Origin of the sequence: Bradyrhizobium sp. Mp19, from assembly GCF_029952935.1 — a bacterium.
Taxonomy (GTDB): Bacteria; Pseudomonadota; Alphaproteobacteria; order Rhizobiales; family Xanthobacteraceae; genus Bradyrhizobium; species Bradyrhizobium elkanii.
Window position 1 is genome coordinate 1 of the sequence record NZ_JASAUT010000056.1, and the last position, 51,504, is coordinate 51,504.

Here is a 51,504-nt window from a genome sequence, read left to right on the forward strand (position 1 = left end):
CCAAGCGGTCTTAGGAAGACAAATATGTCTGGCAACTCCTTGGCTCACAGAACGACATGGCTACGATCCGACTTGAATCAGCGGCCACCCGCCGGTCGCGTATTCGTTGTGGGCTACCGCCAGAACGACGGCATCCGCCGATTGCAGCTCGTTGAGCGGCAAGAGTTTGACCCCGTATTCTTCCTCAGCATCGGCTGCATCTGCGAGAGGATCATGCAGCTGCACCACCAAGCCGAACGACTGCAGCTCGCGCACAATATCGACGACCCGCGAGTTCCGCGTATCCGGGACGTCCTCCTTGAATGTGAGTCCAAGGACCGTGACTACACCGCTTTGCGCCTTGCGTCGCAGCAGCCCCCTGACGCACTCCCGCGCCACCCGCTGCCCCATGCCGTCATTGATCCGCCGACCCGCGAGAATGACCTCCGGATGATAGCCGGCCTTCTCTGCGCGATAAGTCAGATAGTAGGGGTCAACACCGATGCAATGACCACCGACGAGCCCTGGCTGGAACGGCAGAAAATTCCATTTGGTCCGTGCGGCGGACAACACGTCCGCAGTATCGATGTTGAGGGCCTGAAAGATCAGCGACAGTTCGTTCATGAAGGCGATGTTCAAATCGCGCTGGGTATTTTCGATGACCTTTGCTGCCTCTGCCACCTTGATGGTCGGCGCGCGATGAATACCGGCCGTCACGACCGATCCATAGACTTCGGCAACGACATCGAGCGTGCGCTGATCCTGCGCCGAAACCACCTTGGCGATGGTTTCGAACCGGTGCTGCTTGTCGCCCGGGTTTATTCGTTCCGGCGAATAGCCGACCGTGAAGTCCTCGCCCGCCTTGAGCCCCGATACCGCCTGCAGGACCGGAATGCATTCCTCTTCCACGGCGCCGGGATAGACCGTTGACTCATAGACGACGATATCGCCCTTCTTCAGCACGCGGCCGATTGATCGCGATGCGGAGATCATGGCGCCCAGGTCCGGCCGCCTCGCCTCGTCGATCGGCGTGGGTACCGTCACGATGTAGAAATCGGAGCCCGCCATTGCCTCGAGATCGGATGAGAAGACGAGCGACGGCTGACGCAGATCGTGCGCCTCAACCTCTCGCGTTCTGTCGTTACCGGCCGTGAGCTCCGCAACGCGCCTTTGGTCAATATCGAACCCGACCACCGGCACGCCCGATCGTGCAAACGACACGGCTACAGGCAAACCGACATAGCCCAACCCAATTACAGCGATGTTGCGTCCGTGTCTCATTTTCGATCCTGATTTAAGCTTGGCGCGGCCCCAAGCCTATGGAGAGCATTCGGCATGATGCGATAACATGGCAGTCGCCTTTGTCAAACATCACTCGGGTTTTCTGCCGTTCGGTCTGGCTACGATCGAACCATGGCTCTGAATTCGGCAGCCCGGTCATGGAAGCGCTGGTGCCACAATTCCAGCGACAACAGCCCCCAGGTCTTGCGCGAGAAGCGCGAAGCACTCTGAAAGTTCGCAAGCACCACGCCGCTGTTGAAGTGGTCGCGCTGGCGCGCTCGCTGCTGATCGAAGATATCCGTCACGAACTCCTGAAGCGTCCCTTCAAACCACTCCTTCAGCGGAACCGGAAAGCCCATTTTGTCCCGCCGCCTCAAGATGCCCTCGGGCAAAATATCTCGATAGACGGTCTTCATCAGTTGCTTCATCTGCCCGCCCTTGAACTTCACGTCGGCGGGCACGGTCGCCAGAAACTCGACCAGTGGGTGATCGAGTAGAGGCACCCGGCTCTCGAGTCCGTGCGCCATACTCATTCGATCTTCGACCTGCAGCAATGCCGGCAAGAGACACTTGAAGTCGAAGTGAGTCATCTTGTCGAAATAGGCTTCCTTCCTCACATTGTCCTTGTTGTTAAAGATTTCGCGGAACGCCTCAAAGACACGCGGCTTGTCGAGCGACTTCCAATCGACTTCACCGACCATGTCGGTGGAGCGGTCAACAAGCCTGAAATACCGCTTGTCCAGATCGTCGAACAACCCCTCGCGCCAGAACTCCTTGATCATCGGCTTGTATTCTCGCAGCAAGCCAAGATTCGGAACGATGGACTCGATCGTAACGACGTAATTTCCTTCCCGGTACGTACCGTCCATGGCCGCCTTGATGCACTGCTCAAAATAGGCGACGAGATATCTCGCGTAACCACCAAGAAGCTCATCCCCGCCCTGCCCACCGAGTACGACTTTCACATGCTTCGCAGCGAGCGCGGACACCATGAATTGCGGAAAGGATCCCGGGCCGGCAACCGGGAAATCAAGATGGTAGATGACATCGTGCAGCGAGCGTCTGAAATCCTCCGCGGTGATATCCGCGATATGCACCGTCATGTCGGCCCGGTTGGCCACTTCCTGCGCATAGCGGCTCTCGTCGTACCCCGGATATTCCGTGAAGCGGCCGTGGAAAGCGAGACGATTGCGATGATCGTGACTCGAAGCCAGAAGCGCGACGAGGCTCGAGTCGAGTCCTCCCGACACGTAGCCGCCGATCGGGACATCAGCCCGCAAATGGACATTCATGGAGTCGGCGATCAACTCCCTGAAGCGTTCCTCGAAATATCTCGGGCTGTGGTCGAAATCGACGACATACTGCACGTCCCAGTAGCGTTGAACGCGAACATTTCCATTGTCGACTGTGAACACATGCCCAGGCAGGAGTGCGTTGACATGCGCAAAGAGCGTCTTGGCACCAATCGTATACTGGAACGTCAGATATTCCGCGAGCGCGGTCGAGTCAGTGCGAATCTCCGGCAGCAGGGGCAACAGGGCCTTGGCCTCTGATGCAAAGAACAGAGTGCCGTCCTGCTCCGTATAGTAGAAGGGCTTGATCCCGAAACGGTCTCGCGCGGCGAACAGCCTTTGCCGTCTCTCATCCCAGATCGCGAATGCGAACATTCCCCTCAGATGAGAAACGCAATCGTCTCCCCACTTGTCATAAGCGGCAAGGATCACTTCCGTGTCTGACGTCGAACGAAACGCCCATCCTGACGACAGCTCGTTGCGCAGTTCGATGTAGTTGTAGATCTCACCGTTATACGTGATGACGGTGCCGTTCGGCGCAATCATCGGCTGCGCGCCACCCGTCGACAGATCGATGATGGCGAGCCGTCGGTGGACGAAGCCCACGCGCTTGTCCTTCGATGTCCACTCGCCGGCCCCATCGGGACCGCGATGACTGATCAGCGAGGACATTGCGCGCAGCGCTGCCTCTCCCTTGGGAAAAGGATCGGAGCCTAGCGACAGGAAGCCGGCAATTCCACACATACGATAACCCTAAGCTATTTCGAATTCAGGAATGGGCGCAATCACACGGTTGCGCCGGACCGTTCAATCCCACGCCATGAAAGCAGTGTCCTGAGATCCGAAAGCTACCTCTGTGCATGGCGCGGCGGCCACACTCGATAGCTCAACTTCTTCCGGGAGACAGCTCGGGCGCGCGAGCTCGCGCCTCTACGCCGTTCCCACCGTAGCTCGCTTCGACTCCAACCAGGCCGATCGCATCGAGCGCTTGCGCAATCTGCTCTGTCGACCTCTTGTGCTTGTACCGGTCGGTGAGCGCGTCATGAGTATCCAAGACAGCCCAAGCATAGAGCAGCTTGGGTCCCAGTTGTCCATAATAGTCGTGATAGTCGAGAACGGGCGAGTAGTAGAGGACGGCCTGCCGAAATTTGCTGCCGAGCGGAAGCTTTCGGTAGCGCCAGCTCAGGCGGTGCAAGGGCCACAGGACCGCAACGAGCGTCTTGATGAAATTCATCGCAAGCTTTGCATCCTGCCGAATAAGGAATTTGCGCAGCCGCTGGCGCGTCTTGGTCATGTCCTCGTGGCTGTATCGATAGTGATCGATCACCAGAAGCCCCCCCGGGGCAACGTGAGCCGCAAGGGCCCTGATGGTCTCATCGGGGTCGGGGGTATGCTGGATGACTCCAAGGCAGATCACGACATCGAATGATTGAGGTGCAACCGGAAGAGCACGGATATCGGCCTGACAAACGAAATAGCCCGGCTTTCCCCCGCAGTTCTCCAGGTTTGCCTCGACGGCGGTCGAAAGGTCGCACGCAAACACCTCCGCGCCTTCGGATAGCAGCACCTCGGTAAACCGCCCCGCGCCGCAACCTGCCTCCAAGACTTTCTTGCCACGAACAGCATCGAAGCCGCCAAGGCATCGCTCCAGCCGATCCCGGCTGATCGACGTTCCCGTAAAGGAGTCCAACTGGGTCTTGCGGAAAGTCTTCCATTGCAGCCCAAAAGCTGCGGCGTAGTTCTCCGGCGCAACAAAGCGCGGAATACCTCCGACGACGGGATACGTACGACCACCGGATGCCTTTAGCGCCGTTGTCTGGTTGGAGATGTCGTCGGACATCGGCAATGGCTGCAGTGATTCACCCGTCTCAGGGCAGATGAGTGGAACGATCGGCTTCATGCTGGCGAGTTATCCAATTGAAATAAGGTCGGGAGTCCAGGAGCGGGGGCGCAAGCTCATGTCAGACGCGTAGCCAATAGCGGACCACATCGACCAGCATGAGCGGACGATAGAAGGCGCGCTTTCGAGGCTTAGAGGCCAATTCCCGATACATCGCCTCGACACGCTTCACGTCGATGGGGAAGTTGGCCTGTTCGACAACGATAGCCCGCCCCCTGGCAGCGATGCGCTCACGCAAGGCCTCGTCCTCGAGCAGGCGAAGGATCGCGTCGGCGACGTCCGCGGGATCGATGTCGGCAAACAATACGCTTTCGCCGTCCTTGACGATCTCACCATAGCGATCGAGCCGACCGACGACGTTTGGAACCCCACAGGCCATCGCTTCAAGAAGCGTCTGCGGCAGGCCATCCGAGCGCGGGATTCCGACAGCAACTTCCGCAATGGAATAGAACATCGGCATCTGGTCATGGGGGATGCGGCCAACAAAGCTGACATGGCGCGCGAGGCCGAGCGCTTCAATCCGCGCCATGAGTTCTGCGCGGTACTGCGGATCGGCAGCATATTCCGTGACAACCAGATGCGCCGACTGAACCCGCTTGACCACCAACGCCATGGCTTCGACAAGGACATCGATATTATAGAATGGCTGAAGGATCTTCGGGCTGAGCACGACCCGGGCGCCTTCCGGAATTCCGCATTCGGCGCGAAGCGCTGACGCATCCATCGGCCGGAACTGCTGTGGATCAACTCCCCACACCACGCGCGTCGCTTTGCTGCCGTAGCCGCCGAGCTCATTGAGCTTGCCGATCAGGAAGTCGGATTTTGCCGTTATGCGGTCGGCTACCGCAAAGAGTCTCTTGGTCAACGCAATTCCGCGTCGCGTCGGCGCCCCCTGCTCTTCGTAGAGGACGTCGCCCCCCATGACGCTGACCACCAGAGGTCGAAATCCCAGAGCGCCTGCCAGCCACGCCCAGGTGCTATATGCGTAGTGCACATGGATGACGTCCGGGTTTGTCGTCCTGACGAGCCGACGGAAATCGAAGAACAGCCGCGCCATATCGGACAGTCCGCTCAGATCCCGCCGGGCCAGCTTGCTGCCCAAACGCACAAGGCGCGAGATCCATTCATCCTGTCCAGGGCGAACAGACGGCGTGAGTTCTATGATTTCGCTCAGTCCGGCGGCGGGAGGAGCACTCAGCAGGTAGACCTTGTGCCCCAAGGGGGAAAAACAGCGCACCCGGTTCACGACGTGGGTACTCGTAGCGTAACCAATCGCCAGAATCTTCAACGGACGGGTCATCGAAGCTGCCACCTTCGTCCCGCTAAGCCGCCGAACCGACGGTCATTGCAGAATGGCCGGGATCAAGAACTTGCCGGTGCCAAAGCTCGAGCATGAGCAGCACGAACAGCCGGTTGCCGATATCGTCGCCGCCTTTCATGTGACGATCCACCATTGTCGAGACAACATCGGGTCTGAAATATCCCCTGCGCGCGACGCTTGCTGGCGAAAGCAGGTCATAGACCATGTCCTTCAACCCAGTCCGCAGCCACTTGCCAAGCGGCAGATTGAAGCCTGCCTTGGGGCGGTAGAGAATGTCGGTTGGCAGACGCGACTCCATGGCTTTCTTCACGATCAATTTGCCCTCGCTTCCCTTGATCTTGAGATCGCCTGGCAATGAGAATGCCCATTCGACCAGTTCGTGATCCAGAAATGGAACGCGCGCCTCAACGCCAGCGGCCATTGTGAGCCTGTCGACCTTGGTCAGCATCTCGCCGATCAGCGATGACTTCATATCGGTGTAGAGCTTGCGCGTCAGCTCCGGCTGACCGATCGTCGCATCGTAATGTTGGGCCGTGACATTGTTGGACCACGCTTCCTTTAGATGAGGCCAGAGATCAGGGTGCACAAAATCCACGAGGTCCATGTCTCGGAAGCACGCATAACTGTCGATATAGCGCCCCGACTCTCGCTGATCCCTGCTCATTGCGCGCCACAACCGGTGGCCCGGAGCAATTCGATTGCCGATGGCTCCAGTCCGAGCGAGAAGCCGCTGCAGGGGGCCGTATTTTTGCCCGAGCAGCGGCACGAAGTCCTGGTGCCTCCAAGTGTATCCGGCAAACACCTCGTCGCCGCCGTCGCCCGTCAGAACGACTTTGATTCCGTCGTCCCTCGCCGCTTTGGCCAGAAAGTAGATCCCGAGCGCCGATGACACTGCAAAGGGTTCATCGCAATGCCACGCCATCGCGGGAAGAAAGTCGCCCGCCTCCGCGCCGAGGTCTATCTCCCGGTGCGCGGTACCATAGCGCTCCGCCACGGCCCTGGCATAAGGTCCCTCGTCGAAAACCTCATCTCCGCGAAATACGACAGAAAAGGTTCGCATGCCGGCGCTGGCCTGCGGCCCTACCAAGGCGACGACCGAACTCGAATCGACCCCACCGCTTAGGAAAGCCCCCACCGGTACATCCGCGACAAGATGGCTTCGAACGGCGCTTCCAAAACGCTCATCGAATTCAGCGCAAGCGTCGGCGAGTGAAAGAGCGCGCGGAGCGGCCGGCAAGGGAACGCTCCAGTACTCGCGGTCCTGCACATCGCGTCCGCGAACGATAAGCACGTGACCGGCCTCGAGCCGCCGAATTCCCTTCAGAATTGATTGCGGATCCGGAATGCTGAGGAGATGAAGGAAGTCCGCCAGCGCCGCCTGATCGACCTCACGCGGCGTGCGCGGGTCTGCCAGAAGTGACTTCAACTCCGATGCGAACGATACGGAGTCCTGGCCAATATGATAGTAAAGCGGCTTGATCCCGATCCGGTCGCGTGCGAGCAGCAGCGTCCTTTGCCCGGCATCCCAGATCGCCAGCGCGAACATGCCTCGCAACCGCGTCAGGAAGTCCACGCCGTAGCATCGATAGGCTTGCAAAATAACCTCGGTATCGGACGAGGTTCGGAAGGCATAGCCTCTCTTTTGCAGTTCGCGCCTCAGTTCGACGAAGTTGTAGACTTCGCCGTTGTAGACAATGCGGACCTGTCCGTCGTCGGAGACCATCGGCTGTTCGGCGGCCACCGAGAGGTCGATGATCGAAAGGCGACGGTGACCCAGCCCCACAGGGCCGTTCACCCATATGCCCTCGGCGTCCGGACCTCGATGAGCGACAGCTCTCGTCATCGCCACGACCAGTTCGCGATCAACCGGCCTTTGCCGATCAAAATTCAGGATTCCCGCGATTCCGCACATCTTGAATTATCTGCCCATTGGCTAAAGAGCGCGTGCCAAAATGTCGGCCACGCGATGATCGTAGGTGTGCCCGGACATCGCCAAATCATAGGCACGTTCCGCAATCTCGCGGCAATGCGTCTCGTCCCGGAGCGCACGGACAGCCTCGTCGACGTTCGACAGGTCGGACCGCACGGGGATATAGTGCTCGTTGGCCCTGAGAATGCCGTTATAGCCTCCTTCGATCAGGACTTGGCAGGTCTTGGTACCAATCGCTTCGAAGTGCCTTGACGAGATGCTCTTGCCCGACACGCCGCGGGGGACGCCAATAAAGAACTTCTCGAACACTTCCTCGAAGCTGGCATCCTGGTTCTGCTTCAGGTTGTAGGTTCTGGCGCGATCGAGAAGCGCGCCTTTTTCATTGAGGTAGTAGGTCCCAGATTCCGCGCCGATCAAGGTGCGGCAGCGATTGAGGAAGACAGCCCAATCGTCGCGCGGCATTCGCGACGAGCGGCCACCTCGAATGTCACATCGAATGCCCAGCTCCTCGCCGTGCTTTTCAAAATACCCAATCAGATCGGTTCGTTCTCGATCTCCAACAAAGGGCCAATAGATGTCACCGACAAACCCCACGTCGATATCACGACGCGCATCAGGCTGCGGTGAATATACGGAAGGATTGAGCGCGTGCGGCGTCGCAAGGATGCGCGTTCCTTCCAACTCGCCATAGAGATATTCGGCCGCCGCAATGGGAAGCTGACTGCAGAGGAATTCGGCTTTCACCTCCCGGCAAAACTCGAGCTTCTGATCGAGCAGATCATACTCGTTGCCAAGGAATACTATGATGGGACAAGCGCGGCGGGCCAGGAATGGAGCCGCTCGGCTAATCAGCGACAGGTCGTCGCCGGCCGCGACATGAGACACGATGATGAGATCGTAAGATCGAATGCGCAGCAGATGGCGTCCAAGATCGACCAGGTTGTTGATGTCGCAAACCGTTACATCGAGCTTGGGAGACCGGCAAAACGCATCGCGCCAGTCCCTAACGTATGAGAGGCGCTGGTTAAAGTCATACAAATGCGCATAGAGGTTGCGTACCAGTGCACTGCGCTGGAGCGGGCCGGGAGGCTGAGCACCTGCCTTTACGCCAAAAACACCACGCAGCACCGTCGCAGCCGTCAGGACGACCTTCCCGGTTCCGTTTTGGTCGAGGAAAAGAACTTTCTTCTTTGTCACCTTGTTACTTCTCGGTCAGTGCGCAACTTTGTCTTCAATGCGCGACACATTTGGAGCCGACTTGCTGAGATGTCGATTAAGAAGCGGCTCGAGCGTTCGCTCCTCATACGCCCAGCAAAGCTCCTGACGGCTTACCCGAACATTTTCCCGAAAGGTCTCGCGAACTTCGTCATTCTCGACCAGCAGCTGGAGCGCTGATCTGATCTCGTTGGCATCCTGCGCATTGGCCATGATTCCAAGCTTGTGGCGCTCGGCAACGCGTCGGATCTGCTCGAGATCGGGATAAACCAGCGGCAACCCTGCCGCCACCGACTGAAAGAAGCCGTTCGGCAGGATGTTGGGATATTGGATAGTCCTCTTGAAATAGAGCAGGACCGCGACGTCGGCTGACGCAGCGACGGGGACGATTTCCTGTGGCAGCACGGGCGGAACGAAGTGCACGCGGCCTTCCAGGCCACGCGTCGCTAGCGCGTCGTTGCAATCGGGATAGCGTCCGCCCAGGAATGCGAGATGAACGTGCTTCGGCAGGGATACCAAGGCGTCGAAGGCGCCTTCGAGGGTCATGCCCGACTTATAGTTTCCGATAAACACGACGAGGAACGCTTCCGGCGCGAGACCAATCGCGTCGCGGATTGTCCGGGGAACTTGACGATCCAACCGGAAATCATGCGCGTTGCGCAGGATCACCGGCTCGCACCCAAACCGTTCGCGCATCAAGGCTGCGATACCCTCATTCACCGTCACGACGTCGGAGGCGAACCGGATACATGCGGCCTCAATCGCGCCTTCGAACGGAATCACCCACTTCTTCCAATAGGAAGAGACAGTGGGGTCTTCCTTTTGATGCTGATAGAAATCATGTGCGTCGTAGATCATCCTGGCTCGATACCGAAGGCAGAGCAGGAAAACCGCAGGAAATTGATAGAATGAGTGAAGATAGTAGAGATCGGCACGAGGAGTGACGGAAAGGACCTTAAAGACGTGTTGATCAAGGTATGTCGCGAGATAGTTAGCGAAGGCCAGAGGGTTGATGGCAGCAGCACGGAGTGATTGGGAGATTCCAGCAGGAAGAATTCGAGTGGGCAACCACCCCACGACTTCCCTGGCAAGCAGGATCATCGCGTAGGGAAGAGCGAAAATGATCTGCGCGATAGAGGGACGCTGTTGGAGTTGCTTGCCTCCATTCAGGGAAACAAGCGCTCGAAGAAGGTTGCGCTGCAGGGCGCGCGCGACACGCCTCAAGCCTGGAATACGAAGGACAAGCCGGCCAATAGGCCATCGGTGCAGTATCGACAGGCTCTTGATATCCTGAATTCCAACGGGATCTGGAACAACGGCAGCTAATTTCTCCTCAGCCTCGGGATGTGGAGCTGCGACCGCTTCGGACGCGACTGGCGCAGCATCAGTGGACGTTTGAGGTTGAGCACGGGCGCCGATCGAAATGATCTCGAATGGGATTGCCTCATCGGCAAGGCGACTCGGCGCCCCCTCGATAACAATCGATTTGAATCCAAACCGATGCACCGAGGTGACTTGTTTAAGCGTCCGGCTGTCAGCCGACAATGGCAGCGGCGTTAGCGAAACAACAACGGGCCTGCGGTCCACGTCCTTCATCCGATTCTTCACCCAGCAATCAGGCAGTTCGGGAGTCCGGGCTTCCACGATACAAGAAACGAAAATACGTGAGAGCGATCAGACATTGAACTGCTTCCGCCACATATAGAGATTGAGCCAACGCCAAGGCAAAAAGTCGAGACGGCCGGCTTCCTTGATATTCGAGAAAGCGGCGCGGGCGCCGTCGCGGTCGATGAAATCGGCAAGAGCATCCGAGTTTACGGCATCCGAGATGAGAGGACTCAACACGGTTGTCTGCCAGTGCAGCTCCGGCGTTGCGAAGCCCATCTTTCGAGCGCGCATCCTGACAGGTTCCGGCAAAATTCCATCCATCGCGTCACGCAGCACACGCTTCGCGTAGCCGCCGCGGAATTTGATGTCAGACGGAAGCGCAAATGCAAAATCAACCAAACGATGATCGAGAAACGGCACCCTGGATTCAACCGAGAAAGCCATCGAGTTTCGATCCTCGAAGCGCAGCAGCGCCGGCAGGTTGCTCTCGAAGAAGAAGCGGCGAAGCACGCTCGCGAATGGCGCCTTGGCGTCCCACTTGGTCTCAAAAGACTGCAATCTGGTCCGCGATGCGTCAGCACATGCTCGTTCGAAATCCGCCCGCATCCAGGGGAGCTGAGGCGCGCTCGCTGGTGGCGATTTCTCGCCAGCCAGGGCGGCGAATATCCCGCGCAGCCGGCTCCATGGAAGAGTCGTATGCCAAGGTGTTCCTTGCATGCGGGACCACTGCCAGCTCTCAAGCAATACCTTCAGGAATCGCCCCTTCGCAGCCATCTCCAGGAAGAAGTGCGGTACAGTGCTCGCGTAGCCTCCGAGCATCTCGTCCGACCCCTGCCCGTCGAGCACCACTTTCACGCCCCTATCACGTATCAAGCGAAACACCGACCACTGCGCGAAGATGGAGGTCGACCCAAAGGGCTCGTCCTGATGCCATATGAGAGCTTGCAGGTCCGCCTCAATGTCCCTGTCGCCCGGCTCAATGAAATGCGGCTGCACCTCGGCTGCAGCCATGTTCTGCCGGGTGAATTCCAACTCATTCGCTACGGCGATGTCGAAGTGGCAGCTAAACGCGTGCCTCTCGACCGGCAATTGCGATTCTTGTGAAATATCCCGCATCAGCACCGCAATGGCGCCGCTGTCCAGTCCGCCCGAAAGACAGGTACCCACCGGCACATCGGCGCGTAGATGGATGCGAACGCTTTCGCGAAGCAGTTCGCGGAATCGTCGGGCCGCCTCTTCCGGCGAAATGCCCTCGAGCACGGGACCCGCGGCGGGGGTGTAGTACCGCCGCTCGTCCAGCCCGCCCTGGTCCAGGGGCAATACGAGCGTCCTTCCAGGACGGAGCTTGCTGATACCGGCAAAAAACGTCTCGTCACTGACGTCTGAAATCTCGTACTGAAGATAATCGTACACCGCTCGGGTGTTGAGCGTCCGTGGCACCCACGGGACTTCAAGCAGTTGCTTGATCTCCGAACCAAACGCAAAGCGGTCGCCGACCGCAGCATAGTGAAGCGGCTTGATCCCGAAACGATCGCGCGACAGAATCAGGTGACGTTGGCGAAGATCGAGGATTGCGAGCGCCCACATTCCGACGAAGCGGGTGAAAGCATCAGGTCCCCATGCCTCATAGGCTCGAAGAATGACTTCCGTGTCGGAATGAGAGCGGAATATAGCCCCGCGCCCCTCCAGTTCGGCGCGCAGTTCAAGATAGTTATAAATTTCGCCGTTGTAGGTGATCCAGAGTCGCCCGTCATCGGACGCCATCGGCTGATGGCCGGAGTCCGACAGGTCGATGATGGCGAGCCTCCGGTGCGCAAGAAGGAGATTGGCCTCATCTCCATTTGCAGACAAATCACCGTCGGGAATGACTTTCCCCCTGCCCTGTCGCGTATCGAACCAGACGGCCCCCTCTCCGTCAGGACCACGGTGCGCAGCAACGGACAACCCCTTGAGGAGATCCCTCGGTGGCATGCGGAATCCACCGCGATCGAACACGCCGAATATGCCGCACATCAGCGATACGACATCTGAGTCAGGACACTCGGCCCACTCGCGCGACTACCGCAACGAGCAATGGAAAGTGTCTTCGAGTACACGGAGTATGTCATTCCACTTTCCGAAGCTCGTAGCAGCCGTCAATTCCGGCGGCCTGTCCGTCGACATACGGCACACCTCTGGCATCAAATTCCAGCCTCGAGAGAAACTGACGACTTTCAGCGTCGAAGGATCGATCCATCATCGGCGTGAACCGCTGCGGCAGCAACGACATTTCGAAGATGGAAACCGCATTCCCGATGTGCTTGGCACTGAACCCCGAAATGCCCGCAAGCTCATTCATCTCTTGCGTCGTCCAATTTCGGCTTATCGGACAGTCGAAAGTATCGGTAGATCGCCTGAAGGCTTCCTCACGCGAAAGACCGCGATATTTTGCGTCGCTCGCCGGCAAGACGTGAGAAACGAACAGATGAACCCAAATGCTGTTGCGATTGTAGACCATCAGCCGCGCGTATCCCGACGGCTTCAGGATTCGCCGAAACTCTTTCAGAATTTTCTCCGGGCTCGGGACGTGATTGAGCACTCCGGAACAGTGCACATAATCGACCGTTCCATCATCAAGAGGGATGCGATCGTCAGTTTCGGATACGTGGATAAGCTTGCAATCATACCCGTGAACGCGCAGGCGATCCGCCGACTCCGCCAGCGACGGACGGGAAATGTCCATGCCATACACGGCTGCAGGGCGGGAATACGTTAGAAACCCAACCAGGTCGTGACCGGGACCGCAGCCGTAATCGACGATCACCTCGCCATCGTGAGACGAAACCGGCAGAAACTTGATGTAGTCGACATATTGGTCGTTTCGCCAATGCATATAGTCGAGAGACTCGGCCGGCGACGAGAATTTCTTATGGAGCGTGACGTTGAAGTCGCTCCAGTAAGATTCAGAAGAGGGATCGGCCTCGGTGTGAGGCGAGGTCGCAGCCGCAAGCACCGTGCGGCCGCCCTTAAACTTGTTCGCCAAAGATGCTCCTATTCGCCTCAACATTGATCTAAGCTCCTACCGAATTGACGTAGAGACCCAAAACGTCAAACGCCCGCCGTGCCACTTTGTTGGTCCTTCAGCGAAATTGCCGGCCACGAGATCAACACTCACCTCGGCGCCAACGAAGCCGAGACGGCCCTGACATGAGCGCCTTTCGGCATTTGCCGGTGGCGATCAGAGAAGTTACCTCGCCAACCAAGCCAACAGCGGACTGACCCGGCTTCTGACCCTTCCAGGCACCGCTCTCCACATTTTCCCTATGGGTCCAACCGGACTCATATCCGGCTCGACCGGCTCCGCCGCCTGACGAGCATCATCTTCGGCCAGCGGAACATCATCCGCGGCTCGAGGCACAGCATCATTTTGCGGCTCGCTCCTCGGTTCGAGCAGCTGCCTTAGATGGTCCTGCTTGGCAGACAGATAGGCTGACAACTGAGGTACGTCGGTGGGCACCTCCGACAATGCGACCGTGTAGGGATCCTGCGGATCATGGGGAGATCGCCACGGCTGCGCAACCGACTGCCAATGTTGCCTTTCGGGATCTGTGACGACGCTTGGATAAAGCTCTTCAATCGCGGACGCGATCACCGAAGTGAGCGCACGGTAGCTGTAGTTACCAGATGCAATCAGATGTTCGTGAGCTCGTTCCACATAGCCCTGCAGGGACTCAAGATTGTCAAGCTGTGCCAGAACATGGCGGGCGTTCGAGAAATCTTTCTCCAACGGGATGTAGTGAACATCCGGGACGATCGCATCGGAATAGCGTCCTCGAAAGAGAATCATTGGCGTCATCATCGCAGCGCATTCGAACACACGCGGAGAGACCTGTCCGGTATCAAATGGCTGCTCGAAAGGCGCCAGGAAGTCAGCCAGCTCTGGATATTCAGGCGCACGGCCATGCAGGGCACGGAATCGCTCAATCTCCCGCTCGAGCTCCTGGTCGAAATCGAAGGCGTTGCTTCCGCTCTCGCTGCCAAGCATAGCTCGGCAGTCACCGATGAAGTTGAACCAGTCCTCGCCGTAGATTCGACTGGCTTCATCAGTCCTGATGTTGTGCGGCTGGCCCAACTCATCGCAAAGCGCGGCCATGTAGCGGCCAATCTCGAATTTCTCAAAGCCGAGTCGTCCGTACCTCGCGCCGATTTGACGGCCGCGATAACCGATCGGAAAAGGTCGCTCAGCCAGCGGCTTGATCCGGCGATCCGGATGTGCGGCCGGCGCGTATCCCGTCAGCACCTGCCTCAAAGCAACACCCGGCAGCTGCATCGCGGGGTACACAAGCGGCCAGAATTCCTTCTGAACGCTTGTAAGCAGAACGTGAAAGCCGAGGCGCCTGATCGCACTCCGCAGCACACCTGTCCGATCGTACTCGTCCTGCGCTATTGCGATCTTCAGGCCACGAAACGACAGAACGGCTCGCACGTAATCGGGGTTCAAGTACCAATCAAAACAGAGCCGCGCACTGTAGCTGTTGATCAGGACATCGAATTCATTGATGTCAAAATTCAGCCGTGCGTCGTCCGTGCAATGCACGAACTGGACTTCGCAGCCGGGAAGGTCCTTCAGCGCAGTAAGGTATTCCAATGTTGTCGGGACAACATTCGCGGCAGCCGAATAGGCTACCAGAACCCGCATCACTCGACCTGTCATCGAATCTCGGTATCCAGCAAATGCCGAGCCTCCGGATTCAAGCTCAAACCCGAGTCCTGATCGGGAGCGAACTGCCACTCCGCCGAATGAAAGAAGTCCGCGGAAACGTCAACCAGAGATTCCTGAACCTCAACGATCAGATCGAAGCTTCGCGACAACAAGTCGTGACGCACGGTGCCGTTGAATTTTGCCAGGTGATCGGCCCCATGGATACTGAGGCTTACAACGTATTCACCCGGCCCGAGCTGCACTGGATTAAACAGCATCTCCACGCAGCGTTCTTGTCCTTTCGTCGCGGAAAACTTGTCGGGGGGACTTATGAGCTTTGCCCGGCATGCTCCCAAATAGTCGAGCACGACGATGCCGTATCGGCACTCAAAGTCCCCATCCACGCAGGCAACCACATTCAGCACCAGCTTGGCCGGCGCCAGCGCCATCAATCTGTTGGTCTCTCCGCGCTCCGTGACCATCGTAAATCCGGACAGCTTCAAATCGCCGCTTGATGCCCATCTCGATAGCCCGCCACGCGCGACGAACTTGAAATCCCGGGGCGGCTCGATCGCCGGAAAAACAGCTGCCGTCGCGTGTGGAGCGAAATGCGGCTCCTGCAACAAGACCTCTCGATCAAATGTTGCTTTGCCATCCGCGGGCTTTTCTGATCGCGCTGGCAGCGACACTGAACCAGCAGCCCTTGCCGCTGCGCCATCGTCGCCGGCGGCAGACGAAACCACGGGCGCCTGAAAGCGCTGATCGCCCCCTCCGTGCACGAACTCCTCATAGGCCTTCACCACTGCGAAGGCATCCCCCTGCATGCGGATCTTGCCCTCGTGAAGCCAGATCACTTCGCTGCACAGCTCGAGTACCTGCGGCATTGAGTGGGAAACAAGCAGCATCGTGCAGCCACTTCGCACCAGGGCCTCCACCCTGGCCTTCGATTTTGCGACGAAGTAAGCATCCCCAGCGCCGAGGACTTCATCGACGATCAATATCTCCGGCCGGATCGCGGTTGCGGCGGCAAACATCAGGCGCGCCAGCATGCCCAACGAATAGGTCTTGATCGGCTGATCGAAGAAGTCGCCGAGCTCGCAGAACTCGATGATTCCCTCGATTGCGTCCCGATACTCGTCCTTGCGAAGGCCGTTGTACTGCAATGAAGCTTCGACGTTTTCCCGCCCGGTATGTTCCGGATGAAACCCGAGGCCCGCGGCCATCAGTGCCTGAACTTCCCCATTCACCGACACCGATCCATGTGTCGGCGAGAAATTTCCGCAGACGAGCTTCAACAGCGTGGTCTTTCCCGCCCCGTTCCGCCCGATGATCCCGATCCTGTGGCCACGCGGCACCGCGATGGAAATGTCGCTGAGCGCAGGAAAAATCTTCGGCTGTTGACGGGTTCGAAATCCGAAGCGCTGCAGGCCAAGAACGTCGACCAGCTGGTCGCCTTGACTTCCATAGAGCTTGTAGATCTTGGAAACCGCTTCGAACTTGATCGCGAACTGCTCAAGCGTAGTCAAAGAACACACCCTTTGCGCGCTGGAAGAACGAGTATCCCACCATAAAGCTCGTGATCGCTATCAGAGCTGCGCCGCCGAAAATGCGGGGGTCGGGCCAGTTGCCGTAGCAGATGAGCTGCTGAAACGTCAGCACGAAGTAGGAAAGCGGATTCAGGAGAAGCAGCGGCTTCATGACACCCGGAACCATCTCCGGAGTATAGGCGAACGGACTGATGATCATCATGACCATAAGAACCAGTCCGATGACCTGCTGAATGTCTTTCGCAATCAACGAGACAAGCGAAAGTATCCATCCAATTCCAGTCGCAAACATCAGCAGGAGGAGCCAACACACGGGAACGAGCACGATGGCCTTCCAATCGGTTCGCCCAAGAACGAAGCCCAGGCAGAGCGTGATTGCGAGACCGAACAGATGAGGGAAGTGCGCCGCCACCACAGATCGCAGCGGGATCAACTCCGCGGGAAACACCGTGTTGAGCAGCAGATTCTTGTTTGCAGAGACCGAGGAAATTGAGCTCGTGAGCGCTTCGTTGAAGGCCATGATCGGAACCAGCCCGGAGAAGACCAGCAGGATATAGCCCCACTCATTGAGACCGCTGGGGCGGACCTTGAATACGAAAGCATACAATCCGGCGTAGATGCTTAGCTGCATCGCGGGCAGAAGGACTGCCCAACCAATGCCAACCACTGATCCAAGATAACGCTGGCGCACGTCGTGAGCCACCCCCTCGATGACGCGCGCTCCGTAGATCGAAAGAAGTCGAAAAACATTCAGATTTGATGAGTATTTCATTTTCCATCAGCTTCATCGATGCGGTGGAGAAGAAGCTCCTTGGGCCTTGGTCTGCCCCGTCGATCGACTTCCTCGAATTGCACGACGCTAGCCGGCGTCAGCGCTGAGCGCTCCTGACGAGTCGAGCTTGTATTTCTCGCCGGTTCGCGGACAGACCAGATCTGCGCCCAGCCGCTCTCCGCTTCGGCTCATCCAGCCGGCCCGTCGCGCCGGATTGCCAATCATCAAGGCGAATGCCGGCACATTCTTCGTCACGACAGAGCCGGCGCCGATGAAGCAGTATTCCCCGAGCGAATGGCCGCACACGATAGTGGCGTTGGCACCGATGCTGGCGCCACGCCCGACGGGCGTGCTTCGAAACTCGTCCTTGCGCGACACATCGGCACGGGGATTGTTGACGTTGGTGAACACGCAGCTCGGACCGCAAAACACGTCGTCTGCGAGTTCGACACCGTCGTAGAGCGACACATTATTCTGAATCTTGCACCCGGCGCCGATCTTTACGCGCGGCCCGATCATGACATTTTGTCCGATCGAACAATTCTGACCGATTACGGTGCCGGGAAGCACGTGGCAGAAGTGCCAGATCTTGGTACCTCGCCCGATGATCACGCCATCGTCCACGTAGCTGGATGCGTGGATCAGCACGCCCGGAAATCGGGGATCATCCTTCATCTCGCTCATTTGGACGACGCCCCACGCGCGGACGGATGCTGCCATTCATGCCCGGTGGTCAATGGTGCCTGGCGGAAGGCAGACACGATGTCGATCGAAGCCCGCACGTCGTCAAGGCCGAAACCGCGCCCTGCCAGAATCTCCTGGTAGCTCCGCGTATGGAGATCCGTGAAGCCCTCCGAGAACTCGACCTCCTCACCATCAACGGTGATCGAGCGGAAGGTCGTCTTCTTGCCTTGCACATCAGACGGCAGATCATTGCTGTCTACCGACAGAAACCAGCTGATGTCTGCCCGCTCGCATTCGAGGAATCCGGCCGCTCGCTCGCGCTGGCGCAGATGCGCCTCATTGCGCTTGACCGAACCAAACACGAAGCTCAGCATGTCAAAGAAGTGCACACCGATATTGGTGGCGACCCCTCCCGACTTGGCATCCTCGCCTTTCCAGGATGTGTAATACCAGCGGCCTCGTGAGGCGATATAAGTGAGCTCCACCTTGTGGCGCTTGTTGCTCGTCCCGAACTTCTCCCGCAGGTTGATGATGGCGGGATGAAGCCTCAGCTGCAGGATGGTTGAGATGCGCCGGCCGGTATCCTGCTCTATCTCGGCGAGACCGTCGATGTTCCATGGATTCAGCACCAGCGGCTTCTCGCAAATTGCGTCGGCTCCTGATCGCAGGGCGAACCGGCAATGCGCATCATGCAGATGATTGGGTGAGCAGATCGACGCGTAGTCGATTTTCTCGCCACGCCGCCGCAGCTTATCGACGTGGCGATCAAATCGTTCGAACTCGGTAAAAAAGTGGGCATTGGGAAAATAACTATCCAGAATGCCGACTGAGTCATTTGGATCGTAGGCGATCTTCAGATCTCCGCCTACCGCGTGTATCGCCCGCATGTGACGCGGCGCCACATAACCGGCTGCTCCTATCAACGCAAACGAATGCATCTGGCTTCTCACGCCTCCCAACGAAGTTCAATTTTTCCAAGCTACCGCACTCGGGGTGAATCGAGCACCACCCCGAGCCGGATTTCTCTACCACCACGCCTGCCGACGGCAGACGCCGTCAGGCCGCGGCAATCAGATTGGCGCCGACCATCACACGCACCTTGCGCCCCAACAGGTCGAGCAAGACCGCGACACGCTCATGATCGCTGACGCCTTCCACCAGCGCGAGACTATCAGCGAACGCCCCCTCGGTGATCCGCACCTTGTCTCCGGGTGCAAAGGGAGACCGACGCGAGAGCGCGATGAAACCGGCTTCGTCCTCACGCGCCTTCAACGCCCCGACCACGGCGTTCTCCACCGACGCCGGCCTGCCATGCAAGCAGACCAGATGGGAAACACCGAGTGTCGATTGAATAGCGCGCCACCTCTGCGTTGCGAGATCGATGGCGACAAACAGATAGCGCGGAAACAGCGGCCGCGCGACGACGTCGACCCGGCGTGCGTGACTGCGGCGCTTTTGGTAGCGCGGAAGATAGACACCAAATCCCTGGCGGACCAGATTGGCCGCCGCCTTCACTTCGGCATTGACGTGCGTCTGCACGACATACCAGCTGAGGCCGAGCTGCGCTTCCGTTGCCATCATTCCACTCTCTGCACGCCAGGCGGACGTAACCCCAGCAGGTCCGGCGTCAATACTCTTTCCGGCCCGAACATATCGACAGCCTGATCGAACACATCCCTGGCCTTGTTGAGATGTGTAACGACGACCGCGTCGAACGGCTCGGCCACTTCGGCATAGGATGGCACCACTTCGATCCCGAAGAAGTGTGACGCGGCTTCATCGGCATCGACAACGGCAACGATGGACACCGGGCTGTCCACGGCGCACAAGATGGCTATTTCGCAAAGATCGGACTTCCCGGCGAAAACAATTCGCTTGAAGCCCAGCACCTGAGCGCGATCGAACACGCGCGAATACTCTTCCTTGGCTCTTCGAAAGAGCGAAAACGACGAAGAGAGGAACTCAACGGTGAGCCTTGATTTCTCGGAAAAGCCCTGGGGCGTGAGATAATAGGCATATCGACGGGCCGGCGCCTGGCCAACCTTGACGAACCCCTTCTTGATGGCGCGCCTCAAATAGGCATTGACCAAGCCAAGCGCGATTCCAAGTTCCGCCGCGATGCGCCGCTGCGAGCGCGCCCCGTCGATTTCAACGGAGGTGAGCAGACCGAGCACAAGTCGGTCGCTGTCTCTGTCGTCCGTCGGGAGTGTGTTTGCCATGCGCCAATTCCTGCAAGGCGTGCATTAGCGCGTTCATGCGATGAACGTCAAGCCAAATCGTTCACGCGATGAACAGATCAAGTCATTGTTTTTAAAAATAATTTATCGGATGAACCGACATCTCGTCCCCACCAAATGTCAAGCGTGGTCATCCAATGGCGTCAAGTATCGCGCTGCCAGCACCGAGTAACTGTACTGCCGGGCTGCGGCGATCCGATCGCCCCGCGAACGCTCCGGGCCATTCAGCGCCGCGACCAGGGACTTGGCGAGCGCTGGCGGATCATCCGGTGCACATCGAGACGTCACCAGCTCTTCAAGCCCCGCGAGCGCCCTGCCCTCGCACGCGATGACGCTCCGCGGGGCAAACAGGCAGTAGTCGAAGAGTTTGTTCGGGCTGATGCCATGGTGATAGAGCGCGTTGTTGTGGAAGGCCACGACGGCGCAATCGGAGGCATGCAGCATGCCGTGCACGACCGATCGATCGACTTCATCGTGAAACTCCACATTGGCTAGCGTGGCCGCCCGCTGTCTCAACGCCTCCCTCGAGGTCCCTGAACCGATCATCACGAAATGGATCTCGGGGTTTGCTTTGCCGAGGATGGAAGCCGCGTCGAGAATGGCCTCCACGGCATTTGGAGGGCCCATGCCGCCGGCGTAGAGAACGACGCGCCTGCCCTGCCGCTTCAACAGATTGATGCGATCGATCAGAGGGTGACCCAGATTTTCGATCGTCAGCGCGCTCTGTATTTCACCGTCGGACACTCCGTTGGGGATCCACGTGAACTTACCAGACGGCAAGCCACGCGCGCGCATATGGGCTTCAGCTCCGGCCAACAGACAGATCACGCGATCTGCCGCGCGATAGGCTGAGCGCTCCTTCCAGCCGAGCACCTTCATCAGCGGATGCCAGGCGGGGGTCATTCCAAGCGCCACGATGCTCTCCGGCCAGAGGTCGCGGACCTCCAGCCAGAACCTGGCATCGAATTGCCGCGCGATCTGATCTGCCGCCGAGATGAAGAACAAATGCGGGCTCGACGCAATCATCAGATCTGGTTTGCCGAACTGCGCGGCGATTGCAGACGCTGCCGAGCGGAAGGCCGGCCCAAAGCTCAGGTTGTTCCGAAGCCGCCCCAGGCTGCCGCCGGCATAACGCGGTGTATCCAGAAACCAGAAGTCGACGTCGTTGATCCGCTGCGGCCCCGGAACGCGCGGCTGCCTGTGTAGATGATGGAAGGCGGCGCTGACCACCAGCACCCGATGCCCCATCTGTTTCCAGGCGTCGGCAAGCCAGAACGGACGATAGTGGCGCCCCAGGCCCGGGCCTCCTGCAAAAGGATGCAGCAGCCAGATGTTCATGCCACCGCTCCGAGCGAGGCAAATCGTCGGTAGAGTTCGTTGAGCTCCAGCGCGTCATGCTGCCAATTAAAATTCCTGGCGACCGCCGCCCGTCCCGCCAGCCCCAATCGGATCGCCCGTTCTGGGTCATCCGCGAGCATGGACAGGCCGTTCAGCAGCGCCGCGCGATCGTTGAGCGACACGACGAATCCGCACTCCGCCGCCTCGACGATCTCCTTTGATTTCGGCAAGTCACTTGAAATGACGGGCAGCCCGGCGGCCATGTATTCAAAAAGCTTGGTTGGAAGTGACAGCAAATAATTCGGTTCGGGCAACAGCAGATTGAGACCGATGAGACTTTCGTTCAGCAGCGCCGCTATCTCGCCCCGCCCGAGCCTACCCCGGTATGATACGTCGGCGGAAGATTTCTCGAGCCAGGCTTCTTCTTCGCGGCCGATGCTCCCGGCGAGCACGAGCGGCAAACGCACCGCGGCACATGCCTCCACCATTTCGACCAACCCGCGATCGAAACTCGTCCGGCCCACGTAAACCGCCTGCCGCCGGCGCCTCGTCGTCGGCGTCGGCTCGATGAATTCGCCCAGTCGCACGGTGTTTCGCACCAGCGTGACGGCTGCACCATAGACGCGAAAGCGATCGGCAATGGCCGGCGTCGCAGCCACGATCGCATCAAAACGGCGCGCGGCGCTCCGCTCCACCAGTTCCATCGCGCGCGCCACAGCGGGCCGCATCCAGGGCCAAATCCATCTCTTGGAATAGATGTCCGCCGGCACATCCTCGTGGACGTCGTAGATCACCTTGCAACGTCGACTCTTCAGCCGCAGCGCGAAGGGAATCAGTTCGGGATCGTGAAATTGCACGACGTCCGCGCCGGTCGCGCGGGCAAGCGCGAGCGCCGCTCGTCCCACGACCCACGGGCGCTTCCATCGGGCAACCGGCGGCACCTCGATCAACTTGAATTCAATGCGGCCTGGATCGCTCGGACGGGGTGATCGCGCCACGACAGTCACGTCGTGACCGGCCTCGGAGAGGCTTCGCGCCTCCTTCTCGACGATTCGAATGTCATCGGCCGAATGGACACTCGACAACATGCAGATCTTCATGGAGCTTCAACCCCGAAGCGTTCAGCCCAAAGCGCCACGCAATAGAGCCGCCAGCGCATTCCGAGGTCGAGCCGGTGAAATTTCCTCTTCACCGCAGCCATGTCCGCGTACCGAGCAAGCAGTGCGCTGCCGGCCACCTTTTCATACATCGCAGGCGAGTGTCGATTGAGCCATAGCTGATCGGGCGCGGCGAAACCGATCTTGTCCTTGCGCCAGGAGATGCTGGTCGGAAGAACCTCCTGCATGGCTGCACGGAGCGGCCACTTCGTCCACCCGTTGTTCAACTTGATGCGCGTTGGCAAGCTCAACGCAAACTCAACAAATCGGTAATCCAGGAACGGCAATCGCGTCTCGATCCCAAACCGCATCGAGTTCTTGTCCTCGAAACGGAGCAGCATCGGCAGATTGGTCTCCGTGATCTCCAGTACCTGCATTTCCTGCGCGTCCCTCGTCTCCCGCGCAAAACGGCGAAGACACTCCGGCAAGTCCGGGTTCTTCAGGAAGGCATATCGCCAACGGTAGAATGTGGCCCTTAGCACCGCCGAGCTGGCGCCAAACAGGTACATCAGCAAGCGTTGAGCCGAAACGCCAGCCTGTGTGGCCGCGCGGAAGGCGGTAAAAAATCCGCTTACACCAGAGCGATCCAGCTGGTCGCGGAGCCACGCCGCATAATAGCGATGATAGCCCAGCAGCGTCTCATCGCCCCCCTGACCATCGAGCAGCACAATCACGCCGTTCGCGCGCGCCGTCTTCATCACCTCGTATTGCATCATGATCGAGGGACCAGCGAACGGCTCTTCCTGCACCTCGAGCAAGGCTTCCGCGGTCGATGCGAAATCCTCATAGCTCGGCTTGGTGCGCAACCAGTTCAGCTCGGCCTTTTCCACGACGTCGGCCGCGTAGGCTTCCTCGTTGTTCGCCGCCTGCTCGCTCACCGCAGTGATGGCAAAGAAGCGACCATTGGAGGACGACGCGTAGTGCCTTGCGGCCAGCGTCGCGACGCTCGAACTGTCCAAACCTCCCGACAAGCAGGTTCCGACGCGAACATCCGAGCGCAGGCGCAGGCGCGTCGCGTCGTCGAGCAGCTCCGCCAGTAACCTGGCCGCATCCTGTTCGTTCCCCACGGTCAAACGAGGCGCTAGCGAGTAATAGCGCTCGATCTCGATCCGCCCCGTCGACACGTCGACGCGCAACTTGTGTCCGGGCGGCAGCTTCTCGATCCCCTTGAAGAAGGTCCGGCTGGTGTGATCGCTCAAACCGCAGACGAGAAAATCCCTGACGAGATCGTCGTCCGCGATCGAACGCCCGATCAAGGGAAGCAGCTGGCGAATTTCCGAGCCGAAGGCGAACTGCGTCGCCGTGTTTGCGAAGTAGAACGGCTTTACGCCAAAACGATCGCGCGCGCAGAACAGCGTATTGTCGCGCTCGTCGTGAATCGCGAACGACCACATGCCGTTGAAACGGTCGAGGCACTTCTCGCCCCAGCGGATATAGGCCGCCAGCAAGACCTCGGTGTCGGAGGCGGTATGAAAGACGTGACCGAGCGCTTCGAGTTCTGTACGAAGCTCGAGATAGTTGTAGATCTCACCGTTGTAGGTGATCCAGATCGGAAGAAGTCGATCGCGCATCGGCTGCGCGCCGTCGTCAGTCAAGTCGATGATGGCCAACCGCCGGTGCCCTAACCCGACCGCGCCATTGACTCTCACTCCGCGTCCATCCGGACCGCGGTGAGCGACGAGATCGGTCAGTCGATCGACTTGATCAGCATCAACGAGCCCGTTCTTGGCGACTAGGCCGAATATGCCGCACACGAGTGACTGACCTATATCCGCTTGGGTTTCTTGGACAATGCGACGGGAAACGCATTCGAGCCGCTATGGCTTGAAATCCCATCCGGCGCCTGAGCTCACCTCTAACCCGTTCACGCGATGAACGTCAACCTCACCGGGTGAAGGAGCGCTCGCGCGAGCTGACTAACGTCTATCTTCCGATCTGTTCACCACGCTCCCGACCTGCGACCTGTCGCATTGTCGCCGCAAAACTCGCTGCGAACGCGCTGACGTTGTCGTCCTGGTGCGGGACGACGTTCCGTATGATGGGCCCGTGAGCGTCCTGCGCGGCCTGCATCAGGTGGTCCGCCAACGCGACCGGATCGTCGACGCCGAAATAGCGGGCGCTACCGGCGGTCTGCTCCCGATGCACGTCGATGTCAGACAGGATCATCGGAACGCCAAACGACTTCGCCTCCTCGACGGTCGTGCTCCAGCCCTCGAAGCGCGATGGGTTGATCAGTGCGGTTGAGGCGCGCAGCAGCGCGTAGACATGCGGCAGCGGGATAACGCCAAGGTGGCGGAAGTGCGCTTCAAGGCCGCGCTTCTGGATCTCGGAGTTGACCAGATCATAATAGCCCGGCTCGCGCCGATCTTCCTTGCTGCCGGATGCACAGATCACCACGTCGACCGCCCGCCCCTTCAGGATCGTCAAGGCGTCGACGACGAGCTGGTGGTTCTTGTGGCGATAGAACTGATTGGGCAGGTAGAAATAGTTCGCAGGCAGATCATATGCCGCGATCACGTCCGACGGGTCGGTGTTCAGGAACGCGGCCGGCGGCTGGGTCGCGAAGCGAACCACGCAGACCTTGTTTCTTGCGCCTGGATAGTAGGCCTTGAAATCACGCAGCGCGCTCTCGCTGCTCAGCATGATGGTTCGGCCCGAGGCGATTTGCATGCGAAAGCCAAGCTCGCGGCGCCAGCGTGCCGTCGCTGGAAACAGTTGCGGCAGAGAGCGGTGCTGCAGATCCGGAATCCATGCCACCGCCGGACGCGCGAGCCGCCAACCAAAGAAACGTGCCGATTCGACGACGACATCAATCCCGGCGTCTCGAAACGCCGCCGCGGCTCCGCGATCGAGACCAAGCCCGAGTGCCGCGGCCAACCCTGGCTGTCCATCGAATGCTTCCGATCGAACGACCTCGACACCCGGTATTGCGGCAAGCTCCGCGAGCTCATTCTCCTCGGCCCTGGTCCCGGCAAAGACGATCGGAACGAATTCGCCGGGCAGAAACCTGGCAAGCGCCGCGAACAGATTGCGCTGATAATTGTAGCCGCCGGCCCAAAGCCGTCGCGAAATGTGACTGAACGCGAACCGCAATGGGCGGGGCGTCACGAAGCCTGCCCCTTGAACCAGGCCACGTAATCGGCAAGGCCTTGATCGAGCGGAATGCGCCAATCGAACCCGATCTGGCGCAGCACGGCATCGTCGGCCAACAGGCTCACGGGATCGCCGGGCCGGCTTACGCCCGAGTGTCGCACAACCGTGTTGCTGCCCCACTGCCGGATGAGACCGGCTGCGATATCGGCAACGCTGGTCCCGCGACCCGACCCGCCGTTGATGACCCGGAAGGCCGCCGGCGACGACGGTGCCGCGACGCTTGCGAGTAGCCTTGCGACATCGCGCACGTCGGTCCAGTCGCGGATTTCGTTGCCGGTCCCGCCAAGCGTGAGCACCTGCTCCTTGGCCGCCAGCCGCGAGCAGATGTCCCAGAGCAGCTGCTTGCGTAAATTGGGGCCATAGACCGAGAACAGCCGCACGATCGCGCAGCGGATGCCAAACGACTGCGCGTAGCTCCCGCACAATTGCTCCATCATCAACTTGTGCTGCCCATAGGGCGACATCGGAGTTGCGATTGCGCTTTCAGCGATCGGGCCGACATGGTCGGCTCCATAGACGGCCGCACTTGACGCCGCGATCACGGCGCAGTTCGGCGCCGATCCGCGCAGCCATTCGAGCAGCCGCGCAGTGCTCGCCACGGTCCGCGAAAAGTCCTCGAACGGCCGCTCGATCGAGATCCCGACCGACGATCCGCCAGCCAGATGAAAGATCTGCGCCGGCAGCCCGTGGGCTGTGGCAAGCGCGTTGAGATTGGCCGCGTCGATTTCACCGTTGATCCAGCTCCGCAAACCAAGCCGCCGGGCTTCCGCTGCATCGAGCGCTCCATGACCGACGCCATGCACCGCATGGCCCGCTCCCGCCAGCTCATGCACGAGATGGCGGCCGATGAACCCGTTCGCGCCTGTGACCCAGACGATCATCGCTCAGGCCTTGTGACAGACAAAAGAGTAGAGCCGGCCCGGTCGATTGTCGAAACGTTCGGCCATCGACAGCAGCGAGCCGAACACAAGGCGTGACGCAAACGCGGTTCGCCACAGCGGCGCCACCGGAACCTTTTGCGTCAACCTGGTCACGATCGCCGATTTCAGGGTCTCCAGCGTATAGGGAAACAGGTTGATCGGGCTTTGCAGCGGCGCCAGCGTGTCGATCGCGGAAAAGCCAGCGGCGGTCAGCGCGCCGGTGTAACGATCGAGCAGGAAGGCATGCTCGCCCCCGTAAAGATGATGCAACGGATGCTGCGCGAGGAACTGGGGAAGGTCCGCCTCCTTGCTGATGACATGCTCGCGCGCCGCGATCAGCATGCCGCCGGGCCGCAGCACGCGAAACATCTCCCGGCATGCTCCCTCGAGATCGCGCGTGTGGTGCAGCACGGCGCGGGCGAAGACGAGATCGAACGCCGCATCGGCGAACGGCAGCCGCTCAGAAAACTCTTCGACCACCCGGATCGGCAGTTGCGTCTGCCCTGCCAGATCGCGGATCGCCGCCGCTCCCACGATCGCGCTGGGATCCGGCTCGAGCGCCGTCACGGCAAAGCCGGTTCGGGCGAGCGCGTAACTCGCGATGCCGCGGCCGGCGCCGACATCGAGCGCGGCGCCGGACCGGCCGGCCAGCAGCGAAGCGACCGCCTGCCACTCGGAACTCCGGAAATAGCGTTCGGCAGCGCCGGCCAGCGGATCGTCGTAGAATGCATCGAGCACAAGCTGGCGCTGGTCCGGCTGATTGCGCAACCAGACCACCGCGTCCTCCCAGGTGGTAAACTTGCGCTCACCGTTCATCGGGCCCAAGCTCCCTCACCAATACGGCCGGATTGCCCGCCACGATCGAAAACGCCGCGACATCCCTGGTCACGACCGCGCCGGCCGCGACGATGGCGCCCTGGCCCACCGTCACCCCGCGCAAGACCATCGCACCCGCGCCGATCCAGGCATCATCGCAGATTCTAACCGGACTCTCATCAAGCGAGATATCGTTCGGATGCCCGCGCGTGAAAATCTGCTGGACCTGTTTGTGCCGCTCGGCCGCCCGCAGCGGGTGCGTGAGATTGTCGAAGACATTCGCCGAGTGCGAGATCAGGACGCGGTTGCCGATCTCGATCGAGGCTGCCGACCAGATCCGGGTTCCTTCTCCGACGTAGCACCATTCGCCGATCTTGATTTCGCCACCATGCGCGAAGGTCAGGAGTTCGCCCAGAATGCGGCTATTGCGGCCCACGACGATCTTGTCGGAATCGCCGCGGATATTTCTGATCCTGGCATAGCGGCCGAGCGCCGCGTCCGGCTGCAGCCGGCAAGTCGCGCGACCGATCAGGCGCTGGATCAGGTAATCAAAATTCATGCCGTCAACTGCAGGCAAGCGACGGCGCGGGACGACGCCGCAAGGTCATTGCCCTGCCCTTTGCCGGTATGGATGTCGAAAACGGTCGCGTCGGCGAGCGCCTCGGCGCTCTGGCGCGACCAGCCCTGCCGCGAATAGCCGAAATAATCGACATGATGGGAGGTCGCGCCGAATGCCTCGATGATCCGCTCGATCATGGCAAGATCGAACACCTGATACCAACCGAGATTGTCGCGCTTGCCGAACGGCACCGAGATCAAGCAGGTCCCGCCGGGCTTGAGGATGCGCTTGAACTCCTTCACCGCCGGCACAAAGCCGTCGTGATCGGTCTCGGCGTCGCGCGGATCGCCGGTGTACAGCATCTGATTGTCGAGGCCGATGTGCTCGATCGTCGAAATGCTGGCGACGGTGTCGAAGACCTGATCGCCGAACATCGTCTTGCGAAGATCGCCGAACACATAGGAGTAGCCGTCATGCCAATAGCACCGCTTCTCCGGTGCCAGCGTCATGATGGTGAGATCCGCGCCGCGCAGCGGCGGCCGCTGCAGCAGGAAATCGTGGTTGAAGGTCGATCCCGCGTCCAGCATCTTGCCGACATGGTTCAATCGGGCATAGGCCCAGGGATATTCCACCACGCGCTCGTCCATCGCGACGCCGTAGCCGGGCGGAAGCTCCTTTCCTGCCTGAAGCAGGCCCGCATCGATCGCCGCGGTGATGGTATCACGCTTGACCGTCTGATAGCCCGGGCCGAACGGTCGCGGCCGCAACCTGAACAGCGGCACTGCGAGCCCGTCGGCCACCCATTTCAGCTGATGGATCAAGTCACTTGCAGACATCATCTCGGCCCGATCGCCCGCCCGCTGGCCGGCCCTGTGCACCGTCTAGAGCCTTTTCCGTTCCGATGGAATCGGAACGAGGCTCCAGATTGTTGTTTTGACGCGTTTTCATTGCGCGAACCGGCACCCACTTCGCTCGAAAACGCCCTATCACGGCCCAATCCGCGCGACGAGATCGATAAACTGCGTCCATTGCGAAGCCTTGCTGTAGGTCTCCCGCACACGGCTCCTGCCGGAGGCGGCGATCCCAGCCCATTGAGACCAATCCTGCAGGCTGCGTGAGATCGCCTCGGCGGCCCGCTCGGGAGCGTCGTACGTGCGCATCGTGACGCCGTCCTGCATCGCCTCCGGGTAGTTGCCGGCATCCGACACGAGCAGCGACCCACAACCCATCGCCTCGAAGCAGCGCATATTGCCGCGATCGTTGCCAGCCATGTCGATCGCGCCGTTGAGCACGATCTTCGCCGATCCGAACAGCTCGTAAAGGTCCCTGCCGAACAGCGGCAACCTCGCGATTCGCGCGATGACGTCGGGCCGCCGGTGCTTGCGCAGCGGCAGCAATCGACCGACCGCGCTTTCGGCAAGCCGTGTCAGCCGCGACGCATCGAGGCAGAACACGATCTTGCGATCAGCGGCCAGGGCAGCGACCTGTTCGAGCGTCCTGCCCCGCGCGCTATGATGCCGTGAATATCCACCGACAAACGCCACGTCGATCGGTCGTTCGCCGTGGCCGTACTGCTCCATGACAGGGTCGATCGCGGGAAAAAAGAGCTCGGCCCGGCACCCCTTGCTGCGCCAGGCCTCAAGGATCGAGGGGAAGTTTCCAAGCACCGCGCCATAGGCGGTGAGATCGGCATTTCCGGAGGGCGCGGCGCGCCAGCACAGCGTCTTCTTCACGCAGCCGGGAAGCTTCGCGACGAACGCGCTCGGATAGCGCACCGGATCGAGATTGTAGAACACCTCGGTTCTGTGATGCTCGATCTGCGCGAGCAGAATGGCCTCGAGCGTCGGCGCTTCCTTCATGCCCTGCTCACGCGCCCACTGGCGCTGCAGCACCTCGTCGTCGCCATTCGTGAAGAAGGCTTCCGCTGCGCCGTCGAGCACGGGCTTGAGAAAATGCGCGGCGCCAAACCGATCATGCAGGAACACGTCGCGGCGCGCATCGAAACTTGACGCCTTTGCCGCGAGCTGGTTCAGCCTCGGCAAATAGGACGGATAGAGACCGCTATTCTGGAACAGACGCATTGGTTACGCGGACCTTGCCAACATCCATTTCATGTTCAAATAAGGCCAGATCCGGCCGACACTCTTCCAATCCCAGCTCTGCGACGCCGTCAAGCGGCCGACCGCCTTTCGAAGGGGCGTTTCGTCGACGAACTCGGCAAATGCCGGAACATTCCGATCGAGCAGCTCTGCCGTCCAGCCCGCCAACGGTCCGTTCAGCCATTCCGGCATCGGCGAGTTGAAGCCTACCTTGCGGCGCGCGGTACGGATGCTTTCGGGCATCAGGTTCGCCATCGCCTGCCGTGCCACCACCTTGGTCAGGCCATCCGCCGACTTGCTCGTTTCCGGCAGCGCCATCGTGTAGGTGACCAGCCGCCAGTCCATGAACGGCATGCGCACCTCGATCCCGTGCGCCATCGAGAGCCGGTCGAAATTGCGCAGAATGGTAGGCAGCGTGGTCGAATGGAACATGCGGTAGAGCCGCCGGTTCAACGCGCCCCACGCACTCGGCAGTTCGTCATTTTCGGCGACCAGCGGCAGCGGCGCAGGGGCGGCCGCAGCGCCTCCGCGCAGGAAGTAGTGCCCCTCGCGCCTGATCATCTGTGCTCGCAGGAAGTCGATGCCGCGCTGCGCCAGCTGCGATCGTGAGGTGAGCGCGGCTGCTGCGTTCCGGATCCGGAATGCGGCCGACTGTCCCTCCTGCAGGTAGGCGCCCATCAATTCGTCCGCCCCGTGGCCGTCGAGTGACACGGTGACGTTCTGGCGCCGAAGCTCGCGATAGATCAACCACGGCGCGCTCGGCAGCCCGATATAGACGTCGTCATTGTCGTCGAGAATGCGGTCAAGGTCGGTGAGCGCGTCGGAGCGCCCGATCTCGAGAAAGCTCGGTGCCACCTCGGCCCACGCGGCCGCTTCCTCAGCCATCGGCCGCTCGTCGTTGCTGGCGCCGGGAAACGTCGCGACAAAGGCGTGTCGCCAGGCCGTCGAGTCACGCGGTCCCATGCCGGCCTTCTCATGGGTCGCCATGGCGCAGATCACCGCGGACGAATCAAAGCCGCCGGACAGGCAGGTCCCGATCGGAACGTCGCTGCGCATCCGCAGCGCGACGGAATCCTGAAACAATTCGCGAAAGCGCTCGACGCGTTCGGCCTCGGTATCCGGAATCGCCGGCAGGTGATCCACGGTCCGCCACCAGCGGCGCACCTGCACACGCCCCTGGCGCAACCACATGCAGTGGCCGCCCTGCAGGCGGCGTAGTTGCGCGAACAGGGTTCGCTCGCTGCCTTCGATCCCGAACGGGTCAAGCAACAGCCGCCGCGCCACGTCGATATCGAGCGACGTCTCAACCAGCCCGCTCCGCGCCAGCGCCCGCTGTTCGGACGCGAACACGAACCGCTCGGATGACAACGCATACAGCATCGGCTTGATGCCGAATCGATCGCGCGCCAGGAACAAATCATCCGTGGCAGTGTCGTAGATCGCCAGCGCCCACATGCCGTTGAAGCGCAGCAGCATGTCTTCGCCCCATGCCTGCCAGGCGGCAAGGATCACTTCGGTATCGGACTGGCTGCGGAAGACCGCGCCCTTTGCCTCGAGCTCGCGACGTAATTCGAGGAAGTTGTAGATCTCGCCATTGTAGACGATCACATGGCGGCCAGCGCCTGACACCATCGGCTGATAGCCGCCCTCGCCGGGATCGATGATCGCGAGCCGGCGATGGCCGAAGGCGACGTTTCGCTTGGCATTGAACCAGGTGCCCTCGCCGAACGGACCGCGATGCGCGATCAAATTGGTGAGCCGCGAGATATCGGCCGGCTCCACGGGAGCGCCGCGCAGATTGACGATGCCTGCGATGCCGCACATGTCTAGATGGCCTTGAAGGGCAGGAAGCGACTGCTGATGACGCGGAGATCCCGCCAGCACACGGCGCGATAGGGACCGAGCTGCGACATCGCGACGGCGGCAACAAAGATGGCCGCCGCCGACACGCCGTAGAGCGACACCACATACCACCATGACGGCGCGTGGTCGAATGACGCGTGGCCGAGCTGCGAACGCAGCGCCAGCGCGACGGCTACTCCCGTGCCGAGCGGGATCAATACGAAATGCAACATCCGTGACCACATACCTGAAAGCCGGAAGGTTCGCCGCAGCAACAGCACGGTGATCACCATCTGGGCGACCATCCCGACGCAGGAGCTCCAGCCGGCCGCCTGCCAGCCGAAATACGGCAACGCGACGGCGCTGGTCGCCAGCGTGAAGATACCCGTGACGAGCGAGATCAGCGCGTTGGAACTGGAGCGCCCCTGCGACAGCAGATAGAACGCAAACACGTTGGCGCTGGACCCCAATATTCCGCTGATCGCGAGTACCACCAGCACCAGCTGGGCCTCGGCGGCGACCTCGGCGCCGGTCCATCGATGCAGCAATGCGCCTGCGACCGGGATCAGGCCGCCCAGCGCGCTCGCGGCAAGCACATTGAGAATCCAGGACGAGCGAAGCAGCAGGTCGACCTTGCGATCGTCATCCTCCCTCTGCAGGGTGCTGAAGAAGGGGAACAAGATCTCGCCGATCTTCAACACGCCAATGTAGACCGCCTCCTCCAGCCGCTGCGCGACGCTGTAGAATCCGACGAATTGCGGCTGCAACAGCGCGCCGAGCAGATAGCGGTCCGCCTGCCCGGCGAACAGCGCGCCGCTTTGCGCTGCGAACTGCCAACCACCAAGCTTGACCAGCGCACGCAACGCGCAGCGATCGAGCGCCGGCCTCGCGAGCCAGTCGCTGATGGCGTGGCGCGACCAGGCGAACGCCATCACGAGATTTGTCGCAAAGCCCAAGGCCTGACAGCCGAGGAAGGTGGAGGCACGCGGCGCGTAGGGGATCAGCAACAGCATCGACATCGTCGTCACCACCGTGCCCGTGATGCTGATCGACGCGATCCGCCGATAGTCCTGACGCGCCGTGAACAGCGAGAGGAAGACGGCGAACAGGCATTGGAACAGCCAACCGGCGCCGGCCAATGCGAAGGCGAGCCCGAGGTCGTCGGCGGCCGGGCCACCCAGATGAAATCCCAGTCGTGCGAGTGGCGCTCCGGCAAAGGCAAGCAACGCCGCGATCAGGCCGCCAAGGACGATGGCAAGCGCGAGAGCGGTCGCGAAAAATCGCCGCGCCATGTCGCGATCGGACGGTTCCAACCTTTGCGCGAGCTCGCGCGCCGTCGAAAGGCCAAGGGCATTACTGAACATCAGCGCGGGCGCGACACAGGCCGTCACCAGACCCGCAACACCGAACGCGGCGAGACCGAGCCGGAAGATCACGAACGGCAGGATCGCGAGGTTGAGCAGCACCGCGACCGCGAAGGCGGTCGCGTTCCATGCCGAGTTACCGAGCAGATGGGATGGACCCTTTTTCACCGCCATGCCCGCTTTCGGTCCATCGCTCCGATACGCCCCAAGTGCCTCTTCCGTAAGGGCAAAACCCATTCGGCATGGCGACGGGCTAGCAGCCGGCGCGGTGATTGTCGAGGGTTGGCCGACGGCGGGGAGGTGTAGGGCCAGACCAGGGCCGCAGCAAAGGCAGGAGCCGATCTCCACGGAACCATGGCTGGTTGTTTCCAGCCCTGTTTGTGATCCGGGTAACAGTTGGAAAGGCCTGCCAAATTGTCTATGGCAGATGGGCTGAAGCCCCCTGGCGGCCCGCCCAACAAGAGGTGTCTCAATGCCCTTTCCCCGCGCATCCCAAGCCCTGTCCCGTTTCACCGTGCTGGATTTGACCCGGGTCCGGTCTGGGCCGACCTGCGTGCGTCAGCTCGCCGATTGGGGCGCCAATGTCGTCAAGATCGATGCGCTTCTGGAGGACGGCGGTGGCGAGCAGCCGGGCGGCCCGCGCGGCGGGTCCGATTTCCAGAACCTGCATCGCAACAAGCGCGCCATGACGCTGAACCTCAAGGACCCCAAGGGGCTCGAGGTGTTCAAGCGGCTGGCCGAACAGGCTGATGTCGTGGTCGAAAACTTCCGGCCGGACGTCAAGGCCAAGCTCGGCATCGATTACGAGAGCATCCGCAAGATCAACCCGCGGATCGTCTATGGCAGCATCTCCGGGTTCGGCCAGGACGGCCCCTATCACAAGCGCCCGGGCTTCGATCAGATCGCCCAGGGCATGGGCGGCCTGATGTCGGTGACCGGCGCGCCCGGCGGCGGACCGATGCGGGTCGGCATTCCCGTCGCCGACCTCACCGCGGGCCTGTTCTGTGCGATCGGCATCCTCACCGCGCTGCTGGAACGCGACGTGTCCGGCGAAGGCCAATGGGTGCAGACCTCGCTGCTGCAGGCGCAGATCTTCATGCTGGATTTCCAGGCAGCGCGCTGGCTGATGGAAAAGGAAGTGGCCAAGCAGGCCGGCAACAACCATCCGACCTCGATCCCGACCGGCGTGTTCAAGACCTCCGACGGCTACATCAACATCGCCACGACAGGAGGGCGGATCTGGGAGCGTTGCGCGCAGGCGATCGGCGCGCCCGAGCTGATCACCGACCCCGACTACGCGACCGCGCCGGCCCGTTCAAAGAACCGCGACGCGCTGAATGCGAGGATCGGCGCGCTGACCGCGAAGAAATCGACCGAGACCTGGGTGCAGGAGCTGAACGCCGCCGGCGTGCCGTGCGGGCCGATCTACTCGATCGACCAAATGTTCGAGGATGCCCAGGTCAAGCATCTCGGCATGGCCCAGCATGTGCCCAATGACGAGAACCGGCAGATCCAGCTGGTCAGCCAGCCGGTGACGCTGTCGCGGACGCCGAGCAGGATGGCCGCCCGGCCGCCGGAGTTCGGCGAGCAGACCGAAGAACTGCTGGCCGAATTCGGCTTCGGCAAGGATGAGATCGCCGAGCTCCGTCAGCGCAAGGTGGTCTGACGGTATCAAACCACCAACGCCCTAGCGGTTCGAGGTCGCCCGATCCCGGACCGCCACTACGCCCGCACAGGCCGCAGCATTCGTCCGAGCCCGACGAACGCCTTGTCGATCACCGGCCAGAACAGCAGCACGATCGCCAGCGTCGTGATGGTGCCGACCAGGCCGTTCGACCAGAACACCTTCATGTCGCCGCCGGAGCCGATCATCGAGAGGCGGAACGCGTCCTCGGCGCGGTTGCCGAGCACCAAAGCCAGGGTGAACGGCGCGAGCGGGATCCCGATCTTCTTGAAGACATAGCCGACGACGCCGAAGCCCAGCATCAGCCAGATATCGAACATCGCATTCTGGATCGCATAAGCGCCGATCGCGCAGGAGACCACGATCATCGGCGCTACGGCCGCGAACGGCACGCGCAGGATCGAGGCGAAGATCGGCACCGTGGTCAGCACCAGCACCAGGCCGACGACATTGCCGAGATACATCGAGGCGATCAGGCCCCAGACGAAATCCTTGTGCTCGACGAACAGCAGCGGCCCCGGGTTGAGGCCCCACACCATCAGGCCGCCGAGCAGGATCGCAGCGGTCCCTGAGCCGGGAATGCCGAGCGCCAGCATCGGCAACAGCGCCGAGGTGCCTGAGGCATGCGCGGCGGTCTCCGGTGCGAACACGCCCTCGATCCGGCCCTTGCCAAAGCTCTCCTGATCCTTGGCGAAGCGCTTGGCGAGGTTGTAGCCCATGAAGGAAGCCGCGATCGCGCCGCCCGGCGTGATGCCGAGCCAGCAGCCGATCACCGACGAGCGCAGCAGCGTCACCCAGTATTTCGGCAAGTCCTTCCACACCGAGAGCACGACGCGCAGGCTGATGCCGGCGGCGTGTCCGCGCAGCGCGAGGCGCTCCTCCATCGTGAGCAGGATCTCGCTGATGCCGAACAGGCCGATGACAGCGACGAGGAAGTTGATGCCGCGCAAGAGCTCCGCGGAGCCGAACGTCATGCGCAATTGCCCGGACACCGTATCCATGCCGACGCCGGCGAGCAGCAGCCCGAGCGACATCGAGATGACAGTCTTGTGCTTGGCTTCGCGGCCGAGGCCGACGAAGGAACAGAAGGTCAGGAGATAGACGGCGAAGAATTCCGGCGGGCCGAACCTCAGCGCAAACGACGAGATCATCGGCGCCAGGAAGGTGATCAGCAACACCGCGACCAGCGAACCGACGAAGGACGAGGTGAACGCCGCGGTGAGCGCTTCGGCCGCCCTGCCCTGCTGCGCCATCGGATAGCCGTCGAAGGTGGTCGCGACCGACCAGGCTTCGCCCGGGATATTGAACAGGATCGAGGTGATGGCGCCACCGAACAGCGCGCCCCAATAGATGCACGACAGCATCACGATGGCGGAGGTCGGATCCATGGTGAAGGTCAGCGGCAGCAGGATCGCGACGCCGTTGGGGCCGCCAAGCCCGGGCAGCACGCCGACGAAGATGCCGAGCACGAGCCCGACCATCATCAACAGCAGCGTCTTCCACGTCAGCAGGACGGCAAAGCCGTGCAGCAGGAGACCGAAAGCTTCCATGGTTCGACTCGGTTCGCTAGCGGCCGAGAGCCGCTTCGAGCGGCCCCTTCGGCATGATGACGTCGAATGCGATGTCGAAGGTCACGAACATTGCGGCGGTGAAGACAAAGGCGGTGAGCAGCGACTTCCACAGCGCGATCTTGCCGACGAGGCGCATGAAGCCTGCGATCAAGAGAAAGCTCGCGACATAGAGGCCGAGATATTGGGTGGCGAGGCAGAACAGCAATGTCGGCACGAACACCGCCATCACCCGGCGAAGCTGGGCGCGGGTGACAAAGGTCTCGGCAGCCTCCTGGCGCGAAAGAAAGGCCGCGCCGAGGCCATAGAGGCTGGCGCCGCCGAGAATGACCGAGAGGTAGAACGGAAAATAGCCCGGCTGCGGACCGGTCGAGTCCCACGACGCGCCGGTGCGCCAATTGTCCCAGCCGAGCACCACGGCGAGCGCAAGCAACAGCAGCGACACGACGACGTCGACGACGCCGGTGCTGACGACCGCCGGCGAATTATCTTCAGGTGCGGTCGGATCGTCGACGACGATCTCAAGTTCGGTATTGGACATGGGTGAGACGGTCTGGCTTGCGAGGGCAACGATTGGGATAGCGTGCTGATGCAACCACCGTCAATGCAGCCTTCAGCTAAACAGTGGAACGTTCGGGAAAGGCGCTCGCAAGTGCAGCACGCTCCGGCTTGAGCACGCCGCGCTCGGTGATCAATCCGGTCACAAGCCGCGCCGGCGTCACGTCGAAGCCGAAATTGGCAACCGACGAGCCGTCCGGAACCACGCGAACGGTCTCGATTCGTCCATCCGCTGTCCGCCCGGTGAGATGCGTCACCTCGGCAGCCGCGCGCTGCTCGATCGGAATCTGCCTGACACCGTCATCGATACTAAAGTCGATGGTCGGCGACGGCAGCGCAACATAGAACGGCACGCTGTTGTCGCGGGCCGCGAGCGCTTTCAGATAGGTCCCGATCTTGTTGCAGACGTCGCCATTGGCGGCGACGCGATCGGTCCCGACGATCGCGAGATCGACCATGCGATGCTGCATCAGATGGCCGCCGGTGTTGTCGGGGATCACGGTGTGCGGCACGCCGTGGTGACCGAGTTCCCAGGCGGTGAGCGAAGCGCCCTGATTGCGCGGACGCGTCTCGTCGACCCAGACGTGGACCGGAATGCCGCGATCATGCGCCTGGTAGATCGGCGATGTCGCCGTTCCCCAATCCACGGTTGCAAGCCAGCCGGCGTTGCAATGCGTCAGGACGTTCACCACCTCGCCCGGCCTCTTGGTCGCGGCGATCGTCTCGATCAGGCCGAGCCCGTGACGGCCGATCTCGCGGTTGATCTCGACATCCTCATCGGCGATCTCGCGCGCGCGGGCATAGGCCGCCTCGGCGCGGGCCGAAGCCGCGAGCGGCGCCAGCGCGCGCTGCATCTCGTCAACAGCCCATTTCAGATTGACCGCGGTCGGCCGGGTCGCAAGCAGCATCTTGCCGGCGCGCTCGAGCGCCGCATCCGACGCATCGGCGCGCATCGCAAGCGCCACGCCATAGGCTGCGGTCGCGCCGATCAGCGGCGCGCCGCGGACCAGCATCGAACGGATCGCCTCGCCGGCCTCGTCCGCGGTGGTGAGTTTGGCGACGATGAATTCATGCGGCAGCCGGCGCTGATCGATCGCGCCGACCGACCAGCCGTCGGGCTCGAGCCAGATGCTGCGAAAATGTCGTCCATCGACTTTCATGCCCTACGCCCTTCGCGTCGCGCGCTCGCTAGATTACTTCTTCACGACCGTAACACCCGTCCGGCGACGGCATCGAGCTTGGCCAGCAGCTGCGGATCGCGGGCCGCGGGCGCCGTGATCAGCGCGGTGTCGAGTGCCCGATCCGAACCAACGGGACACGGCTCGTGCTCGCGCGGAAAATCCCGCGCCAAACGCGCGACCAGCGCCTTTGCCTTCTCGGCGTTCGAATTCAGCACGCGGATGATATCCTGCACCGTCACGGCATCATGCGCCGGATGCCAGCAATCGAAATCGGTGACCATCGCCACGCTGGCGTAGCAGATCTCGGCCTCGCGGGCGAGTTTGGCTTCCGGCATGTTGGTCATGCCGATCACCGAATAGCCCTGCGCCTTGTAGGTCAGGCTTTCGGCGAGCGAGGAGAACTGCGGCCCCTCCATGCAGAGGTAGGTGCCGCCGCGGGCGAAGGCGATGTCTTCGGCCTCGGCCGCGGCGGCGAGATGCCTCGCCAGCAACGGCGACACCGGATGCGCCATCGAGACATGCGCGACGCAGCCCTTGCCGAAGAACGAGCTCTCGCGCTTGTGGGTGCGATCGACGAACTGGTCGACCAACACAAAAGTACCGGGCGGCAGCTCTTCCTTGAACGAGCCGCATGCGGACAGCGCCACGAGGTCGGTGACCCCCGCCCGCTTCAGCGCATCGATATTGGCGCGATAGTTGATGTCGGACGGCGACAGCGCGTGTCCATGGCCGTGGCGCGGCAGGAACACGATCGGGAGTCCCGCCATCTCGCCGCGTCGGAGCGGCGCGGACGGCTCGCCCCAGGGGCTGGTGATCGCCTCCTCGCGAACATTTTCCAGCCCCGGCAGATCGTAGATGCCGGATCCACCGATGATCCCCAACACGGCTTTGGTCATGATCGCTCCTCACGGTCCCGCAACGGCGCCGGAGGGGTGACCGAGCCCAATCGGGCTCGCCGGACGTTCGGCCTTACTGCGGCGCAGTAATCACTGCGCCGCAGCCGCTTGCAAGGCAATTCCGGACCGCGACCGCTATTTTGCGACGAACCCTGCCGTGTTCATCAGCGACGCATTCTGCTTGTCGTCATCCTCGAGGAACTCGACCATGTCCTTGCCGGTGAGGAAGATCGGCTTCAAGGCCTGCTTCTCCATGTAGTCCTTGTATTCAGCCGTCTGCGTCACCTTCTGAAACAGGTCGACATAGAACGCCTGCTGCTCCTGCGTGACCTTGCCCGGCAGGAACATCGCGCGCAGCATCAGATACTGCACGTCGAGCCCCTCCTCCTTGCAGGTCGGGATGTCGTTCCAGGATTGCGTGTCGGTGACCTTGGTCTTGTAGGAGATGCGCTCCTTGTCGAACACGCAGAGCGCGCGAACCTGTCCGGCGCGCCAGACTTCGAGGTTCTCGCTCGGATTGTTGACGTTGGACTCGGTGTGGCCGCCGACCAGCTGGGTCGCGGCCTCGCCGCCGGACTTGTACGGAAGGTACGAGAATTTTGCGCCGGTCTTCTGCTCCATGAACACGGTCAGCACGTGATCCTCGCGCTTGGAGCCGGTGCCGCCCATCTTGAACGGCGCACTCGCCGCTTTCGCGGCATTGATGAACTCCTTCACGGTCTTCGGACCGGAGGCGTTGTCCCACAACACGAACTGGTCGAGCGCGATCACCGACACCGGGGTGAGGTCGCGCCAGTTGAACGGAATCTTGGCCGACAGCGGCAGCATGTAGATCAGCGAATAGGCGATCAGCACCTTGTTGGGATCACCTTCGCTGGACTTCATGTACATCAGCGCTTCCGCACCCGACGCGCCGCCCTTCAGCGACACCACCATCGGCTGCTTCATCAGATTGTTCTTCTGGATCGCCGCCTGCATCATGCGCGCCATCTGGTCTGACGCGCCGCCGGCACCGGCCGCGACCACGATTTCGACCGGCTTGCTCGGCTCCCAGCCGGCAAAGGCCGGCATGCTCAGCAGCAGGGCCGCGATTGCAGCCGTGGTTTTAACAATCTGTCCCACGTGTTTCTTCCCTATCTCTTTGTTCGGCTTGGCAAAACCTGCGAGGTGGCGGGCTCGCGTCATTGTGCCGAGAATGAAGGTGAGTTCAAGCCGCGAACTGCCGCATGGCCTATGACTTTGGAATGAGGTGGGTGCGTCGCTTCGCTTAGCATAACCGCTTTGCAACAGTCCCGTCATCCTGAGGAGCGCGGAACGCGCGTCTCGAAGGATCGACGGCCACCAGCCGGGCCGTGCATCCTTCGAGGCTCGCTCCGCTCGCACCTCCAGCGACAAAGGCAAAGCCTTTGCGCGGGGATGACGGGGTGAGTTTTGATTCAACTTTCAAACAGCTTGTTCACTGTCGTCACTGCGAAAGCAGGGCCCCATTACCACAGACGTTGGTCGTTGTTGACGCGAGCTGTGGCTCCAGCGTTGTCCGACAATGACCTTCGGTGGTTATGGGTCCCGGGTCGCGCGGAGCCTGTCATCGGGCGGCGCTTTGCGCCGACCCGTTGGCTTGCCCGGGACGACACCTAATTTGTAATTTGTGGGGCGATTTGCGAGTCACACATCCGCATTCTCGCGACATGATCTGTCCGAGCTTTGCTCTTCGTTCCGCCCTCTTCGAACAGAGGGCGCAGGGAAAGCCGGGTGCCGATCGCACCCATGGGCCCCGAGCAAAAGGTAGAAAGCTCGGGGGTAGGACCACAGGTGTAACCGGATACAACCCGGCTTTCCCTGCGCGATGGTTTTCGGCTTATACGTGCTCGCCCCGGTGAGACTGGGCTTTTTTGTCACCGCTTTCGCAAAAACGCTTGCGCGTTTTGCGAGAGGACACCTGCCGCTAGGGCGTCAGGTCTGCACGATTTCGCCGTCCGCGTCATGCGCACTCGTCAGTTGCGCAATCGGCGTCCACCGCATCTCGACCCACGTTCGTGACGACCGCGAAGCGCCCCTCGATCGGGCGAGACGGCTATTTCCATAGCACTGAGTTGGCCTTCGGATAAAGCGAAATATTTCTGCTTTGAGGGCTTGACCCGTCGGGCAACTCAGTGATTGAGCGCAGCCGTTACTTGCCTTTGAAGTTGGGCGCGCGCTTGTTGAGGAAGGCGTCCATGCCCTCGCGGAAATCCTCGCTCATATAGGCGCGCAGGATCAGGTCCTCGCCCTCCTCGCGCGACAGTGTGCGGCGGATGCGGCGCACCGCTTCCTTGGTCACTTCGAGCGTGATCGGCGCGTGGCCGGCGACGAGCTTCGCCGTCTCGGTGGCGCGGCGCTGCAACGTTTCCACATCGGGGACGACTTCGTTCAACAGCCCGAGCGCCAGCGCTTCGGGCGCCTCGACAAGGCGCGCCTTGAAGATCAGATCCTTGGTCCGCGCCGGACCGATCAGCGACACCAGCCGCGAGATGTTGGACATCGACAGGCAGTTGCCGAGCGTGCGCGCGATCGGGAAGCCGATCCGCGTCGCCTCGGTGCCGATCCGAATATCGCAGCAGGCGGCGATGCCGGCGCCGCCGCCGGTGCAAGCGCCGGCGATCGCCGCGATCACGGGCACGCGGCACTGCTCGAGCGTACCGAGCACGCGATCGATCCGCGCCTCATAGTCGAGCGCATCCTGCGCCGTCTTGAACGCGCGGAACTGCGAGATGTCGGTGCCCGAGGCGAACGCCTTGTCACCGGCACCGGTCATGATCAGCGCCTTGATGGAGTGATCCTGATTGATGTTCTCGCAGATCGCCGCCATCTGCTCGTACATCGCAAAGGTCAGCGCATTGCGCGCCTGCGGCCGGTTGAACGTGATGCGCGCGATCCCGTCCTCGACGGAGTAGATCAGGTCTTCGGTCGAAGTGACGGGCGCGTTCATGTCTCGCTCTTTCTGTTGTTTGCGATTCGATTTCAGGCGACGGCCTTCTAGGCCACAGCCTTGGACGCCTGCGAAGCTTCGCGTCCCTTCAGGACTTCCATCGCCGCCAGCACGCCGCCGCTGCGATGCGGCACCTTGGCCAGATCAAGGCCCATCTCGACGCCGGACAGCGTGCCCATCAGCATCAGGTCGTTGAAGTGCCCGATGTGGCCGATCCGGAACACCTTGCCCTTGACCTTGTTGAGGCCGGTGCCGAGCGACATGTCGAAATTCTCCAGCACGACCTTGCGGAAATGATCGGCGTCGTGACCGTCAGGCACCCGCACCGCGGTCAGCGCCGGCGAGTGCGCGCCCTGCTCCTGGCACTGCGTCTCGAGGCCCCAGACCTTGATCGCGGCACGTGTCGCCTCGCTGTGGCGCTTGTGGCGGGCGAAGACGTTCTCGAGCCCCTCTTCCTCCAGCATCTTCACGGCCTCGCGCAGGCCGAACAGGAGGTTGGTCGCCGGCGTATACGGCCAGGTGCCGGCCTTGTTGATGTTGATGACTTCCTGCCAGTCCCAATAGGAGCGCATGCCCGGATTGGCCTTGGCCACGGCGAGCGCCTTCTCCGACACGGCGTTGAAGCCGAGGCCGGGCGGCAGCATCAGCCCCTTCTGGGAGCCGGCGATGGAGACATCGATGCCCCATGCATCATGCTCATATTCCAGCGAGCCGAGGCCGGAGATGGTGTCGACCATCAAGAGCGCCGGATGCTTCAGCGTGTCGAGGATCTTGCGGACGTCGCGCGGATAGGTGACGCAGGCGGTCGAGGTCTCGTTATGGACGACGCAGACCGCCTTGATCTTATGCGCCTTGTCGGCGGACAGCCTGGCCTCGATCTGCTCGAGGTCGGCGCCGTGGCGCCAGTCGCCCGCGATGAAATCGACGTCGAGCTTGAACTTGTCGGCAATGCCATGCCACAGCACGGCGAACTGGCCGGTCTCGCACATCAGAACCTTGTCGCCGGGCTGCAGCGTGTTGACGATCGCGGCCTCCCAGGCGCCGGTCCCCGACGACGGGTAGATGATCACGGGCTGCTTGGTGCGGAACACACGCTGCATCGCAGAAAGCACGGCAAAACCGATCTCGGCAAACTCGGGACCGCGATGGTCCATGGTCGGCATATCCATGGCCCGCAGCACCCGGTCCGGCACGTTGGTCGGTCCCGGAATCTGCAGAAAATGCCTTCCAGTATGCACGGTCATGAGCGTCTTTCCCGGTCTCGTCTTGGTCGTGGTGAGCCGCTCGCATATCACTATTCGCCGGGTTTGTCCTAGGCCCGGCGGGGGTCCGTCATGCATATCTGACGGCGCTCCGCCGGGGCCGCGTGAGCTCACGCCAAGCAACTGGCTCTGCTTCACCTCGCCCCGCGTGCGGGGAGAGGCATAGGCCGCCTTCGGCGGCCGTTCTCAAGAACGCCGAAGCAGAGCTTCGGCTATGACGCATCGCAAGATGCGTTCCGGGTGAGGGGGAGCCTCCGCAAGCGCAACTATCACCGCATCTGCGGAGATAGCCCCTCACCCCAACCCTCTCCCCGTAAGAACGGGGCGAGGGAGCCTACTTCCGTTGCGGCCGCCATTCAGCCTCGTTGCTATTCAGCGGCCACCACCTTGCCCGGCGCCACCAGTTCGCCGGTCTCCTCGAACGGCCGCTCGGGGTGCATCAGGAACGCCGAGAAGCCGCCGACCAGCAGAAGGCCCATCGACATCAGGAACGGCAGGTACCAGTTTCCGGTGGCGTCGATGACGAAGCCGGCGACCAGCGGCGAGACGATAGCCGCGAAAGCCGAGCCGGTGTTCATGATCCCCGCGGCGGTGCCGGAATATTTCGCCGCAATGTCCATCGGGATCGACCACATCGGCCCGATCACGAGCTCGGCACAGAAGAAGCCGGCCGACAGGCAGAGCGCCACCACCGTGATGTCGTGAACGAACAGGATCGGCATCAGCGACAGCAGTGCGCCGGCGAAGCCCACGACCGTCACGCTGAGTCGCGCCAGCCGCACATTGCCGGTGCGCTCAAGGATGCGGTCGGAGATAACGCCGCCGATGCTGTCGCCGATCACGCCGGCAAAGAACACGCCGGATGCGAACAGCGCCGAATTCTTCAGATCGAGGCTGTAGTTGTTCTTGAAGAACAGCGGCAGCCAGTTGAGATAGAGCCACAGGCACCAACCGTAGCAGAAGTAGGTCAGCGTCACCGGCCACATCCGCTGCAGCAGCGGTCCCCACGGCACCTTCGGCCGCTCGCCCTGCGGACGCGGCGGCAATGTCGCAAGCTCGGCCGCGGTGATCGAGCCATGGTCCCTCGGCTCGTTGCGGAAGTACCAGACCCACGCGACGCCCCAGATCAGGCTGACAACGCCGAGCACGACGAACGCGCCGCGCCAGGTCAGCCAGAGGATCAGGAGCGCGACCACCGGCGGGGTGATGGCATTGCCGAGCCGCGCGAATGAATGCGTCAGGCCTTGCGCGAAGCCGCGGCGGTTCGCCGGCGTCCAGTACTGCATCGCGCGCGTCGCGGTCGGAAACGTCGCGCCTTCGCCGAACCCCAGCGCGAAACGCGCGACGAACAGCGCGGCAAGACCATGGACAAAGCCGGTCATGATGGTCGCGGCGGCCCAGATCATGCCGCACCAGAACAAGGTCTGGCGCGGCCCGAAGCGATCGCCGACCCAGCCGCCGATCACCTGGAACAGCAGGTACGGATAGGCGAAGGCCGAGAACACCAGACCGAGCTCGGTGTTGGACAGGCCGAGCTCCTTCTGGATCTCGCCGGCCGCGGTGCCGATGTTCACCCGGTCCACATAGGTGATGAAGTACATCACGCAGAGCATGGCCAACACGACATGGGTGGCCTTGAACCGAAGCCTCATATCATCCCCTCCCCCGATCCGCGATTGTTCTGAATTCGTTGCGCTGCGGATGCCGTGGCTGCTAGAGCTACGGCTCTGATTAGTTCAGAACCGAAGCTCTAGATTTTTGTTGACGCGTTTTCTTCACGCGAACCGGCGTCCACTTCGCTCGAAAACGCTTTAAGTGCTGACACCTTCAGATGCGACGACGCGTTACGCTGGTCGCGCTGCTCGATAAGCCGCATCGCGGCCTCGACACCGCCCGGGCGATGCGGGACGCCGGCGACCGAAAGCCCCATCTCGACGCCGGTCAGCGAGCCAAGCAGCGTCAGCTCGTTGCACTCGCCGAGATGACCGATGCGGAACACCTTGCCCGCCACCTTCGACAGGCCGGCACCGAGCGACATGTTGAAATTGTCGAGCACGACCTTGCGGAACTGATCGGCATCATGGCCGGGCGGCATCATCACCGCGGTCAGCACCGGCGAGAATTCCGAGGGCTCCTGGCACAGCACCTCGAGCCCCCACTGATTGACGGCGGCGCGCGTGGCGGCGGCCAGCCGCTGATGGCGGGCGAACACGTTGTCGAGCCCCTCCTCCAGCAGCATCGCGATGGCCTCGCGCAGCCCGTAGAGCAGGTTCGTCGCGGGCGTATAGGGGAAGAAGCCGTTCGCGTTCGGCTTCAGCATTTCCTCCCAGTCGAAATAGGAGCGCGGCATCTTGTTGGTGCGCGACGCGGCGCGGGCCTTTTCCGAAATGGCGTTGAAGCCGAGGCCGGGCGGCAGCATGAAGCCCTTCTGCGAGCAGCTGACGCTGACATCGACCTTCCACTCGTCGTGCCGGTAGTCGACCGAGCCCAGCGAGGAGATGGTGTCGACCATCAAGAGCGCCGGATGCGAGGTGCTCTCGATCGCGGCCCGGATGTCCGCGATCCGGCTGGTCGCGCCGGTCGAGGTCTCGTTGTGGACGACCATTACCGCCTTGATGCTGTGCGCGGTGTCGGCGGCGAGCCTTGCTTCGATCTGGGCAGGGTCGGCGCCCCGACGCCAATCGCCGGGCATGAAATCCACCTCGATGCCGAAGCGGCCGGCCATCTGCCGCCACAGGGTGGCGAAGTGGCCGGTCTCGACCATCAGGACCTTGTCGCCGGGCGACAGCGTGTTGACGATGGCGGCTTCCCAGGCGCCGGTCCCGGACGACGGGAAGATCACCACCGGCCCCTTGGTCTGAAACACCTTCTGGGTGCCTTCGAGCACGGCCCGGCCGAGCGCGGCGAATTCAGCGCTGCGGTGGTCGATGACCGGCATGTCCATCGCGCGAAGAATGCGATCCGGGACCGGGCTCGGCCCCGGAATCTGCAGAAAATGGCGCCCTTGATGCATGAGAACCTCCCAATCGCCGGATTTCGGCTCCTCTGCGAGCTATTTTGCATTCATTTTTTGTCTTTTCAATCCAATTTTGGTATTCGATGGAGAGCATCGACGCGACCGCGCCGGCAAATTATTGTTCAGAATATGAAATCCGCGATTCCCGAAGCCGGGGTTCCGATCACCCCGCCCGCCGCCGGCAATGGCAGCGACCGCCAGGAGGCCTCGCTTCACGGCGAGATCCTGCTACGGCTCCGCGACTATGTGGTGGAAGGCAACATTCCCGAGGGCGCCCGCGTTCCAGAGCGGCAGCTCTGCGAGATGCTGGGCATTTCCAGGACGCCGCTGCGTGAAGCGCTCAAGGTGCTGGCCGCCGAGGGCCTGATCGAGCTGTTGCCCAACCGCGGCGCGCGGGTGCGCCGGCTCAGCCCGCACGACCTCGAGGAATTGTTCGACGTGATGGCCGGGCTGGAGAGCCTGGCCGGACGGCTGGCCTGCGAGATCATCACGGACGAGGAAATCGTCGCGATCGAGCGGCTGCACTACGAGATGTACGGCCATTATCTGCACCGCAACATGCACGGCTATTTCCAGACCAACCAGCAAATCCACGAGAGCATCGTTGCGGCCGCGCGCAACGAGACGCTGAAGGCCACCTACGCCAACTTCGCCGGCCGCATCCGCCGTGTCCGCTATTCCGCCAATTTCGCCCGCAAGCGGCAGCGCTGGGCCGAGGCGATGCGCGAGCACGAGGCAATCCTCGATGCGCTACGCCGGCGCGCGGCAAGCGAGCTCAGCGACATCCTGTTCCAGCACCTGCGCAACAAGCGGGCCGCCGCCATCGATCACCTCGCGGAGGGGCCGGATGGCGGCCTGGAGACGACGCCCCAGAACGACTAAAGGGGGCAGCACAAGCATGGCTGGGGGGCAGCTATCCTTGCCCATTATGAATTCATAATGTAATTCTCACGTCGAAAGAATGCATAATCCATGAGCAGCCACGGTCGCGTCATGGATCACATCGGATCTGGGATGAAGAACGCCTCCTCGCTCGAACACCGCCTGCGGTCCGAACTGACCGGCGACGTGTTTTTCGACGCCTTCAACCGCGGCCGCTACGCGACCGACGCCTCGTTCTACCAGATCATGCCGGCCGGCGTGGTGGTGCCGCGAACCGTCGACGAGGCGCTGCGGGCGCTTGCGATCGTCCGCGACGCCGGGCGGATCGTCACCCCGCGCGGCGGCGGCACCTCGCAATGCGGCCAGACCGTCAATGACGGCATCGTCGTCGATCTGTCCAAGCACCTGAACCGGATCCTCTCGCTCGACGTCGAGAATCGGACCTGCGTGGTCGAGCCCGGCATCGTGCTCGACGATCTCAACCGGCAACTCAGGAAGCACGGGCTGTGGTTTCCGGTCGACGTCTCGACCGCCTCGCGCGCCACGATCGGCGGCATGGCCGGCAACAATTCCTGCGGCGGCCGCTCGCTGCGCTATGGCACCATGCGCGACAATACGCTGTCGATGGACGCCGCGCTGGCCGACGGCACGCTGCTGCATTTCGGCGAGGTGCCGCGCGACCTGACGCGGGTCAATTCGTCCGACAGCGGACTGAAGCTGTTTCGCGACATGCTCGATCTCGGCGAGCGCGAGGCGCTCGAGATCGCGGACAAATTCCCCAAGGTGCAGCGTCGCGTCGGCGGCTATAACCTCGACGCGCTGGTGCCGCGCAACGCGCCGAACAATCTGGCGCATCTGTTGGTCGGCTCGGAAGGGACGCTGGCCTTCACGACGCAGGTCGAGCTGAAGCTGTGGCCGGTCATCCGAAACAAGGCGCTCGGCGTCTGCCATTTCGGCAGCTTCTACGAGGCGATGGACGCGGCCCAGCATCTGGTCAAGCTGCGGCCGATCGCTGTGGAGCTGGTCGATCGCACCATGATCGCGCTCGGCCGCGAGATCGCGATGTTCCAGCCGATCATCTCGGCGGCGGTGCGCGGCGATCCGGACGCCATCCTGGTGGTCGAGTTCGCCGAAGAGGACCAGGCCGACAATCTCGCGCGCCTCAAGCAGCTCGGCGAGCTGATGGCCGACCTCGGCTTCGGCTGGGACAAGCCGCAGCGCAAATGGGGCGGCGTGGTCGAGATAACAGAGCCCGCGCTGCAAACCGGCATCGCCGATTTCCGCGCGGCCGGCCTCAACGTCATGATGTCGATGAAGCAGGAGGGGAAGCCGGTCTCGTTCGTCGAGGATTGCGCGGTGCCGCTGCCGCATCTCGCCGACTACACCGAGCGGCTCAATGCCGTGTTCGCCAAGCACGGTACCCGCGGCACGATGTATGCGCATGCCTCCGAAGGCTGCCTGCATGTGCGCCCGGTGCTCAATCTCAAGCTGGAGAAGGACGTCAAGGCGATGCGCGCCATTGCCGAGGAAGCCTTCGCGATGGTGCGCGAATACAAGGGCTCGCATTCCGGCGAGCACGGCGACGGACTGGTGCGCTCGGAATTCCACGAAGCGATGTTCGGGCAGCGCATCGTGGCCGACTTCCGCGAGGTCAAGCAGCGCTTCGATCCCGGCAATACGCTCAACCCGGGCAAGATCGTCGATCCGCCCAAGATGGACGACCGTTCGCTGTTCCGCTTCGCGCCGGATTATCGCGTCGGCGAATTGAAGACGGTGCTCGACTGGTCGGCCTATCCCGGCGCCGGCGGCGGTTTCCAGGGCGCCGTCGAGATGTGCAACAACAACGGCGCCTGCCGGAAGCTCGAAGGCGGCGTGATGTGCCCGTCCTATCGTGCCACGCGTAATGAGAAGGACGTTACCCGCGGCCGCGCCAATACGCTGCGGCTGGCGATCTCGGGCCAGTTGGGTCCGGACGCGCTCGCCTCCGACGAGATGATGGAGACGCTGAAGCTCTGCGTCTCCTGCAAGGCCTGCCGCCATGAATGCCCGACCGGCGTCGACATGGCCAAGATGAAGATCGAGGTGCTGGCCGCGCGCGCGGCGACGCACGGTCTGTCGCTGCGCGACCGGCTGGTCGGCTATCTGCCGCGCTATGTCGATCTCGCCTCGCGCTTTGCCCCGATCGCGAACTGGCGCAACCGCAGCCCGCTGCTGCGCGCGCTGTTCGAGAAACTCGCCGGGATCAGCGCCAGGCGCGCGCTGCCCGAGTTTCGCCGCGACACGTTCCGGCCCGACGCCGAGGCGCTGGGTCCGGTGGATGGCCGCGAAGTGGTGCTGTTCGCCGATACGTTCAACCGCGGCTACGAGCGCGAGAATCTCGACGCCGCGGTCGAGGTGCTGGTCGCCGGCGGCTATCGCGTGTATCTGCCGAGGCCATCGGACGGCGGGCGGCCGCCGTGCTGCGGGCGAACGTTCCTGTCGGCCGGACTGGTGGAGCAGGCCCGCGCCGAACTCGACCGGCTGGTTGCGACCTACGTTCCGTTCGCGGCCCGCGGCGTGCCGATCATTGGTCTCGAGCCAAGCTGCCTTCTGACCCTGCGCGACGAGCTGCTGTCGCTGCGTTCGGATGAGGCCGCCAAGACCGTCAGCGCCCACGCGCTGCTGTTCGAGGAATTTCTGGTGCGCGAGGCCGAGGCCGGGCGCCTCGCCTTGCCGCTCGGCGCGGTCGCCGGCAAGGCCGTGGTGCACGGTCATTGCCATCAAAAGTCCTTCGGCGCGTTCAAGCCGGTGGAGAAGGTGCTGCGCCTGGTGCCGGGCCTCGACGTCCAGACCATCGAGTCGAGCTGCTGCGGCATGGCCGGCGCGTTCGGCTATGGTGCCGACACCTATCAGGCCTCGATCGAGATGGCCGAGCTGTCGCTGCTGCCCGCGGTCCGCAGCGCCGATCAGGACACGCTGATCGTGGCCGACGGGACCTCATGCCGGCATCAGATCAAGGACGGCAGCGGGCGAACGCCGCTGCATGTCGCCAGCGTATTGGCGATGAGCCTGAAACGTGCGAAATCGAATTCCGACAGATTGTTACCGACAAAGGAAGAGGCCCATGGCTGAGCTCACTCTCGAAATTGCCCGCAAGATTCTGGATGCCGCGCTGGCCAAGGGGGTCGAGAAGAAGTTCAAGCCGCTGGTCGTCACCATCCTCGACGCGCGCGGCGCGGTGAAGGTGACCGCGGCACAGGACGGCACCAGCCTGATGCGGGCCGAGATCGCCCATGGCAAGGCCTATGGCGCGCTGGCGCTCGGAATGGGATCGCGGGCGCTGTTTCAGCGCGCGCAGGAGCAGGCCTATTTCGTCGACGCCGTGAACACGCTGGCGCAGGGCCGGATGGTGCCGGTCCCCGGCGGCGTCCTGATCATGGACGGTACGACCCTGCTCGGCGCCGTCGGCGTCAGCGGCGACACCTCGGACAATGACGAGATCTGCGCCGTGGCCGGCATCGAAGCCGCCGGCCTGAAGCCCAACGCGGGCTAGTCTAGAGTGCGGTCAGTTCAGGTCGAATAGCGACCGAGACGGGACTGTGCTCCCTCGCCCCGTTCTTACGGGGAGAGGGTTGGGGTGAAGGGCAATCTCCGCGTAGACGGTGACAGCTGCGCTCGCGGAGACTCCCCCTCACCCGGAACGCCTCCCCGCACGCGGGGCGAGGTAAAGCGAAGTGCCTAAAGCGTGATGGCATTAAGTTCGATAGCCTGAATTTTTGAGGTAGTTGGCACATTCCTCGGAGGTGAAGGCGTCG

At 61.8% G+C, this 51,504-nt stretch carries 39 protein-coding genes and 1 pseudogene; 4 read left to right on the plus strand and 36 right to left on the minus strand.

Features of this window, described 5'->3' with window-relative positions; translation table 11 throughout:
- Nucleotides 1-60: 60 nt before the first annotated feature.
- From QJT82_RS36700 to QJT82_RS36830, 27 genes are all read right to left on the minus strand, one after another.
- A complete protein-coding gene (locus tag QJT82_RS36700; protein ID WP_281446687.1) occupies nt 61-1,260 on the minus strand; it encodes a nucleotide sugar dehydrogenase in 1,200 nt (399 codons plus the stop codon).
- Between the two features lie 119 nt (nt 1,261-1,379).
- Nucleotides 1,380-3,296, minus strand: a complete 1,917-nt coding sequence (gene asnB, locus QJT82_RS36705; RefSeq protein ID WP_035632529.1) for an asparagine synthase (glutamine-hydrolyzing) — start codon at nt 3,294-3,296, stop codon at nt 1,380-1,382.
- Between the two features lie 142 nt (nt 3,297-3,438).
- Nucleotides 3,439-4,452 (minus strand): class I SAM-dependent methyltransferase, encoded by a 1,014-nt coding sequence (locus QJT82_RS36710; protein WP_035632531.1) that lies wholly within the window; start codon nt 4,450-4,452, stop codon nt 3,439-3,441.
- Between the two features lie 61 nt (nt 4,453-4,513).
- Nucleotides 4,514-5,752, minus strand: a complete 1,239-nt coding sequence (locus tag QJT82_RS36715) for a glycosyltransferase family 4 protein (RefSeq protein WP_155258679.1) — start codon at nt 5,750-5,752, stop codon at nt 4,514-4,516.
- A gap of 22 nt (nt 5,753-5,774) precedes the next feature.
- Nucleotides 5,775-7,685 (minus strand): asparagine synthase (glutamine-hydrolyzing), encoded by a 1,911-nt coding sequence (gene asnB, locus QJT82_RS36720; RefSeq protein WP_028343088.1) that lies wholly within the window; start codon nt 7,683-7,685, stop codon nt 5,775-5,777.
- A gap of 21 nt (nt 7,686-7,706) precedes the next feature.
- Nucleotides 7,707-8,900, minus strand: a complete 1,194-nt coding sequence (locus tag QJT82_RS36725; protein ID WP_155258680.1) for a glycosyltransferase — start codon at nt 8,898-8,900, stop codon at nt 7,707-7,709.
- A gap of 15 nt (nt 8,901-8,915) precedes the next feature.
- Complete coding sequence (locus tag QJT82_RS36730) at nt 8,916-10,514, minus strand: glycosyltransferase (protein WP_080686881.1); 1,599 nt, start codon at nt 10,512-10,514, stop codon at nt 8,916-8,918.
- Between the two features lie 78 nt (nt 10,515-10,592).
- Complete coding sequence (gene asnB, locus QJT82_RS36735; RefSeq protein ID WP_028343093.1) at nt 10,593-12,539, minus strand: asparagine synthase (glutamine-hydrolyzing); 1,947 nt, start codon at nt 12,537-12,539, stop codon at nt 10,593-10,595.
- A gap of 91 nt (nt 12,540-12,630) precedes the next feature.
- Nucleotides 12,631-13,548: a class I SAM-dependent methyltransferase gene (locus tag QJT82_RS36740; RefSeq protein WP_196238210.1), complete on the minus strand. Its 918-nt coding sequence runs from the start codon at nt 13,546-13,548 to the stop codon at nt 12,631-12,633.
- 204 nt (nt 13,549-13,752) lie between these two features.
- Entirely contained in the window at nt 13,753-15,219 is a 1,467-nt protein-coding gene (locus tag QJT82_RS36745) for a hypothetical protein (protein WP_259266162.1), read from the minus strand.
- The gene (locus QJT82_RS36750) at nt 15,216-16,733 is read right to left on the minus strand and encodes an ABC transporter ATP-binding protein (RefSeq protein WP_063607111.1); all 1,518 of its coding nucleotides are present in this window, start codon (nt 16,731-16,733) and stop codon (nt 15,216-15,218) included. Before QJT82_RS36750 ends, QJT82_RS36745 begins: the two co-directional genes overlap by 4 nt.
- The gene (locus QJT82_RS36755; RefSeq protein ID WP_080686883.1) at nt 16,720-17,526 is read right to left on the minus strand and encodes an ABC transporter permease; all 807 of its coding nucleotides are present in this window, start codon (nt 17,524-17,526) and stop codon (nt 16,720-16,722) included. The genes QJT82_RS36750 and QJT82_RS36755 overlap by 14 nt, the downstream gene beginning before the upstream one ends.
- 87 nt (nt 17,527-17,613) lie before the next feature.
- Nucleotides 17,614-18,210: an acyltransferase gene (locus QJT82_RS36760; protein WP_080686884.1), complete on the minus strand. Its 597-nt coding sequence runs from the start codon at nt 18,208-18,210 to the stop codon at nt 17,614-17,616.
- On the minus strand, nt 18,207-19,148 hold the full coding sequence (locus QJT82_RS36765) for a Gfo/Idh/MocA family oxidoreductase (RefSeq protein ID WP_028343098.1): 942 nt from the start codon (nt 19,146-19,148) through the stop codon (nt 18,207-18,209). Before QJT82_RS36765 ends, QJT82_RS36760 begins: the two co-directional genes overlap by 4 nt.
- A gap of 118 nt (nt 19,149-19,266) precedes the next feature.
- Nucleotides 19,267-19,791, minus strand: a complete 525-nt coding sequence (locus QJT82_RS36770) for a transcriptional activator RfaH (RefSeq protein ID WP_028343099.1) — start codon at nt 19,789-19,791, stop codon at nt 19,267-19,269.
- A complete protein-coding gene (locus tag QJT82_RS36775; protein WP_028343100.1) occupies nt 19,788-20,429 on the minus strand; it encodes a winged helix-turn-helix transcriptional regulator in 642 nt (213 codons plus the stop codon). The genes QJT82_RS36770 and QJT82_RS36775 overlap by 4 nt, the downstream gene beginning before the upstream one ends.
- Nucleotides 20,430-20,567: 138 nt before the next feature.
- Nucleotides 20,568-21,785: a glycosyltransferase family 4 protein gene (locus QJT82_RS36780; RefSeq protein WP_028343101.1), complete on the minus strand. Its 1,218-nt coding sequence runs from the start codon at nt 21,783-21,785 to the stop codon at nt 20,568-20,570.
- Nucleotides 21,782-22,885, minus strand: a complete 1,104-nt coding sequence (locus QJT82_RS36785) for a glycosyltransferase family 4 protein (protein ID WP_028343102.1) — start codon at nt 22,883-22,885, stop codon at nt 21,782-21,784. The genes QJT82_RS36780 and QJT82_RS36785 overlap by 4 nt, the downstream gene beginning before the upstream one ends.
- Nucleotides 22,882-24,696, minus strand: a complete 1,815-nt coding sequence (asnB, locus tag QJT82_RS36790; RefSeq protein ID WP_196238211.1) for an asparagine synthase (glutamine-hydrolyzing) — start codon at nt 24,694-24,696, stop codon at nt 22,882-22,884. The genes QJT82_RS36785 and asnB (QJT82_RS36790) overlap by 4 nt, the downstream gene beginning before the upstream one ends.
- Before the next feature lie 169 nt (nt 24,697-24,865).
- Entirely contained in the window at nt 24,866-26,050 is a 1,185-nt protein-coding gene (locus QJT82_RS36795) for a glycosyltransferase family 1 protein (protein ID WP_028343103.1), read from the minus strand.
- Nucleotides 26,047-26,976, minus strand: coding sequence for an NAD(P)-dependent oxidoreductase (locus QJT82_RS36800; protein ID WP_028343104.1), 930 nt, complete (start codon nt 26,974-26,976; stop codon nt 26,047-26,049). Before QJT82_RS36800 ends, QJT82_RS36795 begins: the two co-directional genes overlap by 4 nt.
- A 3-nt stretch (nt 26,977-26,979) precedes the next feature.
- On the minus strand, nt 26,980-27,831 hold the full coding sequence (locus QJT82_RS36805; RefSeq protein WP_028343105.1) for a class I SAM-dependent methyltransferase: 852 nt from the start codon (nt 27,829-27,831) through the stop codon (nt 26,980-26,982).
- Nucleotides 27,821-28,390, minus strand: a complete 570-nt coding sequence (locus QJT82_RS36810) for an acyltransferase (RefSeq protein ID WP_035632538.1) — start codon at nt 28,388-28,390, stop codon at nt 27,821-27,823. The genes QJT82_RS36805 and QJT82_RS36810 overlap by 11 nt, the downstream gene beginning before the upstream one ends.
- Nucleotides 28,387-29,226 (minus strand): class I SAM-dependent methyltransferase, encoded by an 840-nt coding sequence (locus QJT82_RS36815; RefSeq protein ID WP_259266163.1) that lies wholly within the window; start codon nt 29,224-29,226, stop codon nt 28,387-28,389. Before QJT82_RS36815 ends, QJT82_RS36810 begins: the two co-directional genes overlap by 4 nt.
- Before the next feature lie 150 nt (nt 29,227-29,376).
- On the minus strand, nt 29,377-30,471 hold the full coding sequence (locus QJT82_RS36820; RefSeq protein ID WP_028343107.1) for a glycosyltransferase: 1,095 nt from the start codon (nt 30,469-30,471) through the stop codon (nt 29,377-29,379).
- Between the two features lie 3 nt (nt 30,472-30,474).
- On the minus strand, nt 30,475-32,313 hold the full coding sequence (gene asnB / locus QJT82_RS36825; protein WP_028343108.1) for an asparagine synthase (glutamine-hydrolyzing): 1,839 nt from the start codon (nt 32,311-32,313) through the stop codon (nt 30,475-30,477).
- 2 nt (nt 32,314-32,315) lie between these two features.
- Nucleotides 32,316-33,869: an oligosaccharide flippase family protein gene (locus QJT82_RS36830; RefSeq protein WP_028343109.1), complete on the minus strand. Its 1,554-nt coding sequence runs from the start codon at nt 33,867-33,869 to the stop codon at nt 32,316-32,318.
- 298 nt (nt 33,870-34,167) lie between these two features.
- Here QJT82_RS36830 and QJT82_RS36835 point away from each other — a divergent pair, with 298 nt between their 5' ends.
- Nucleotides 34,168-35,361 (plus strand): CoA transferase, encoded by a 1,194-nt coding sequence (locus tag QJT82_RS36835; protein WP_028343110.1) that lies wholly within the window; start codon nt 34,168-34,170, stop codon nt 35,359-35,361.
- Between the two features lie 56 nt (nt 35,362-35,417).
- Here QJT82_RS36835 and QJT82_RS36840 read toward each other — a convergent pair whose 3' ends face one another.
- The 9 genes and pseudogenes from QJT82_RS36840 to QJT82_RS36880 all read right to left on the minus strand — a co-directional run.
- The gene (locus tag QJT82_RS36840) at nt 35,418-36,929 is read right to left on the minus strand and encodes a tripartite tricarboxylate transporter permease (RefSeq protein ID WP_028343111.1); all 1,512 of its coding nucleotides are present in this window, start codon (nt 36,927-36,929) and stop codon (nt 35,418-35,420) included.
- A gap of 16 nt (nt 36,930-36,945) precedes the next feature.
- Nucleotides 36,946-37,488: a tripartite tricarboxylate transporter TctB family protein gene (locus QJT82_RS36845; RefSeq protein ID WP_028343112.1), complete on the minus strand. Its 543-nt coding sequence runs from the start codon at nt 37,486-37,488 to the stop codon at nt 36,946-36,948.
- 76 nt (nt 37,489-37,564) lie between these two features.
- Nucleotides 37,565-38,665 (minus strand): S-methyl-5-thioribose-1-phosphate isomerase, encoded by a 1,101-nt coding sequence (gene mtnA, locus QJT82_RS36850; protein WP_028343113.1) that lies wholly within the window; start codon nt 38,663-38,665, stop codon nt 37,565-37,567.
- A 41-nt stretch (nt 38,666-38,706) separates the two neighbouring features.
- On the minus strand, nt 38,707-39,582 hold the full coding sequence (locus tag QJT82_RS36855) for an S-methyl-5'-thioadenosine phosphorylase (protein ID WP_028343114.1): 876 nt from the start codon (nt 39,580-39,582) through the stop codon (nt 38,707-38,709).
- 135 nt (nt 39,583-39,717) lie between these two features.
- Nucleotides 39,718-40,653, minus strand: a complete 936-nt coding sequence (locus QJT82_RS36860; protein WP_051448052.1) for a tripartite tricarboxylate transporter substrate-binding protein — start codon at nt 40,651-40,653, stop codon at nt 39,718-39,720.
- A 1,099-nt stretch (nt 40,654-41,752) separates the two neighbouring features.
- The gene (locus tag QJT82_RS36865; protein WP_028343116.1) at nt 41,753-42,550 is read right to left on the minus strand and encodes an enoyl-CoA hydratase/isomerase family protein; all 798 of its coding nucleotides are present in this window, start codon (nt 42,548-42,550) and stop codon (nt 41,753-41,755) included.
- A 47-nt stretch (nt 42,551-42,597) separates the two neighbouring features.
- Entirely contained in the window at nt 42,598-43,794 is a 1,197-nt protein-coding gene (locus QJT82_RS36870; protein ID WP_028343117.1) for an aminotransferase class V-fold PLP-dependent enzyme, read from the minus strand.
- A gap of 386 nt (nt 43,795-44,180) precedes the next feature.
- The gene (locus tag QJT82_RS36875) at nt 44,181-45,464 is read right to left on the minus strand and encodes an MFS transporter (RefSeq protein ID WP_028343118.1); all 1,284 of its coding nucleotides are present in this window, start codon (nt 45,462-45,464) and stop codon (nt 44,181-44,183) included.
- 170 nt (nt 45,465-45,634) lie between these two features.
- Nucleotides 45,635-46,825 (minus strand): annotated as a pseudogene (locus QJT82_RS36880) (alanine--glyoxylate aminotransferase family protein); the annotation flags it as partial.
- Between the two features lie 132 nt (nt 46,826-46,957).
- Here QJT82_RS36880 and QJT82_RS36885 point away from each other — a divergent pair.
- The 3 genes from QJT82_RS36885 to QJT82_RS36895 all read left to right on the plus strand — a co-directional run bounded on the left by QJT82_RS36885 (nt 46,958) and on the right by QJT82_RS36895 (nt 51,242).
- Nucleotides 46,958-47,710 (plus strand): GntR family transcriptional regulator, encoded by a 753-nt coding sequence (locus tag QJT82_RS36885; RefSeq protein ID WP_028343119.1) that lies wholly within the window; start codon nt 46,958-46,960, stop codon nt 47,708-47,710.
- Between the two features lie 132 nt (nt 47,711-47,842).
- Nucleotides 47,843-50,821: an FAD-binding and (Fe-S)-binding domain-containing protein gene (locus QJT82_RS36890; protein WP_028343120.1), complete on the plus strand. Its 2,979-nt coding sequence runs from the start codon at nt 47,843-47,845 to the stop codon at nt 50,819-50,821.
- The gene (locus QJT82_RS36895) at nt 50,814-51,242 is read left to right on the plus strand and encodes a heme-binding protein (protein WP_028343121.1); all 429 of its coding nucleotides are present in this window, start codon (nt 50,814-50,816) and stop codon (nt 51,240-51,242) included. Before QJT82_RS36890 ends, QJT82_RS36895 begins: the two co-directional genes overlap by 8 nt.
- Nucleotides 51,243-51,504 lie beyond the last annotated feature (262 nt).

Coding starts and splice junctions, on each gene's coding strand:
- QJT82_RS36700 (WP_281446687.1), bottom strand. CDS start 1,260: ATGAGACACGGACGCAACATCGCTGTAATTGGGTTGGGCTATGTCGGT.
- asnB (WP_035632529.1), bottom strand. CDS start 3,296: ATGTGTGGAATTGCCGGCTTCCTGTCGCTAGGCTCCGATCCTTTTCCC.
- QJT82_RS36710 (WP_035632531.1), bottom strand. CDS start 4,452: ATGAAGCCGATCGTTCCACTCATCTGCCCTGAGACGGGTGAATCACTG.
- QJT82_RS36715 (WP_155258679.1), bottom strand. CDS start 5,752: ATGACCCGTCCGTTGAAGATTCTGGCGATTGGTTACGCTACGAGTACC.
- asnB (WP_028343088.1), bottom strand. CDS start 7,685: ATGTGCGGAATCGCGGGAATCCTGAATTTTGATCGGCAAAGGCCGGTT.
- QJT82_RS36730 (WP_080686881.1), bottom strand. CDS start 10,514: ATGAAGGACGTGGACCGCAGGCCCGTTGTTGTTTCGCTAACGCCGCTG.
- asnB (WP_028343093.1), bottom strand. CDS start 12,539: ATGTGCGGCATATTCGGCGTGTTCGATCGCGGTGGATTCCGCATGCCA.
- QJT82_RS36745 (WP_259266162.1), bottom strand. CDS start 15,219: ATGACAGGTCGAGTGATGCGGGTTCTGGTAGCCTATTCGGCTGCCGCG.
- QJT82_RS36755 (WP_080686883.1), bottom strand. CDS start 17,526: ATGAAATACTCATCAAATCTGAATGTTTTTCGACTTCTTTCGATCTAC.
- QJT82_RS36760 (WP_080686884.1), bottom strand. CDS start 18,210: ATGAGCGAGATGAAGGATGATCCCCGATTTCCGGGCGTGCTGATCCAC.
- QJT82_RS36765 (WP_028343098.1), bottom strand. CDS start 19,148: ATGCATTCGTTTGCGTTGATAGGAGCAGCCGGTTATGTGGCGCCGCGT.
- QJT82_RS36770 (WP_028343099.1), bottom strand. CDS start 19,791: ATGATGGCAACGGAAGCGCAGCTCGGCCTCAGCTGGTATGTCGTGCAG.
- QJT82_RS36775 (WP_028343100.1), bottom strand. CDS start 20,429: ATGGCAAACACACTCCCGACGGACGACAGAGACAGCGACCGACTTGTG.
- QJT82_RS36780 (WP_028343101.1), bottom strand. CDS start 21,785: ATGAACATCTGGCTGCTGCATCCTTTTGCAGGAGGCCCGGGCCTGGGG.
- QJT82_RS36785 (WP_028343102.1), bottom strand. CDS start 22,885: ATGAAGATCTGCATGTTGTCGAGTGTCCATTCGGCCGATGACATTCGA.
- QJT82_RS36800 (WP_028343104.1), bottom strand. CDS start 26,976: ATGATCGTCTGGGTCACAGGCGCGAACGGGTTCATCGGCCGCCATCTC.
- QJT82_RS36805 (WP_028343105.1), bottom strand. CDS start 27,831: ATGAACGGTGAGCGCAAGTTTACCACCTGGGAGGACGCGGTGGTCTGG.
- QJT82_RS36810 (WP_035632538.1), bottom strand. CDS start 28,390: ATGAATTTTGATTACCTGATCCAGCGCCTGATCGGTCGCGCGACTTGC.
- QJT82_RS36815 (WP_259266163.1), bottom strand. CDS start 29,226: ATGTCTGCAAGTGACTTGATCCATCAGCTGAAATGGGTGGCCGACGGG.
- QJT82_RS36820 (WP_028343107.1), bottom strand. CDS start 30,471: ATGCGTCTGTTCCAGAATAGCGGTCTCTATCCGTCCTATTTGCCGAGG.
- asnB (WP_028343108.1), bottom strand. CDS start 32,313: ATGTGCGGCATCGCAGGCATCGTCAATCTGCGCGGCGCTCCCGTGGAG.
- QJT82_RS36830 (WP_028343109.1), bottom strand. CDS start 33,869: ATGGCGGTGAAAAAGGGTCCATCCCATCTGCTCGGTAACTCGGCATGG.
- QJT82_RS36835 (WP_028343110.1), top strand. CDS start 34,168: ATGCCCTTTCCCCGCGCATCCCAAGCCCTGTCCCGTTTCACCGTGCTG.
- QJT82_RS36840 (WP_028343111.1), bottom strand. CDS start 36,929: ATGGAAGCTTTCGGTCTCCTGCTGCACGGCTTTGCCGTCCTGCTGACG.
- QJT82_RS36845 (WP_028343112.1), bottom strand. CDS start 37,488: ATGTCCAATACCGAACTTGAGATCGTCGTCGACGATCCGACCGCACCT.
- mtnA (WP_028343113.1), bottom strand. CDS start 38,665: ATGAAAGTCGATGGACGACATTTTCGCAGCATCTGGCTCGAGCCCGAC.
- QJT82_RS36855 (WP_028343114.1), bottom strand. CDS start 39,582: ATGACCAAAGCCGTGTTGGGGATCATCGGTGGATCCGGCATCTACGAT.
- QJT82_RS36860 (WP_051448052.1), bottom strand. CDS start 40,653: ATGCCGGCCTTTGCCGGCTGGGAGCCGAGCAAGCCGGTCGAAATCGTG.
- QJT82_RS36865 (WP_028343116.1), bottom strand. CDS start 42,550: ATGAACGCGCCCGTCACTTCGACCGAAGACCTGATCTACTCCGTCGAG.
- QJT82_RS36870 (WP_028343117.1), bottom strand. CDS start 43,794: ATGACCGTGCATACTGGAAGGCATTTTCTGCAGATTCCGGGACCGACC.
- QJT82_RS36875 (WP_028343118.1), bottom strand. CDS start 45,464: ATGAGGCTTCGGTTCAAGGCCACCCATGTCGTGTTGGCCATGCTCTGC.
- QJT82_RS36885 (WP_028343119.1), top strand. CDS start 46,958: ATGAAATCCGCGATTCCCGAAGCCGGGGTTCCGATCACCCCGCCCGCC.
- QJT82_RS36890 (WP_028343120.1), top strand. CDS start 47,843: ATGAAGAACGCCTCCTCGCTCGAACACCGCCTGCGGTCCGAACTGACC.
- QJT82_RS36895 (WP_028343121.1), top strand. CDS start 50,814: ATGGCTGAGCTCACTCTCGAAATTGCCCGCAAGATTCTGGATGCCGCG.